This window comes from Fusobacterium sp. (assembly GCF_032477075.1).
Taxonomy (GTDB): Bacteria; Fusobacteriota; Fusobacteriia; order Fusobacteriales; family Fusobacteriaceae; genus Fusobacterium_A.
The window spans coordinates 1-57,671 of the sequence record NZ_JAWDXO010000011.1; the positions used below are offsets into that span (position 1 = coordinate 1).

Annotated in this window: 54 protein-coding genes (1 of these 54 running past the window's edge); 47 read left to right on the top strand and 7 right to left on the bottom strand. The window is 29.5% G+C overall.

Annotation, left to right across the window (positions count from 1 at the left end; translation table 11 throughout):
- The first annotated feature begins 359 nt into the window (after window positions 1–359).
- The 3 genes from E6771_RS06205 to E6771_RS06215 all read left to right on the top strand — a co-directional run bounded on the left by E6771_RS06205 (window position 360) and on the right by E6771_RS06215 (window position 3,016).
- Window positions 360–1,442, top strand: a complete 1,083-nt coding sequence (locus E6771_RS06205; RefSeq protein WP_316090340.1) for a hypothetical protein — start codon at window positions 360–362, stop codon at window positions 1,440–1,442.
- 143 nt (window positions 1,443–1,585) lie between these two features.
- Complete coding sequence (locus E6771_RS06210) at window positions 1,586–1,732, top strand: hypothetical protein (RefSeq protein ID WP_316090341.1); 147 nt, start codon at window positions 1,586–1,588, stop codon at window positions 1,730–1,732.
- Window positions 1,733–2,449: 717 nt separating this feature from the next.
- On the top strand, window positions 2,450–3,016 hold the full coding sequence (locus E6771_RS06215) for a hypothetical protein (protein WP_316090342.1): 567 nt from the start codon (window positions 2,450–2,452) through the stop codon (window positions 3,014–3,016).
- A gap of 49 nt (window positions 3,017–3,065) precedes the next feature.
- Here E6771_RS06215 and E6771_RS06220 read toward each other — a convergent pair whose 3' ends face one another.
- Window positions 3,066–3,842: a type III pantothenate kinase gene (locus tag E6771_RS06220; protein WP_316090343.1), complete on the bottom strand. Its 777-nt coding sequence runs from the start codon at window positions 3,840–3,842 to the stop codon at window positions 3,066–3,068.
- A gap of 138 nt (window positions 3,843–3,980) precedes the next feature.
- Between E6771_RS06220 and E6771_RS06225 the strand changes: the two genes are divergently transcribed.
- From E6771_RS06225 to E6771_RS06250, 6 genes are read left to right on the top strand one after another with little or no spacing between them, the layout of a single operon-like run.
- A complete protein-coding gene (locus E6771_RS06225; protein WP_316090344.1) occupies window positions 3,981–5,159 on the top strand; it encodes a nucleotidyltransferase in 1,179 nt (392 codons plus the stop codon).
- A gap of 13 nt (window positions 5,160–5,172) precedes the next feature.
- Entirely contained in the window at window positions 5,173–6,495 is a 1,323-nt protein-coding gene (locus E6771_RS06230) for an MFS transporter (RefSeq protein WP_316090345.1), read from the top strand.
- 44 nt (window positions 6,496–6,539) lie between these two features.
- Complete coding sequence (locus E6771_RS06235; RefSeq protein WP_316090346.1) at window positions 6,540–7,235, top strand: ComEC/Rec2 family competence protein; 696 nt, start codon at window positions 6,540–6,542, stop codon at window positions 7,233–7,235.
- Window positions 7,145–7,876, top strand: a complete 732-nt coding sequence (locus tag E6771_RS06240) for a ComEC/Rec2 family competence protein (RefSeq protein ID WP_316090347.1) — start codon at window positions 7,145–7,147, stop codon at window positions 7,874–7,876. The genes E6771_RS06235 and E6771_RS06240 overlap by 91 nt, the downstream gene beginning before the upstream one ends.
- On the top strand, window positions 7,839–8,573 hold the full coding sequence (locus tag E6771_RS06245; RefSeq protein WP_316090348.1) for a site-2 protease family protein: 735 nt from the start codon (window positions 7,839–7,841) through the stop codon (window positions 8,571–8,573). The genes E6771_RS06240 and E6771_RS06245 overlap by 38 nt, the downstream gene beginning before the upstream one ends.
- Before the next feature lie 11 nt (window positions 8,574–8,584).
- Complete coding sequence (locus tag E6771_RS06250; protein ID WP_316090349.1) at window positions 8,585–9,163, top strand: YigZ family protein; 579 nt, start codon at window positions 8,585–8,587, stop codon at window positions 9,161–9,163.
- A gap of 27 nt (window positions 9,164–9,190) precedes the next feature.
- Here E6771_RS06250 and E6771_RS06255 read toward each other — a convergent pair whose 3' ends face one another.
- A complete protein-coding gene (locus E6771_RS06255; protein ID WP_316090350.1) occupies window positions 9,191–9,877 on the bottom strand; it encodes a TIGR02206 family membrane protein in 687 nt (228 codons plus the stop codon).
- Between the two features lie 9 nt (window positions 9,878–9,886).
- Window positions 9,887–10,525: a ribonuclease H family protein gene (locus E6771_RS06260; RefSeq protein WP_316090351.1), complete on the bottom strand. Its 639-nt coding sequence runs from the start codon at window positions 10,523–10,525 to the stop codon at window positions 9,887–9,889.
- Window positions 10,526–10,731: 206 nt separating this feature from the next.
- On the opposite strand from E6771_RS06260, the gene rpmE reads away from it, so the two are divergent.
- From rpmE to E6771_RS06420, 32 genes are all read left to right on the top strand, one after another.
- Window positions 10,732–10,947: a 50S ribosomal protein L31 gene (gene rpmE, locus E6771_RS06265; protein ID WP_316090352.1), complete on the top strand. Its 216-nt coding sequence runs from the start codon at window positions 10,732–10,734 to the stop codon at window positions 10,945–10,947.
- Window positions 10,948–11,064: 117 nt separating this feature from the next.
- On the top strand, window positions 11,065–11,688 hold the full coding sequence (gene upp / locus E6771_RS06270; RefSeq protein WP_316090353.1) for a uracil phosphoribosyltransferase: 624 nt from the start codon (window positions 11,065–11,067) through the stop codon (window positions 11,686–11,688).
- A gap of 109 nt (window positions 11,689–11,797) precedes the next feature.
- The gene (locus E6771_RS06275; protein WP_316090354.1) at window positions 11,798–12,433 is read left to right on the top strand and encodes a CoA pyrophosphatase; all 636 of its coding nucleotides are present in this window, start codon (window positions 11,798–11,800) and stop codon (window positions 12,431–12,433) included.
- Entirely contained in the window at window positions 12,430–12,927 is a 498-nt protein-coding gene (gene rfaE2 / locus E6771_RS06280) for a D-glycero-beta-D-manno-heptose 1-phosphate adenylyltransferase (protein WP_316090355.1), read from the top strand. The genes E6771_RS06275 and rfaE2 overlap by 4 nt, the downstream gene beginning before the upstream one ends.
- Complete coding sequence (tsaE, locus tag E6771_RS06285; protein ID WP_316090356.1) at window positions 12,905–13,369, top strand: tRNA (adenosine(37)-N6)-threonylcarbamoyltransferase complex ATPase subunit type 1 TsaE; 465 nt, start codon at window positions 12,905–12,907, stop codon at window positions 13,367–13,369. The genes rfaE2 and tsaE overlap by 23 nt, the downstream gene beginning before the upstream one ends.
- Window positions 13,350–14,042: a tRNA (adenosine(37)-N6)-threonylcarbamoyltransferase complex dimerization subunit type 1 TsaB gene (gene tsaB, locus E6771_RS06290; protein ID WP_316090357.1), complete on the top strand. Its 693-nt coding sequence runs from the start codon at window positions 13,350–13,352 to the stop codon at window positions 14,040–14,042. Before tsaE ends, tsaB begins: the two co-directional genes overlap by 20 nt.
- Before the next feature lie 207 nt (window positions 14,043–14,249).
- Window positions 14,250–15,575 carry an FAD-dependent oxidoreductase gene (locus E6771_RS06295; RefSeq protein WP_316090359.1) on the top strand — a complete coding sequence of 442 codons (1,326 nt, stop codon included), beginning with the start codon at window positions 14,250–14,252 and terminating at the stop codon, window positions 15,573–15,575.
- Between the two features lie 106 nt (window positions 15,576–15,681).
- Window positions 15,682–15,996, top strand: coding sequence for a thioredoxin (trxA, locus tag E6771_RS06300; RefSeq protein ID WP_316090360.1), 315 nt, complete (start codon window positions 15,682–15,684; stop codon window positions 15,994–15,996).
- A 145-nt stretch (window positions 15,997–16,141) separates the two neighbouring features.
- Window positions 16,142–19,825, top strand: coding sequence for a hypothetical protein (locus E6771_RS06305; RefSeq protein WP_316090362.1), 3,684 nt, complete (start codon window positions 16,142–16,144; stop codon window positions 19,823–19,825).
- Between the two features lie 29 nt (window positions 19,826–19,854).
- Window positions 19,855–21,768 (top strand): threonine--tRNA ligase, encoded by a 1,914-nt coding sequence (thrS, locus tag E6771_RS06310; protein ID WP_316090364.1) that lies wholly within the window; start codon window positions 19,855–19,857, stop codon window positions 21,766–21,768.
- Window positions 21,769–21,928: 160 nt separating this feature from the next.
- Complete coding sequence (dusB, locus tag E6771_RS06315; RefSeq protein ID WP_316090366.1) at window positions 21,929–22,891, top strand: tRNA dihydrouridine synthase DusB; 963 nt, start codon at window positions 21,929–21,931, stop codon at window positions 22,889–22,891.
- A gap of 12 nt (window positions 22,892–22,903) precedes the next feature.
- Window positions 22,904–25,528 (top strand): DNA mismatch repair protein MutS, encoded by a 2,625-nt coding sequence (gene mutS / locus E6771_RS06320; RefSeq protein WP_316090367.1) that lies wholly within the window; start codon window positions 22,904–22,906, stop codon window positions 25,526–25,528.
- A gap of 2 nt (window positions 25,529–25,530) precedes the next feature.
- Window positions 25,531–28,218, top strand: a complete 2,688-nt coding sequence (lptC, locus tag E6771_RS06325; RefSeq protein ID WP_316090368.1) for an LPS export ABC transporter periplasmic protein LptC — start codon at window positions 25,531–25,533, stop codon at window positions 28,216–28,218.
- 10 nt (window positions 28,219–28,228) lie between these two features.
- A complete protein-coding gene (lptB, locus tag E6771_RS06330; RefSeq protein WP_316090369.1) occupies window positions 28,229–28,954 on the top strand; it encodes an LPS export ABC transporter ATP-binding protein in 726 nt (241 codons plus the stop codon).
- A 23-nt stretch (window positions 28,955–28,977) separates the two neighbouring features.
- Window positions 28,978–31,578 (top strand): alanine--tRNA ligase, encoded by a 2,601-nt coding sequence (gene alaS / locus E6771_RS06335; protein ID WP_316090370.1) that lies wholly within the window; start codon window positions 28,978–28,980, stop codon window positions 31,576–31,578.
- 10 nt (window positions 31,579–31,588) lie between these two features.
- Window positions 31,589–32,014, top strand: coding sequence for a Holliday junction resolvase RuvX (ruvX, locus tag E6771_RS06340; RefSeq protein ID WP_316090371.1), 426 nt, complete (start codon window positions 31,589–31,591; stop codon window positions 32,012–32,014).
- Between the two features lie 15 nt (window positions 32,015–32,029).
- A complete protein-coding gene (gene secD, locus E6771_RS06345) occupies window positions 32,030–33,262 on the top strand; it encodes a protein translocase subunit SecD (RefSeq protein WP_316090372.1) in 1,233 nt (410 codons plus the stop codon).
- Window positions 33,253–34,197, top strand: a complete 945-nt coding sequence (gene secF / locus E6771_RS06350) for a protein translocase subunit SecF (RefSeq protein ID WP_316090373.1) — start codon at window positions 33,253–33,255, stop codon at window positions 34,195–34,197. Before secD ends, secF begins: the two co-directional genes overlap by 10 nt.
- A 102-nt stretch (window positions 34,198–34,299) precedes the next feature.
- Window positions 34,300–35,394 carry an alanine racemase gene (gene alr / locus E6771_RS06355; protein ID WP_316090374.1) on the top strand — a complete coding sequence of 365 codons (1,095 nt, stop codon included), beginning with the start codon at window positions 34,300–34,302 and terminating at the stop codon, window positions 35,392–35,394.
- 12 nt (window positions 35,395–35,406) lie between these two features.
- A complete protein-coding gene (locus E6771_RS06360; RefSeq protein WP_316090375.1) occupies window positions 35,407–36,588 on the top strand; it encodes a class I SAM-dependent rRNA methyltransferase in 1,182 nt (393 codons plus the stop codon).
- Window positions 36,589–36,605: 17 nt separating this feature from the next.
- Entirely contained in the window at window positions 36,606–37,139 is a 534-nt protein-coding gene (locus E6771_RS06365) for a CvpA family protein (protein WP_316090376.1), read from the top strand.
- Between the two features lie 9 nt (window positions 37,140–37,148).
- Complete coding sequence (locus E6771_RS06370; RefSeq protein ID WP_316090377.1) at window positions 37,149–38,225, top strand: LptF/LptG family permease; 1,077 nt, start codon at window positions 37,149–37,151, stop codon at window positions 38,223–38,225.
- Window positions 38,226–39,314 (top strand): LptF/LptG family permease, encoded by a 1,089-nt coding sequence (locus E6771_RS06375; RefSeq protein ID WP_316090379.1) that lies wholly within the window; start codon window positions 38,226–38,228, stop codon window positions 39,312–39,314. It begins immediately after the preceding gene.
- Between the two features lie 15 nt (window positions 39,315–39,329).
- Window positions 39,330–40,553: a pitrilysin family protein gene (locus tag E6771_RS06380; RefSeq protein WP_316090380.1), complete on the top strand. Its 1,224-nt coding sequence runs from the start codon at window positions 39,330–39,332 to the stop codon at window positions 40,551–40,553.
- A gap of 12 nt (window positions 40,554–40,565) precedes the next feature.
- Window positions 40,566–41,006 (top strand): dUTP diphosphatase, encoded by a 441-nt coding sequence (dut, locus tag E6771_RS06385; protein WP_316090381.1) that lies wholly within the window; start codon window positions 40,566–40,568, stop codon window positions 41,004–41,006.
- Between the two features lie 13 nt (window positions 41,007–41,019).
- Window positions 41,020–42,126, top strand: a complete 1,107-nt coding sequence (rodA, locus tag E6771_RS06390) for a rod shape-determining protein RodA (RefSeq protein ID WP_316090382.1) — start codon at window positions 41,020–41,022, stop codon at window positions 42,124–42,126.
- 7 nt (window positions 42,127–42,133) lie between these two features.
- Window positions 42,134–43,006, top strand: coding sequence for an RluA family pseudouridine synthase (locus E6771_RS06395; protein ID WP_316090383.1), 873 nt, complete (start codon window positions 42,134–42,136; stop codon window positions 43,004–43,006).
- A 23-nt stretch (window positions 43,007–43,029) separates the two neighbouring features.
- Complete coding sequence (locus E6771_RS06400) at window positions 43,030–44,334, top strand: NCS2 family permease (protein ID WP_316090384.1); 1,305 nt, start codon at window positions 43,030–43,032, stop codon at window positions 44,332–44,334.
- Between the two features lie 245 nt (window positions 44,335–44,579).
- The gene (locus tag E6771_RS06405) at window positions 44,580–45,785 is read left to right on the top strand and encodes a DUF401 family protein (protein ID WP_316090385.1); all 1,206 of its coding nucleotides are present in this window, start codon (window positions 44,580–44,582) and stop codon (window positions 45,783–45,785) included.
- A 62-nt stretch (window positions 45,786–45,847) separates the two neighbouring features.
- Window positions 45,848–47,035 carry a MalY/PatB family protein gene (locus E6771_RS06410; RefSeq protein ID WP_316090386.1) on the top strand — a complete coding sequence of 396 codons (1,188 nt, stop codon included), beginning with the start codon at window positions 45,848–45,850 and terminating at the stop codon, window positions 47,033–47,035.
- A gap of 165 nt (window positions 47,036–47,200) precedes the next feature.
- Entirely contained in the window at window positions 47,201–48,571 is a 1,371-nt protein-coding gene (locus E6771_RS06415) for an APC family permease (protein ID WP_316090387.1), read from the top strand.
- Between the two features lie 32 nt (window positions 48,572–48,603).
- The gene (locus E6771_RS06420; protein ID WP_316090388.1) at window positions 48,604–49,158 is read left to right on the top strand and encodes a redoxin domain-containing protein; all 555 of its coding nucleotides are present in this window, start codon (window positions 48,604–48,606) and stop codon (window positions 49,156–49,158) included.
- Between the two features lie 68 nt (window positions 49,159–49,226).
- Here the strand turns inward: E6771_RS06420 and E6771_RS06425 are convergent, their stop codons facing one another.
- The 4 genes from E6771_RS06425 to E6771_RS06440 all read right to left on the bottom strand — a co-directional run bounded on the left by E6771_RS06425 (window position 49,227) and on the right by E6771_RS06440 (window position 52,919).
- Entirely contained in the window at window positions 49,227–49,784 is a 558-nt protein-coding gene (locus E6771_RS06425; protein ID WP_316090389.1) for a MarR family winged helix-turn-helix transcriptional regulator, read from the bottom strand.
- Window positions 49,785–49,949: 165 nt separating this feature from the next.
- Entirely contained in the window at window positions 49,950–51,302 is a 1,353-nt protein-coding gene (gene citX / locus E6771_RS06430; RefSeq protein WP_316090390.1) for a citrate lyase holo-[acyl-carrier protein] synthase, read from the bottom strand.
- 4 nt (window positions 51,303–51,306) lie between these two features.
- A complete protein-coding gene (citC, locus tag E6771_RS06435; RefSeq protein WP_316090391.1) occupies window positions 51,307–52,341 on the bottom strand; it encodes a [citrate (pro-3S)-lyase] ligase in 1,035 nt (344 codons plus the stop codon).
- Window positions 52,342–52,370: 29 nt separating this feature from the next.
- On the bottom strand, window positions 52,371–52,919 hold the full coding sequence (locus E6771_RS06440) for a hypothetical protein (RefSeq protein ID WP_316090392.1): 549 nt from the start codon (window positions 52,917–52,919) through the stop codon (window positions 52,371–52,373).
- Window positions 52,920–53,141: 222 nt separating this feature from the next.
- On the opposite strand from E6771_RS06440, the gene accD reads away from it, so the two are divergent.
- From accD to hydF, 6 genes are all read left to right on the top strand, one after another.
- Window positions 53,142–54,032: an acetyl-CoA carboxylase, carboxyltransferase subunit beta gene (accD, locus tag E6771_RS06445; RefSeq protein WP_316090393.1), complete on the top strand. Its 891-nt coding sequence runs from the start codon at window positions 53,142–53,144 to the stop codon at window positions 54,030–54,032.
- Window positions 54,033–54,051: 19 nt separating this feature from the next.
- Complete coding sequence (locus tag E6771_RS06450; protein WP_316090395.1) at window positions 54,052–55,002, top strand: acetyl-CoA carboxylase carboxyltransferase subunit alpha; 951 nt, start codon at window positions 54,052–54,054, stop codon at window positions 55,000–55,002.
- A gap of 13 nt (window positions 55,003–55,015) precedes the next feature.
- Window positions 55,016–55,984 (top strand): 6-phosphofructokinase, encoded by a 969-nt coding sequence (pfkA, locus tag E6771_RS06455; protein WP_316090427.1) that lies wholly within the window; start codon window positions 55,016–55,018, stop codon window positions 55,982–55,984.
- A gap of 80 nt (window positions 55,985–56,064) precedes the next feature.
- Window positions 56,065–56,379, top strand: a complete 315-nt coding sequence (locus E6771_RS06460; protein WP_096401919.1) for a DUF496 family protein — start codon at window positions 56,065–56,067, stop codon at window positions 56,377–56,379.
- 50 nt (window positions 56,380–56,429) lie between these two features.
- On the top strand, window positions 56,430–57,023 hold the full coding sequence (gene recR / locus E6771_RS06465) for a recombination mediator RecR (RefSeq protein ID WP_316090396.1): 594 nt from the start codon (window positions 56,430–56,432) through the stop codon (window positions 57,021–57,023).
- A gap of 10 nt (window positions 57,024–57,033) precedes the next feature.
- On the top strand, window positions 57,034–57,671 hold the 5' portion of the coding sequence (gene hydF / locus E6771_RS06470; protein ID WP_316090397.1) for a [FeFe] hydrogenase H-cluster maturation GTPase HydF. It continues 577 nt past the right edge of the window; the window shows 638 of its 1,215 coding nt (coding positions 1–638); it begins with the start codon at window positions 57,034–57,036; the stop codon falls past the right edge of the window.

Genomic DNA, 57,671 nt, shown 5'->3' on the forward strand with positions numbered 1-57,671 from the left:
ATGTCTCCTTTGTATAATTAGGGTGGTAACTATATTATACAAAAAAGAGAGCTGAGTAAAACATTTTTTTTAAATGTTACTCAGCTTTTTTTATTTTATTTTTCTACTTCATAAAAAAAACACAAATAAAAAATTATTTACTTTTATGATGTGTATCTATACTTTATTTTTTGTTTTTTAAGGATGTTTTTATATATTTAAATTAATATAATTGTGATTGAAATATGAAAATTTTGTGATTTATTTTCAAAAAAAGTATTTACAAATCTAGAAAAATAATGTATAACATTGGTAATGGGAAATACTTTTTCTTAAAGATAGGGAGAAGTATAAAAAAAATTTTTAAAGGGGAGATAAATATGAGAAAATTAGCACTTTTATTAGGTTCTTTACTTGTAGTAGCATCAGCATCTGCAAAAGAAGTTGTACCAGCTCCAGTTGTAGTTGAGGAAGCACCAGTACAAGTAATAGAAAAAGAAGTTATAGTTTACAGAGACAAAGAAGTAGGATTCAGACCTAACGGAAATGTGGATCTTCAATACAGATGGTATGGAGAAACTGAAGGACAAAAAGAAGTTAAGGGAGAAAATTGGAATACATCAAATAATGATTCAAGAATCCAATTAAGTGGAACAATTAACATGACTGAGAAGCAACAGTTACAATTCAGAATTAGAGAATATAATAGTGTATCAGCACATGATGATACTGGAAGAGATGGAACAGATACAAGATTGAGATATTTCTATAACCATGGATTACTTGGGGATTCTAAAGTTAATTTAACTTCAAGAGTGCATTATAGAGATAGAGAAGATGCAAAAGGAGCGCAAGAAGTAGAATATCAAGCAAGATTTGATTTTGCTGATTATATGTTCCAAAATGATTTTATTAAAACTTCATACTTTGTAATAGCTCCTAAATATAAATATGTATGGCAATCTTCAAATGATGATGCTTATGATAATAGATTAGGTTTTGATATAGCATCTTATTATGAATTACCATTAGGATTTGCATTTGAATTAAATTTTTATGCTGATCAGCATTTCTATGGGGCTAAATCAGAATTATTACAAAAAGATGGAAGTAAAGAAGATAAAAACTTTACAGTAGATATGGAAGCATATATCTATAATACAACTAATTTATATACAAATGGAAATGTTTCAGTAGATTTCAAATTTGAAGGTGGATATGATGCTTATTCTTGGTCACAAGAAAAAGAATATTCTATAACAACTAATGAAGAGTCTGCTGATAAAACATATTCACTATATGCATTACCAACAGTTCAATTAAACTATCAGGCAACTCCAAATGTTGTAGTATATGCAGCAGCTGGTGCTGAATACAGAAACTGGAATTCAACAGATGAAGGTTCTGCTTCTAACTGGAGATGGCAGCCAACTGTATTTGCAGGATTCAAAACTACATTCTAGTTTGGTCTAAAAATTAAATAAAAAATTTTTAGTGCTCACTTTTGTGGGCACTTTTTTTGTTTATACATAAATACTCATTGATTTTATTTGAAGAAAAAAGTTATTATATATAATAAGACTAAGATATTTATGGAAGTCAGAATATGGAAATAAGAGATGTAAATATAGATGAATATTTTGAATTAATAAAATCAGCAAAAACAAAAGAAGAAAAAGAATTCTATTTTAATGCAAGAAATTTTTTATTACAGGAAGAGCAAAAAAAGATCATAGAAGAAGTAATATATTAATTATGAAGATATATACTATTTTTGCAGGAGTAAATGGAGCTGATAAATCAACTTTATAAAATATCGAAATAATAAAGAACAACGATTTAGGAAAAAGAATTAAGACTATGACAATATTATATGAGATGAGAATATTCCTGAATAGTTAGAAAATATAGTTAAGTGTATTTAATAAAATTTTGCCTTTAATGGCAGACTTTTATTATTTTTATTATAAAATTATCTGCTCATATAGGAGACTTTTCTTTTTTACTTCTTTTTATGAATAAGCTTATGCATATAAAAAGTTAAATAAATAATTTATTCAGAAGGTTTTATTATATGTAGAGAGTATACAAGATATGCTAGAAGTTTGAAGTTATCAGTTGTAAAAACATTAGACAAAATTTTTGAACTTTCTTTGAAAGAAAAATATATATTACATACAGATCAAGGTTTTTAATATACAGGAAAAAATATTGTAATATGTTAAAGGAAAGATCTATTTCGAGAGGTAGAAATTACTGGGATAATGTATCAATTGAGATATTCTTTGGACATTTTAAAGCAGAACTGATATACTTATTAAATGAAGGATAACATACGAAAGTCTATCCTTAAAAATAAAAAATTTAATAATGGAGAATACAACTAAAGTTTGGTGGAATGAGTCCTACAAAATATAAAGAAAAATATAAAATATGACATGAAAATGTCTATAAATTAGAGGAGGAAAGCATGAAAAAAGCAATAATATTAGGATTGATAGCCTTAAATATTTCTGTTTTTGCTGCTGCTAAGCAGGAAATACCAGAAGATATTGAAAAAGCTATAACTAGAGAATCTCAATCTTTTGAAGGAAGTGACAGAATGTCTTTCAAAAGATGGCAGACTGAATCATATTTAAAGATGGAAAAAATGGGAGAAGAATCTGGAATACCTTCTGTGGAATTTCAAAGAATAAAACAAAGGCTAAGACAGATGTATGGATCAAACTTTGTGAAGCAGTATCAAGTTCTTCCAAGTGAAATTGCAAACTACAATGAACTTGTAGAAAGAGTAAAAGTAGAAACATTAAAAAATGCAGCAGTAACTGAAGAAAAAAATAATGCAGCAAAAGAACAACTGGCTAAAGAAATAGCTTCTTCAAAAGTTCCAGCTGAAGTTGTAGAGATATTTAAAGAATCAGCAGCAAAACTTTATCCAGACAACTATGTAGGACAGAAGGCATATATTAATGCAACAATGGAAGATTATTTTAAAATAATAGATTTTGTAAAGAAAAATAAAAAAGTACTTAACTAAAAAATTAAGCCTGACAAAGTATAAAAACTTATAAGTCAGGCTTTTTGATTTAATCATGAGTTTGATTATATTTATAGAGAGTATGAAGACCTTTTATACTCAGATCAGGATAGTAAACATCAATTTCCTCTATTTCAGCAGAAAGAATTTTACCAAGTCCACCTGTTGCAATAATAAATGGATCCTTCACTACTTCTTTTATTTTTTTTATTATATGTTTTATCTGTCCAGCATAACCATAGAAAATTCCAGCTTGAATCTGTTCAATTGTATTTTTTCCAAGTACAGAATCAGGAGTACTGAATTTTACTTTTGGTAATTTTGCTGTATTTGTAAATAGTGCATTGATGGACATTTCTATTCCAGGAAGAATCCCTCCTCCTATATAGATGTTTTTTTCAAGCACTTCATAAGTAGTGGCACTTCCAAAATCGAATATAACAAGATTTTTATCTGGATAGTCACTTAAAGATTGAACTATATCTATTATTCTGTCAGCACCAAAACCAGTTGGATTAAGATTTGAAGCAAAACTAAAAGGTTTTTTCAATTCTGAATTGACTATCATAGGTTCTATATTAAAATATTTTTTTCCAAGAAAATGAAATATAGTAATAAGATTTGGAACTACAGATGAAACTATCATTCCATTGATTTTTTCAATATCTATTTTATTAAATTTTGAAATATTTCTTAAATATGAAAAATATTCATCTTCAGTTAATTTATCATTAGAAGCAACTCTAAAAGTAAGAAGAACATTTCCACTGTCATCTAACAGACCTGTTACTATATGAGTGTTTCCAATATCAATTGCCAAAAGCATGTTATTTCCTCCTTATATCCAGTGTATACTTAATTATAAACTAAAATTTTGAAAAAGCAATAGTAAAGTAACAAATATTAATTGATTTGTTAATAAACAACTGATATGATGATAAGTAGGAAAAAGAAAGGAGCAGTGATGAGAGCATCTGGATTAGTTGTAGAATATAACCCTTTTCATAATGGACATAGATATCACTTTGAAAAGGTATGTGAAATAGATAAAGAGAGTGTAAAGATAGCTGTCATGAGTGGAGATTTTGTTCAAAGAGGAGAGCCAGCTGTTGTAAATAGATGGAAAAGAGCAGAGATGGCTTTAAAAAATGGAATAGATATGGTAGTAGAACTTCCAGTTTTCTATTCATGTCAGAGTGCTGAAATTTTTGCTATAGGCTCAGTAGGGATTCTCAATGAATTAAAATGCAATAATATTATATTTGGTTCTGAAAAATCAGATATAGAAATGTTAAAGAGAATTGCAGAAATGGAAGAAACTGAAGAATTTAAAAATATAATAAAAGAAAATCTTTCAAATGGAGATTCATATCCAACAGCTCATTCTAAAACTTTAAAAATAATTGAAGGAGATAATATTTTTCTTGATTCAAATGATATTTTAGGTGTGGAATACATAAAAGCTATAAAATATTGGAATAGCAGTATAATTCCTATGCTTATAAAGAGAGAGAAAACTGGATATTATGAAGAAAATACAGATGAAGGTTTTGCTAGTGCAACCGCTGTAAGGAAATTTTTAAAGGAAAATACAAATATATCCGATTTAGTGCCAGAGGAAAGTTTTAAAATATTAAAAGAGGAAAGAGAAAATAATAGACTTATATATCTGAAAAATTTTTATCCCTTATTGAGATATGAAATAATAAGAAATAGAGATATATTATTTAATATTCAGGATATGGAAAAAGGATATGAAAACAGACTCTATGAAATGGCTATAAAAAATTGTGAGTTTAAAGAATTTTATAATGGAATAATAAGTAAAAGATTTACTCAGGGAAGAACCCAGAGAATATTAATTCACATTTTAACTGGAATAACTAAGAATCTTACACAGAAAGTAAAAAAAGAAATTCCTTATGTAAGAGTACTAGGATTTAACAATAAAGGAAGGGAATATCTTAACTTCCTAAAAAAAGAAGAGAATAATAAAATTATTGTATCTATGAAAAACATTAAAAAGAAATTTTCCAATGATATAAAAGAACTTATAGAATTTAATGAGAGGGCTTCTCTTATATATAAAATGATAAATCATTATGAAGATTCAAAGATACCATTAATGATAGAAACTAGATAAAAAGGAGAGAATGATGGGAAAAAGGATACCTTTAAGTATACAGATATTTTATGGGCTGGGAGTTAGTTATGCAATTGTAGATCAGATTTTTGCACAATGGATATTATATTTTTATCTTCCACCTGAAAGTTCAGGGCTGAAACCAGTAATGGCTCCATTATTTATTTCACTTGCACTTGTTATTTCAAGACTTGTAGATATGATAACAGATCCTGTAGTTGGATTTTTATCAGATAAAGTAAATACAAAATGGGGAAGAAGGATTCCATTCATAGCAATAGGAACTATTCCTCTGGCAATATGTACAGTAGCATTTTTTTATCCCCCAATGGGAAATGAAAAAGCAGCCTTTATTTATCTTGCTGGAATTGGTTCTCTATTCTTTGCATTTTATACTGTGGTAGGAGCTCCTTATAATGCTCTTATACCTGAAATTGGGCACACACAAGAGGAAAGACTCAACCTGTCTACATGGCAGTCTATATTCAGGCTTTTATATACTGCAGTAGCAATGATAATACCTGGAATACTGATAAAAATGATTGGAAAGGGAGATGCTCTTTTTGGGATTAGAGGAATGGTTATTTTTCTATGTATTATAGTGGTAATTGGAGGATTTATAACAGTGTTCTTAGTTCCAGAGAAAAAATATTCTTTAGGACAAAGTTCAGATGCAGGCTTTAAAGATACAATGAGAATATTGTTTAAAAATAAATCTTTTGTATTGTATCTTTTAGGACTTTTATTCTTTTTTATAGGATTTAATAATCTTAGAGCTGTTATGAATTATTTTGTAGAAGATATAATGGGATATGGTAAAGGAGCAATAACATTAGCATCTGCTCTTCTTTTTGGAATGTCAGCATTATGTTTTTATCCTACTAATATTCTTTCTAAAAAATATGGATATAGAAAAGTTATGTTAAGTTGTTTAGTTATGCTGATAATATTTACAGCAACTTTATTTTTTCTTGGAAAAGCGATACCAGTAAAATTTGGCTTTATATTATTTGCATTGATAGGAATACCAATTGCAGGAGCAGGATTTATTTTTCCACCTGCTATGCTTAGTGAGATAGGAAGTAAAATAAGTGATGAAACAGGCCACAGAATAGAGGGAGTTTGTTTTGGAATACAAGGGTTTTTCTTAAAAATGGCATTTTTAGTATCTATACTTATTTTGCCTATAATTTTAGTTTCAGGAAATGGAGATATTTTATCAGCAATAACAGGAACTCCTAAAGGAGTGGAAAAGAGTGGTATATACCTTACTTCTATTGTGTCTACGATTTCATTTGTTATATCATTCATATTTTATTATAAGTATGAGGAATAGAAATATTCAAAAATCGGAGGCAGAATTTGGAACTTATTTATATTTTGGCTTTAGAAGTTTTTATCATTATAACTATTTTTAATATATTTTCTTTGTGGTACTCAATATTCTTTTCTGTTTTGATGATAGGAGGAATATGGATATTTTTTAAAAATAAGGATAAACTTATTTATATAGTACCAATTTTATTCATTGTGAGAGTTCTTTTATGTATTAATTTTAATGATTTAGAAAGATTAGATATAGTTAAAATGAAAGTAGAAATTAATAATGGAATGGGACAGATAATAAAAATAGATAACAGGTATCCTAAAATAAAAAGTTATACATTTATTCCAGAAATATCTAATGGGAAATATATGATTTTAGCTGAAATAGCCAAGATTGAAAATAGAGAGGGTATGAACTTTTTCTATATAAACAAAATAACAGAAGAAAAGATAGAAAAAAGCTGGCTAAAAAATTATTTTGAAAATAATGTAAAAAAATTTATTAATGATGGGAATTCTGAATTTAAAAGAGTATATAGAGCAGTTATATTAGGAGAAGGAAAACAACTTACCAGAACTATGAGGAAAGATTTCAGTTATATAGGAGTATCACATCTTATGGCACTTTCAGGATTACATATAGGGATTATTCTTGGAATATGCAGTTTTTTTTCCAAAAAGATGCCTATTACAAGGAAGAACAGATATATTTTTATGCTGTGTTTCTTGAGTATATATTTTTTGGAGTGAGACATTCACCATCATTAATCAGAGCCTATATAATGGCATTAACATTTATCACAGGAAAAATATTCTATGAGAATATAGATGCAGCTAAATCTTTAGCAGCAGCATTTATAGGAGGAGTATTTGTAAGTCCTTTGTCAATGAATGAAATACCATTTATATTATCATACTTAGCAGTATTTGCTATAATATGTATATATCCATTAATAAGAAAAGTTATATATAGAGGGAAATCTAAATTTATAGAAAAATTGATACTTCTTACAACTATTCAATTTTTTCTTATACCTATTTTAATTAAGGAGTTTGGGACTATTCAGTTTCTTTCCTTTTTTAGTAATTTGATTATTTTACCAATAGGAACTTTATATATAGTAATATCATTTATTGGACTTTTATTTGAAAATATAGGACTTGGTTTTATTATTTTTCCAATAGTAAATATTATATTTGAAACATTTATGAAATTAGTAGAAATTTTTTCTAGAGTTCCATATATGACTTTAAGGTACAATGGCAGCAGAGATAATGCTCTATTTTTAATTTTTTATGTTATAGCATTTGGGATAGTATTTTATAATAAATTTAAAATGGAAGGTAAAAAAGATGAGAAGATTTCTGGAAGAATTAAAATATTTAAATAGTGGAATGTCCAATGTAACAAAAGTTATTTTAGTGATTATAGTATTATATTTTATTTTTGGAACAGGAGGAAATATCCTTACAAATCCAATGATATTTTTAAATATAGCTATACTTCTTTTATCACTTTTGGTACATGAAGTAGCTCATGGAGTGATGGCATACATATGTGGAGATCCCACAGCAAAAAATTATGGAAGATTAAGTTTGAATCCACTGAAACATTTGGACCCTTTAGGAACACTGTTTCCTATTTTGCTTATACTTTCTGGTTCATCATTTGTATTTGGTTGGGCAAAGCCAGTTCCGATTAATTATTGGAGATTAAAATATGGAAGATTAGGAGAATTTTTAGTAGCAATAGCTGGAGTAACTTCAAATTTTATACTTGCAGTAATAGGATTATTTCTTTTTAAATATGCAGCACCACATTTAAGCAATCCATATATTTATGCTGCTGTAATTTATATGATCAGATTAAACATACTTCTTGGAGTGTTTAATCTTATTCCTATTCCTCCTTTAGATGGTTCAAGAGTTCTAGCATCTTTAGGAAATAATGAGTTGAGAAACACAATTTTTTATATGGACAGATATGGGATAATAATTATACTTCTTTTAAATATGACAGGTCTATTAGGAAGAATAATAGTTCCAGCATATTCGGGAGTACTTTATATTTTGGAAAAACTGATATAGGCAGGAAAAGAATGAAGAGTGTAGAAAAAGAGTGTTCAATAGAATTTGAAGAAAGAAAATCAAAGTTTATTGGGTATGTAAAACCTATAGGAAGCAAACAGGAAGCAGAGGAGTTTATAACCCAAATAAAAGATAAACACAGAGATGCAACTCATAATTGTACTGCATATAAAGTTATAGATAATGGACAGGAATATTTTAAAACTGATGATGATGGAGAACCTGGTGGAACAGCAGGGAAACCAATGGGAGATATAATAACATATATGGAGGTTACAAATTTGGTTGTAGTTGCAACAAGGTACTTTGGTGGAATAAAACTAGGAGCTGGTGGACTTGTAAGAAATTATGCAAAAACTGCAAAGCTTGCTATACAAGAGGCTGGAATAGTAGAATATGTAGAGAGAAAGACATACATGATAGATTTTCCTTATGAGAAGATAAGTGATGTAGAAACTATAGTAGACAGTTTAAATGGAGAATATTTAGATAAAGGCTTTAATGAGAGAGTGACATATAAGATAAGGACAGATATGAAAACTTTTGAGAATTTAAAAGAAGTAAAAGGATTGCTTATAATAGAATTATAAAAAGAGGGATGCAACCCTCTTTTTGTTTTAAAAATATTTTGTACTGTATTTAAAAGTTTTTCTTCTAAATGGAAAATAAATTGCATATGTCAATAGCAGATATATTCCTTCTACTACTGGGATGTAGTATGGCCACTTTCCAAAGTGATCTAATGGAGAAGAAAAGTCTGGAATTCTATTAACATAAAGATAATTTGTTCCAAGATTTGAATTTATAAAGAAAATGATAACTGCAAGGATATTTAAGAATATGAATGAGTCTACCCATCCTCTGAAAGTAGGTTTAAATTCAAAGAAAATTACCCCATAAATAGCAGCAAAGATTAAATAAAAATGTGTGATATAAAAACTCAATGTCAATGGATGAGGAAAAGAATATTTTACATCAGGAGTAAGGATTGCAAAAAGAGCACCTAAACTCCAATAATATGTTACCTGAAATAATGATGAAGATTTAGTAAGCATCATAAGTATAGCAAATATTAATGTAAGATTGCACAAATGGAGTGGAAGCAAACCTTTTATAGGTTCTCCTAAATAAAAATGTCTATAACTTAGCTCACTAACTTTTATAACCAAGATTATTAAAGCAGAAATCTGAGCAAATCTATATTTTGGGAGAAAAGCAGCAATAATAATAAAAGCAAATACTGCCAGAAATCCTCCTCCTATAAACCAAAAATGTTCAGTACTAAAAAGTGTAAAAGTATCCATATTTTCCTCCTATTTGTGGAATCCTAAATCAGCAGGATTTACATCTCCTGAAACATATTCAATTTTTCCACCTGTTTTTTCAAAATTTTTTCTTTTTTCTGTAACCTTGAGTATTAAAGATATTGTATCATTATTTAGTGAATCTTTTCTAAATAAGCCTTTAGACCAAAAGAAAATGACAAGATTGCTGTCACCAAATATTTTCTTTTCACCAGTTTGAAAAGCTATATCCATAGCTAAGTATAATCCAAGAAGTTCTCCATAGTTATTTGTTTTATCAGTGCCAAGATGGATATTTCCATAAGAATTAACAGAAAATCCAAGAGAATTTTTTTCTAAAAGAGAAATTCCATTTAGATCAGTAACTCTCACTTCAACCCCAATTCCACGTCCTGTTCCAGAATCAAAATATATTCCATTAACAAGAGATTCTTTTAATTTTTCTTTTTTTAATTTAGGAGACTGTTCACCTATTTTTTTTTCATAATGAGCCCCTAATTCAAGCCAATCTTTCCCTTCTTTTTCTGTTGAAAAAGACTTGTACCTAGCTTTTTTACCATGAACAAGACTTTTGCATTTATCCCAATTATCAACCATTCCTTTAATATTTTCATCTTCTAAGAAGTAAGCATAAAATTTTTTACCCACAATCCCTCCTGAAAAAATAATCATATAGAATATATTAACTTATAAAAAGAAATTTTACAAATATATTTATTAAAATATATTTTATAAATAGATTAATGATAGAAAATTTTTAATAAATACACTTAAAAAAAAGTTGCAAAAGTTATATATTTATGATAGAATCTCTTGTGATATTAAGAAAATTTTTGTTAGGAAGGTGAAAAACAATGAAAAAAAATATTCATCCACAATACAATGTTATAACTGTTGAATGTACATGTGGAGAAAAATTTGAAACAAGATCAACTTATGCTAAAGGGAGTGAACTTAAAATAGCTGTTTGTTCAAAATGCCACCCATTCTATACTGGGAAAGCTAAGTTTATTGATGCTGCTGGTAGAGTTGATAAATTCAACAAAAGATATAATATTAATAATAAATAGTAGTATTAGAACAGGACTTCATAGTCCTGTTTTTTTATGACATAATTTAATTTTGAAAAACTTTAAGTTTTTTGGTATAATATATGAGAAAAAAATTAACCAAAACAGGAGGAAAACATGGCAGTAATAGAAATTAATCATCCTTTAATTCAACACAAGCTGACAATACTCAGAAATATAGGAACTGATACAAAAGCTTTTAGAGAGAACCTAAATGAAATAGCAAAACTTATGACTTATGAAGCGACAAAGAATCTAAAATTGGAAGAGATAGAAGTAACAACTCCTTTGATGGCTACTATAGGATATACTCTTCAGGACAGACTTGCTATTGTACCTATTTTAAGAGCTGGATTGGGAATGGTAGATGGAATACAAGATCTTATTCCAACTGCAAAGGTAGGGCATGTTGGAGTATATAGAAACGAAGAAACATTAGAACCAGTTTATTACTACTGTAAACTTCCTATGGATATAACTTCTAGAAAAGTCATTGTTGTAGATCCGATGCTGGCAACAGGGGGATCAGCAGTTTATGCAATAGATTATTTAAAAGCTGAAGGAGTTAAAGATATTATATTTATGTGTCTGGTAGCTGCTCCAGAAGGAATAGCAAAACTTCTAAATAAACATCCAGATGTGGCTATTTATACTGCTAAAATTGATCAGGGATTAACAAAAGAAGGATATATATATCCTGGACTTGGAGATTGTGGAGATAGAATATTTGGAACTAAATAAGATATAAAAAACTAAATTTTATAAGAGCAGCTGGGAGCAAAAAAAATTTGCTAATTCAGTTGCTCTTTTTTTGGAAAATGGTATAATTTTTATTGAGGTGTTAAAGGATATGAAAGAAAAAATTGTAGAATTATTGAAAAATACTAAAGAAAGAATAATAGGACAAGATAAATATGTAAATTCTGCAGTTCTTATTGCCATAACAGAATTAGATGGAAAGGAATATATAATTTTAGAGAAAAGAGCTGTTGAGATAAGGCAGGGAGGAGAAATATCTCTTCCAGGTGGAAAATGTGATGAAAGAGATAAAACTTCAGAAGAAACAGCAGTAAGGGAAACAATAGAGGAATTAGGAATACCTAGAGAGAAAATAGAAATAGCTGGAAAGTTAGGAATACTTGTAAATCCTTCTGGAATGATACTGGAGGTATATATAGGATTTGTAAAACTGGAAAATAGAGAGGATATCAAGTATAATAGAGATGAAGTAGAAAGGGTAATCTTTGCACCAGTAGAGTTTTTTTTGAAAAATGAACCTAGAATTGAAAAAATTGGAATAGAGAATGTTCCTCAATTTTCATCAGAGGAATTTGGACTGCCAAAGAGATATCATGGACCTTGGCAAGGAAACCCAAGAGAAGTGTATTTTTATAATTTTCATGGAGATATAATCTGGGGAATGACAGCAGAGATTATATTGGATTTTATAGAAAGACTGAGAAAAAGTATGGAGGTAGTAAAATGATTTTAAGCAAGGAAACAGCTGCAAAACTAATAGAAGAATTAAAATTACAAGGTAAAAAAGTAGTTTTTACAAATGGATGTTTTGATATCCTTCATGTAGGACATTTAAGATATCTGAATGAAGCTAAGAAACAAGGAGATATATTGATAGTAGCTGTTAATTCTGATGTCTCTGTGAAGCAGTTAAAGGGAACTAATAGACCTATTAATAATGAGATAGATAGAGCTGAAATGCTTTCAGGATTAAAAGCTGTTGATTTTACAGTTATATTTGATGAGTTAACACCAATAGAAACCCTTGATAAATTAAAACCATCTATTCATGTGAAAGGTGGAGATTATGATAAAAATACTCTTCCTGAAACTCCAACTGTAGAAAAACATGGTGGAGAAGTTAGAATACTTTCTTTTATAGAGGGAAAGTCAACTACAAATATTGTAAATAAGATACAATTTAAAGATGGAGGAGAAAATGAAGAAAATAATGAGCTTTAAGGAGCTTGATATTTTATCAGAAAAATTTTCTGATTATGCTGAAGAAAATACTACTATAGCCCTCATAGGAGACCTAGGGACAGGGAAAACAACATTTACTAAAACTTTTGCTAAAAAACTTGGAGTAGAGGAAAGTATAAAAAGTCCAACTTTTAACTATGTACTTGAATATTTCAGTGGAAGACTTCCTTTATATCATTTTGATGTGTATCGTTTATGTAGAGCAGAAGAAATATATGAAGTAGGATATGAAGATTACCTTAATAGTGGAGGTATAGTTTTAATAGAATGGGCAGATATAATAAAGAGTGAGCTTCCCAAAGAGTATATTGAAATAAAGTTGTTCTATCATGAAGATGAAACTCGTGAAGTTGAACTGAGATATATTGGAAATCCTGTAAAAGAGAAGGAGATGTTGAAGTATGTTGGTTTTAGCAATTGATACTGCTACAAAGATAGGAAGTGTAGCTTTATATGATGATAAAATTGGAATAATAGGAGAATTAAACTTATATGTTAAAGTAAATCATTCAAATGTAATAATGAAAGCTATAGATTCTTTATTTGAATTATCTGGATATAAGATAAAAGATGTGGATAAAATAGTTGTAACAATAGGGCCAGGATCTTTCACAGGAATAAGGATAGGGGTGGCAATAGCAAAAGGGCTTGCTTATTCTCTAAAGAAACCTATTATTGGAATAAATGAATTAGATGTCTTGGCAGAATTGGGGGAAGAAAGAGAAGAATTAATAGTTCCTCTTATTGATGCAAGAAAAGAGAGAGTATATTATTCTCAATATAAGTATGAAAATAAAAAATTAATAAGAAAAGAAGAATATAAAGATGGAGAATTGAGAGATATACTTGAAAATTTAAAAGATAAAAAAGTTGTATTTATAGGAGATGGAGCTGTAGTTAATCAAGAAGTTATAAAAGAAATTATGGGGAATGAAAATATTATATTTTCTAAAGCAGGTTCTATTCCAAGAGCTGCTGTAGCAGCTCAAATGGCTTTAGTGCATACAGATGATAATATATATACATTAGAACCTTTTTATATAAATAAATCACAGGCAGAGAGAGAAAAAGAAGAAAGAGAAAGAAACAAATAATAATTTAAAATGAATAAAGGACAGCTAAGGAAATTTATTAAAAAAGTATTTTGAATTTTAAAACTTTTACTTTTATTAAACTTTCTATAGTTTGTCCTTTTTATATTGTATAAATGCTATTTTTGTAATAGATACAATTGAAAAAAAGGATTTAATATGATAAAATTGAAAGAGAGGATACTGAGTAGGAAGGAAAGGGAGGAAATTATGGGAATAAAAAAATGGAGATGTACAATATGTGGAGAAGAGTTTGAAGGAGATACTCCTCCAGAAGTGTGTCCTGTATGTGGAGCTGGAAGAGAAGCTTTTAAAAAAATAGAAAATAAAAAGGAAAACTCTGATTCAAATAAAGTTGAAAAAATAGTTATAGTTGGTGGCGGAATAGCAGCTGTGTCAACGGCAGATGCAGTTAGAAGTAAAAATAAAGTGGCAGAAATAAGAATAATAAGTAAAGAAAATACAATGCCTTACTATAGAACTATGCTTACGGAACATCTTCATGCGGATATGCCAGAAGAAAAACTGAAGATAAAAAAAGATAGTTGGTATAAGGAAAAGAATATAGAGTTAATTACAGGAGATACAGCAGTATCTATAATATTAAAGGATAAAAAGATAGTATTATTAAGTGGTAAGGAATATTCTTATGATAAACTGATACTGGCAACTGGATCAGAATGTTTTATACCACCTATAAAAAATGCTGCTTTAGAAGGTGTTTTTACTATAAGAAGCATGAAAGATATAGAAAATGTAAAAGAATATGCAAAAAAATGTAAAAGAGCAGTTGTTATAGGAGGAGGAGTTCTTGGGTTAGAAGCAGCATGGGGATTAAAAGAATTGGGATTAGAGGTCTCTGTAATAGAAATGATGCAAAGAATTTTACCTAAACAGCTGGATGAAAAAGGGTCTAAAATATTGGAACAAGCTATAATTCGCTCTGGAGTAAAAGTATATAAAGGTATTGTTGTAGATCATTTAGAAGGAGATGAAAAAGTCTCATCTATTGTCCTTGAAAAAGGAGAACATATTATGGCTGATTTAGTAGTTATAAGTGCAGGAATACTTCCAAATAAACAACTTGCTGCAGATACTGGGATTCAAACTGGAAGGGGAATAATTGTAAATGAGAAAATGGAAACATCAGAAAAAGATATTTATGCTTGTGGAGATGCAGCTGAATATGAAGGAAAAGTAATAGGACTTTGGCAGGTAGCTATGGAACAGGGAAAAACAGCAGGATTAAATATAAGTGGAGGTAATGCTGTTTATAAAGAGCAAATTCAACCTCTCAATTTTGATGGAATGAATATTAAACTTATTTCTATCGGTTTGATTGGAAATGGAAAGGAAAGTGAAGAATTTGTTGAAGATATAGACACTAAAAAAAATATTTATAAAAAATTATATTTTGAAGAAAATAAGTTAAAAGGTGCCATATTAATAGGAGATGTTTCAAAAGGTATCACAATAATTAAAAGTGTCAGAGAAAATGTCGAAAAGGACATCGTTTTAGAAAAAATATACTCTTAAAAAAACTTGATTTTTTCCCAATAAATTTGTACAATAGATTAAATATATATGATATAATAGTATAGATTTGCAGATAAGAATTTTCTTAAAGCAGGGAGGAGAAGTAGTGAGCAGTTTAATCAATCTAAATGAGATTACTTTTGAAGAAGAAGTTATAAATAATAAAGGGATTGTAATTGTGGATTTTTGGGCTGAATGGTGTGGACCTTGCAAAGTGCTTGCTCCAATTTTAGAAGAGATTTCTGAAGAGAGAAAAGTAAAAATATACAAAGTCAATGTTGATGAAAATCCAAGTCTGGCAGGACAGTTTGGAATAAAAAGTATTCCTACTATGGTGGTTTTTGAAAATGGAATAAGAGTAGATCAAGTAGTTGGATTGAGACCTAAAGAAGAAATAAAAGAAAAATTAGCTGTATATTAATTTTAGATTTTTTAAAGGGACTGTTATTTTTTAATAGAGAAAACAGTCTCTTTTTATTTAAAGAAAATATTGCTCTGTTATTCTAATTTATTTATATTTGTGTTATAATTATTTCAAACATTAATTAAGGAGAAGGATTGAGATTATGAGGAGAAAAATTTATCTTACAGCAGCATATATTATAATTTCTTTAAATATTCTGGGAATGAGTAGTGTTCCCACGGGAAATATTGGAAACACCAGTGACAGAATATTAGGTGGAGCTGATGAGATAGAGGTAGACCTTCTTAGTGATACGATTACTTCTCAAAGTGGTGTCAATGTAAAATATGGAGACTTAAAATTAAAGGTTTTTGATATGCAGAGAGACAAGGAAAAAAATAGAGCATATCTTAAAGGAAATATAATAACTCAAGTAGATCAACCTACAGGAGCTCTTAAATTAGAATCAACTAATGGCGATGTATCTTTAGATGGAAACCAAGGAGTTTTTTATAATAACTTTGGATATCTTGAAATAGGAAAGGTGACTGGAGGAGAAGCTCCAAATGATAAAATCTATTTTGGAGGAAAAGTATTTGAATATGAAAATGGGAATCTTTATATAAATAACGGTTGGCTGACAACTGATTATAATATAGCTGAAACAGGTGATCCAAACCAAGCAGGATATCATTTCCTTTCTAAAGAAATAATAGTTGAACCTGATAAACAGCTTACTTTAAAAGGTAGTGATCTATATTTAGGAGATAGAGATATTTTTCCTTTTAGTATTCCATGGTATAGAGTTAATATAAGAGAAGAATCTGAAGTGCCTCTATTTCCAGAATGGGGAACAAAAAAATATTATGGATGGCAGACTTCATGGGGAGTTCTTTATGGAGATAAAGATAGTAAATTTAAAGGTGGGTTTGCTCCTAAGTTTGCTGATCAAATGGGATTGCTGATAGGAAGATGGGAAAATTGGTATAAAACAGATAAATTTGGTACAGCGAAATTAAATATAGATGATGCATTAATATGGTCAAAAACAGATAAAAAAGAAAAGTATAATGATCCTGTTGATTATGAAGAAAAAAATAAAAGATATAGATTAAATTATACTCATGAATACAGTGGTGAAAAAGGAATTTTGCAATTTAATGCTATCAATGGAACATATAATATGATTCCTAAATTGGAAGATATAATTACTGATTATGAAGGTAATGGAAGATTTTTAAATAACACTAGACCTAAATTAGATTCTACTATAAGCTTTTTCTCAATGAATTCAGATCTTAAAGAATTAGGACCAGATAAAGATATTACTTTAAAGACGAGATTGAAACTAACTGATGATAAAGAAGCTTATGCACTTATGGTTTATGATGATATAGGTGATATTGACTATGGAAGTAATATAGATAATGATCTTTATTCACAGGTTGAATTATACAAAGATAACAATAGATATAGAGTTGGAGGTTATTATAATTATTTATATGACATGGATCCAGGTTCAACTTTAAATGATACTCAGTCAAGAGCTGAAGATTTTGGGTTTGAATTTTTTGAAAAGAAAAATAATATTGGCTTCAGTTATGATGAAAAAAATGGAGATAAATTCAGAAGATTGGGACTATGGGAAAGAGATCCAAATCTTGATTCTATGATTCAATATAATACCCTTTTAGGAGGAAATTTTTATTATAAATACAATCCAAGTACAATAAGAGAGTATTCTCAATATGACAGCAAAGATTTGAGAATATCTTTTGGCGACTATGATTTCTGGGGAGATTATAGAATAAAAGCTGGATATAATATCAATGAATATGAAAGAAAACTTGATTTAATGGATGATCCTTTAAGAGAAAAAGTTGTATTTGGAAATAATAATAGAGATAAAGAGTATAATAGATTCGAAAATATAATATATAGTGATTTCAGAGAAGAAAGAGCATATATAGATTTTTACAATACTACTACTAAATTTACCTTTGCAACTGGACAGACAAAAGAAAAATTCTGGGATAGAGAAGGAATATATTACGAACCAGCTTTTTCAATTGATTCTTACAGACAATATGTAAATGAGTCTAAATTCTATGAATTTGGTGCTGAGAGAAATGAAATACCTCTTGGAGCTTTTGGACAATTAGCTCTATTTGGAGGAGTAAGATATGATAAATATGATAAGGGATATAATCCATATACAAGACATTACACAAGTGGAGAAGATTCAACTCTTAGAACACAGTTAAAACTTAATCATACAATACAGCTTTTTGATAATACAGATGATAGTGAAAGAAAAGTAGATTTTGCATTGAGTAATGATTTAAGACTTTTTTATCAAAGATATGATTATGATTCTGGAGATGTTAAATTTGGAACTGCTTACAATGATATCAGGAAAAAGACCATGAGTTCTGAAGACATCAGATTAAAAAATAAAGATAACATTTATGAAATCAAAGATACTATTAATGCAATGATAGGAAATACAGAAACAGCATATAACATTGAATACAAAAGAAGAGAAAATCCTGCTGACACAAGTGAGCTCAATGGACAGACATTTAAAAATGATATCAACTTTAAAATTGATGATAAACAGTCTTTATTGTTGAATTACGGGCAAGATAGACAATACACAAGTGAAAATGTAAGAGATAAAAACTATAATGATTTAACATTCAGAAACTATGGAATAATATATAACTATGAAGGCCATAGGTTATCTTATCAAAATCAGGGAATAGATTCTAAAATATGGGATATGAAAAATGTAGATAATGCTAAAGAAAAAATCAGAGCAAATACATATACATATCAATATTCTTTTGGAGATAATAGATTAGGATTTGATTTCAGTCAAGGTACAGATGTAAGAAGAAATTATACACTTGACCTTAAAGAAATAGATGTAGATAATAAAATCTATGGAATTTCATTTTTAGATGGTGGAGATGTAGAAAATTATTATAGAATTGCGTATGAAGATTATAAGCATAAAGAAGACGGAGCAAAAATAACTTTAACAGATGGAAGAGTTAAAAATATTAATAACTCAGATGTATTGTCATTTACTTATGAATATAGAGATAAAAGATTTACAGATGAAGAATTAAAAAAATATGCTGAGCTTGAATTTAATAAAGATTCTAATCAGCTGACACAAGCAGAGCTTTACAGAGTGAGAGATATCCTAAGAGACAGAGAGAGAAATAGTGTGAATTTCAATCTTAACAGTATAATGTATGACAGATTTAATACATTAGGAGACTATAAACGTAATTTTAAGATTCATCTTATGATGCAGAGAAATGAAGCAAGATATGATAAAACTGGAGATTTATGGGATTCATTAGAGGAAATAAGAGCCAGATTTTTCTATTCACAAAATAGAATTGGAGTAGGATATGAAGTAGAGGAAAACTCAGGATGGAACAGTGGAAGCTGGGAAAGATTGAATAGAGAACATAAAGTAAGTCTGATGACAAAAATTGGAAAACCAAGTGAAGGTTGGAATGTAAAAACTTATGCTAAGTTCTATGAAAACTTTAAAGATACATCTAATAAGAATAGAAGAAAAAGTTCACTTGATGGTCTAGGAGTAGAAATAGGTAAAGAGTTTGGATATTACGAATGGGCTGTGGCTTATGAAAGAGAGTATGACCTCAGTACAAGAGATTATGAATGGAGAGTGGCTCTTCAATTTACATTACTTGCATTCCCAGATAAACCTATATTTGGTCTTGGAGCAGATACAGATGCTAAGAAGAAAACAAGTCCTCAAACTTACTTGTTTGATGGAATAAAGCCACAAGATATAGTAGATTAAAATTTGAATGTATAATATAGGAGGAAATTATGAAAGTAGAATTACCAAGCGGAGATATAAAAGAATTTGAGGGACAAGCTAATATGTTTGAAATAGCAAAGAGTATCAGTAATTCTTTAGCAAAAAAAGCAGTAGCTGTTAAAATAGATGGAATACCAATGGATATGGCAACAATTTTAGATAGAGATGCAAAAGTGGAATTTATATCTGCTGACAGTGAAGAAGGAGAAGAAATAATAAGACATTCAACAGCTCATTTAATGGCACAAGCTGTTATTAGATTATTTCCAGGAACAAAAGTAGCAATAGGACCTGCAATTGAAAATGGTTTTTATTATGATTTTGATCCAAAAGAGCAATTTACAGAGGAAGATTTAGTAAAAATTGAAGCTGAAATGAAAAAAATAGTGAAAGAAAATGAAAAAGTTGAAAGAGTTATGATGACTAGAGAAGAGGCTATAGAACATTTTGAAAAATTAGGTGAGATATATAAAGTAGAAATCATAAAAGAAATAGCTCAAGGAGAAATTCTTTCTTTCTATAAGCAAGGAGAATTTATGGATTTATGTAGAGGACCTCATGTACCATCTACATCTTATTTAAAAGCTTTTAAATTAAAATCAGTTGCAGGAGCTTATTGGAGAGGAGACTCTAATAATAAGATGCTTCAAAGAATATATGGATTTGCCTTTTCTGATGAAGCTAAATTAAAAGCATATTTAACTCTTTTGGAAGAAGCTGAAAGAAGAGATCATAGAAAATTAGGAAAAGAGTTAGATCTATTCTTTGTAAGTGAATATGGACCAGGGTTTCCAATATTTCTTCCGAAAGGGATGGTAATTAGAAATACTCTTATAGATCTTTGGAGAAGAGAACATACTCTTGCAGGATATCAGGAAATTAGTACTCCAATAATGCTGAACAAAGAATTATGGGAAATTTCTGGACACTGGTTTAATTATAGAGAAAATATGTATACTTCCACAATAGACGAAACTGAATTTGCTATAAAACCTATGAACTGCCCAGGTGGTATTTTAGCATATAAATATCAATTGCATTCATACAAGGATTTTCCAATTAGATGTGGAGAATTGGGAACAGTTCATAGACATGAATTTTCAGGAGCTCTACATGGTCTTATGAGAGTAAGATCATTTACTCAAGATGATGCTCATATATTTATGACTCCAGATCAAATAGAAGCTGAAATCATAGGAGTAGTTGAGCTAATAGATAAATTTTACAGTAAATTATTTGGATTTGAATATCATATTGAATTATCAACTAAGCCAGAAAAAGCAATTGGATCAGATGACATATGGGAAAAAGCAGAAGCTGCACTTGCTGGAGCTCTTGACAAAATTGGAAAACCATATAAATTAAATCCTGGTGATGGAGCTTTCTATGGACCTAAATTAGATTTTAAAATAAAAGATGCTATTGGAAGAACTTGGCAATGTGGAACTGTTCAGTTAGATTTTAATCTTCCAGAAAGATTTGATATCAGTTATATTGGAGAAGATGGAGAGAAACATAGACCTGTAATGATTCATAGAGTTGTTTATGGTTCAATAGAAAGATTTATAGGGATTCTCATTGAACACTTTGCAGGAGCTTTTCCTTTATGGCTAGCACCTACTCAAGTTAAGATTTTGACTATCAATGATGAAGTGGTGCCTTATGCTAAAGAAATATTTAAAGCTCTTCAAGAAAGAGGGATCAGAGCAGAGGTTGATGATAGAACAGAATCTATTGGATATAAAATCAGAGAAGCTAATGGAAAATATAAAGTTCCTGTACAACTTATATTAGGTAAAAATGAAATTGAAAATAAAGAAGTAAATATAAGAAAATTTGGTTCTCAACAACAAGAATCTATGAAATTAGATAAATTCTTAGATATTATTGTTGATGAAGCCAAAATAAGATTTGATAAATAATTGAGTATAAAAGCCTTGACTTGTTCAAGGCTTTTATTTTTAAAATAAAATAAATTTTTTATCCTAATTATACCTAGTTATATTGAAAAAATATCATAAATATGGTAAAATTTTTAGATTGAGATACCTTTTTTATTTAATGGTGGAGGAAGAAAAGTTTATGATAAAAATATATACTGCTCCTATTGCTGGAGTGACAGATTATACATATAGAGGAATTTTAAAGGAATTTAAGCCAGATCTCTTATTTACAGAAATGGTAAGTATAAATGCTTTAGAAGTAGCATGTGAAAAGACACTTAAAGTTATTTTGAGACTTAGGGAAGGAGATTCTGTACAGCTTTTTGGTAAGGATACCAAAAAAATGGTAGAGAGTGCAAAATTTGTAGAAAGCCTTGGAGTAAAGCATATAGATATAAATTCAGGATGTCCAATGAAAAAAATAGTTAATAATGGATATGGGGCAGCTCTTATGGAACAGCCAGAATTAGTAAGAACTATGCTCTCTGAAGTTAGAAGTGCTTTAAATGATAAAACAAATCTTTCTATAAAAATCAGAGTGGGCTATAAAGAAAGTAAAAATCCAGTGGAAATAGCTAAAATAGCTCAAGAAACTGGATGTAACCATATAACTGTTCATGGAAGAACAAGGGAACAAATGTATACAGGAAAAGCTGACTGGAGCCTCATAAAAGAAGTAAAAGAAAGTATAGATATACCAGTCATAGGAAATGGAGATATATTTACAGCAGAAGATGCCAAAGAGAGAGTAGATTATTCTGGAGTAGATGGAATAATGCTGGCTAGGGGTATATTTGGAAATCCTTGGTTGATAAGGGATATTAGAGAATATTTTGAATATGGAAAAATACTCCATCCAGTAACAGATGCAGAAAAAATTGATATGGCAATTGAACACACTAAAAGAACAGAGATAGAGCATCCAGAGAGACCTTTTATTTTTGAACTTAGAAAACATTTGTGTTGGTATTTAAAAGGAATAAGAAATACTGCTGAAATAAAAGATAAAATAAATCATACAGATAACTATAACAAAATAATAGAACTTTTAAATAAAGTGAAAGATAATCTTCTTTCAGAACCAGAAATAGTAACTATGTAAGGAGTTGAGCAAGTGACTGGAGATACACCTTTAATGAGTCAATACAAAGAAATAAAAGAACAAAATAAGGATAATCTTCTTTTTTTTCGTTTAGGAGATTTTTATGAGATGTTTTTTGATGATGCAGTTATAGCTTCAAAAGAACTGGGATTGACATTGACAAGCAGAAACAGAGAAAAAGGTCAAGATGTACCTCTTGCTGGAGTTCCTTATCATTCAGTATCTTCATATATAGCTAAGTTGGTTAATAAAGGATATAAAGTAGCTATCTGTGAGCAAGTGGAAGATCCTAAAAGTGTAAAAGGAATAGTAAAAAGAGAAGTTGTAAGAGTCATAACACCAGGAACTGTTATTGACACAGATTATCTTGATGAAAAAAGTAATAATTATCTTATGGGGATAAAAATAGATGGGAATAAAGGAGCAATAGCTTATTTAGATATCACAACTGGAGAATTTAAAGCTAGTGAATTAGAAGGAGAAGATATAATATTTAAACTTCTAGGTGAAATAAACAAAACTGCTCCTAAAGAGATATTGCTAGAAGAAAAAACTTATGATAAATATTATGAAGAATTAAAAAAGCATAATACCTTATCAGATATCAATATAAGTAAAATAATTGAAAAAAGAAAGTGTGAAGATTATCTTAAAGATTATTTTAAAGTGATATCATTGGAAAGTTTTGGATTAAAAGATAAAAAAATGGCTGTTACAATATCAGCAACTGTTTTGAATTATGTAGTAGAACTGCAAAAAGGAAAAGAACTTCCTGTAAATAATATATTATATACCAGCAGTGAAAATATAATGGAGCTTAACATAACTACTCAAAAAAATCTAGATATAGTAGATAATTATAGAGAAAAAAATGGAACAGGAACACTTTTATGGGTAATAGATGAATGTATGACTTCTATGGGAAGTAGGCTTCTGAAAAAATTTATAAAAAATCCTCTTCTTGATATAGAAAAAATAAATGAGAGACAAAAAGATATATCTTTTTTTATTGAAAATGTGCTTCTTAGAGAGGAAATTAGAGAAAAATTAAAAAGTATATATGATATAGAAAGAATAATAGGAAAGCTTGTTCTTGAAACTGAAAATGGAAGAGATATGATTTCACTGAAAATTTCAATAAAAAATTCATTAGAAATATTAAAACTTTTACAAGGAAATTCAATATTCTCTATTGAAGTAAAAACCTTGATTGATATATACAACTTAATAGAAAAAACTATTGTAGATGAGCCACCTTTTTCAGTGAGAGAGGGAGGGATTATCAGACAGGGATATAATGAAATGCTCGATGAACTTCATGGATTATCAAAAGATGGAAAAGATTATATTCTTGAAATAGAAAACAGAGAGAGAGAGAGAACTGGGATAAAAGGCCTTAAGATAAAATATAATAAAGTATTTGGTTATTTTATAGAGGTAACAAGAGCTAATTCACATCTAGTTCCAACAGATTATATTAGAAAACAAACTTTAGCCAATGCAGAAAGATACATAGTGCCTGATCTGAAAGAATATGAAGAAAAAGTATTAAATGCTAAAGACAAGATAGAGAATTTGGAATATCAGTTATTTAAGGAAGTTGCTTATGAGATAAAAAGTCATAAAGAGATACTTCAAGATCTGGCATATAAGATAGCATATCTTGATGTGGCAAGCAACTTGGCCCATATAGCAATAAAAAATTCATATATTCAGCCTGAAATACATGAAGGGAAAGATATAGAAATAATTGCTGGAAGGCATCCTATAGTAGAAAAGCTTATTCCAGCAGGAGAATATGTAAAAAATAACATAGTATTTGATGATAATAAAGAAATGATAATACTTACAGGGCCAAATATGTCAGGTAAATCTACTTATATGAAACAGGTAGCTTTGATCATAATTATGGCTCATATAGGATCATATGTACCAGCAAACTATGCTAAAATAGGATTGGTAGATAAAATTTTTACAAGAATAGGAGCAAGTGATGATCTTCTTACAGGGCAGTCTACATTCATGCTTGAAATGAGTGAAGTTGCTAATATAGTAAACAGTGCAACAAACAGGTCATTTATAATACTTGATGAAATAGGGAGAGGAACCTCAACTTTTGATGGTATTTCTATAGCAACATCTATTACTGAATATATTCATGAAAGAATAGGAGCAAAGACAATATTTGCAACACATTATCATGAGCTTACTCAACTGGAAGACAAACTGGACAGAGCTGAAAATTATAGAATAGAGGTAAAAGAAAATGATAAAGAGATAGTTTTCCTAAGAGAAATAGTAAAAGGTGGAGCAGATAAATCTTATGGAATAGAGGTAGCAAGACTTGCAGGTCTACCTAAAGAAATATTGGATAGATCAAAATCTGTATTAAAAAATTTAGAAGATAGAAAACGGATAATTGAGAAAAAACTAAAAGGGGAACAGCTTATACTTTTTGGAACTCCTCAAAAAGAAGAACCAACTGAAGAGGAAAAAAATAATTTAAAAGGAAAAGAACTGACGAAAGAACAGAAAATAGTTATGAGAGTATTGGAAGAGTTAGATCTTAATGGAATGACACCTTTAGAAGCCTTGTTAAAGCTTAATGAGCTGAAAAAAATATTAAATAGGAGTTAAATATGAATAAGAAGAAAATCTATATAATTATTTTTATAGTTATAATAATATTAGGTTACTTAAATTATTTTAAAGATGAGAGTGATCCTTCTGATATAAAAAAAGCTATAGAAACAACTAATGTTATTTATGACAGTGAAGATTATCATGTTGAAGCAGACAAACAAGTAGATTATGTAGATGACAATGAAACAAATTTTGAAAGGGCAAAAGCTTTAGTAAAAGATATGGTAATAAGTGGGGATAATGTATTTATAGATAAAGTGAGAAATTTAGCATTAAAAAATAATATACTTGGAATAAGTCCAAATGGATGGAAGTTTAATACAGAAGCAGCTCATTATGATAAGCTAAAAGATGAAATAACATCTGATGTTGGAGTATCAGCAGAAAATGCTGAAAAGAAAGTAAAAGTTTCTGGAAAGAATTTTATTACTGACAGTAAAATGAGCTATATAGAATTAAAAGATGATGTAGTTTTGGAAAATGAAAAAATAAAATTAAAAGGGGATATAGGTAGATATAGCGACACTAGTAAAATAGTTACACTTTCAGGAAATATAGTTATTGATGGAACAGATAGAGAAAATGCTGAGATATCTGGAAATTTTCTTAATTTGAAATACTCAGTAGATGACAAAATTCTTGAAGCATGGGAACCTTATGATGTAACTTATGATGGAGCAAAACTTTCGGCAGGAAATTTATGGTATCAAGACAGTACAGAAGCCTTTTTGATTACAAAGAATGTAACAATAGAAACTAATGGATATAAAATTAATGTTGACAAGATACAGAGAGAGGCAAACAGCAACATAATTAAATTTTTTGGACAAATAACTGGAAGCAATGGAATATATTCTTTTTCTGGTAGGGAAGCAATTTATGATATGAATACTGGAGAATTAACTTTTTATGGAGATGTAAAAGCTACATCAACAAAGGGAGAAGAACTGACAGCAGATAAAATAGTATATAATAACAATACTAAATTTATAACTGCATATGGAGAAAAAAGAGATGCAGTATATATTTCAGATAATGGAGAATTAAGAAGTAAAGAATTTAGATATAACAATGAAACTAAAGAGCTGTTTGCAGATAAAAAATATGATTTTAAAAGTCAAAAATATGACAGTGTTGGAGATAAATTCTATTTTAATGATTTAACAAAAGATGGATATATAGTAAATGGAACTATGTATGATAAAGTTAAGAAACAAACTGCCAAAGGAAAAAGAATGGATTTTAATACAGAAACAAAGATATATATGGTGAAAGAAAATTCTGTATTTGAAAATCAAGATTATAGATTGGAAAGTAATGATATAACATATAATGGAATTACTGGAAAAGTAGAAACACCAGATAGATATAAAGTGGTATCTCTAAAAAATAATACATCTTTTACTGGAGTTGGAGCTGTATATGATGAAAATTCAGGAGAATTAGTAAGTAATGGAGTAATAAATGCTTCTGGAAGAAATTTTATTGCCAGTGGAGAAAATCTTACATATAATAATAAAGATGGAGTGGGAGAACTTCAAAGTAAAATTTCTTTTACAAATACTGAAAATGGAACAACAGTAACTGGAGATAAACTTTTATTTCAAAAAGATAATTACATGGAACTTGTAGGGAATCTTGTAATAAATAGTGAAAAAATAGTAGCAAAATCATCAAGAGGAAAGTATAATTTGAAGGAAGAAAAAGTATATATTCCTGAAAAAATAGACTTTGAAAGTCATGATAAATTAACAGCAGGAACTATGTCAAAGGGAGTATATGATGTAAAAACTTCCATATTTACTGGGGATAATTTCAAAGGGAAAAATAAAGAAAATGATATAAAGAGCGACAAAATGAAATATTATACAACTGAAAACAAGGTAGACTTTGGAAAAAATACTGTTATAGTAACTCCAGAAAGTAAATTGAGAGGAAACAGTCTTAATTATAATCTTGATACTGAAGTGGTTGTTTCTCCTGAAAAATATACAATAGATTATGGAGATTTTACTATTGTTGGAAGTGAAGGAACATTTGATAATAAGCAAGGATTATTAAAAAGTACAAATGCAGATATAACTTCTAAAACTGGAGATAGATTCAAATCAGATAAAGCAGATGGAAATCTGAAAGAGATGAGAATAGACTTTATAGGGAATGCTGATGGACATATGGTTCATCAAGGAAAACGTACAGATTTTACAGGAGATTTTGCTAGAGTATATTTCAAAAATGATGGTGGATATAAAGCAATAAGAAGTGAAATTAAAAAGAATGCAGTATTTATTCAAGAGGATAAGAGACTTCAATCTGATTATATTGAAGCAGATATAGAGAGAAATCTTATTTTTTCAAGAGATAATACAAAACTTATAGTAACTGATGCTGAAAATGGAGATACAATTGTAACTTCTGATACTGCAGAAATAGATATTGACAGAGATATGGCTACTTTAATTGGGAATGTTTATATTGAAAATAAAAATCCTGAGCAGGGAATTACAATCATTACTTCTGAAAAAGGAATTATCAGACAAAAAACTGGTATATTGGATCTTATGGGAAATGTAAAAATTGAAAATAAAGAGTCTACAATAGAAGCAGATGAAGGAACTTATAATATGAATACAAAAAAAATAAAAGCAAGAGGTCATGTATTTATAAATCATAAAAATAATTAAGGAGGAGCTAATGAGGAGTTTAGTAGCTCAGAATCTTTGTAAAAGCTATAAAAAAAGAACAGTAGTGGATAATGTCAGTCTTGAAGTAAACAAAGGGGAGATAGTAGGACTTCTTGGACCTAATGGAGCAGGAAAAACAACTACTTTCTATATGATAACTGGAATAATAAAACCTGAGAGTGGCAAAGTTTATTGTGATAATGCTGATATTACAGCTTATCCTATGTTTAAAAGGGCTAATCTTGGAATAGGATATCTAGCTCAGGAACCATCTGTTTTCAGAAATCTTACTGTAGAAGAAAATATTGCAGCAGTTCTTGAAATGAAAGGTATAGTTTCTAAAGAACAGCAAGAGATAATAGAAAAACTTATGGAAGAATTTAAACTTACTCATGTAAGAAAATCTTTAGGTTATTCATTATCTGGTGGTGAAAGAAGAAGAATAGAAATAGCCAGAACAATAGCAAATAATCCGAGTTTTATACTTTTAGATGAACCCTTTGCTGGAGTTGACCCAATAGCAGTTGAGGATATACAGCAGATAATAAGATATCTGAGAAACAGAGGATTAGGAATACTGATAACAGACCATAGTGTAAGAGAAACATTGCGTATTACAGAGAAAGCATATATAATGGCAAATGGAAAAGTTTTGATCAGTGGAACACCAGAAGAAATATCTAATGATGAGACAGCAAGAAAAATTTATTTAGGTGAAAAATTTAAATTAGATTAAATTTTAAATAGTTGGAGGAGAACATGTTAACAGGAAATCAAATTAGAAAAGAGTTTATTGAGTTTTTTGAAGCTAAACATCATAGACACTTTGAAAGTGCATCTCTTATCCCTGATGATGCAACTTTATTATTAACAGTAGCAGGAATGGTTCCTTTTAAACCATATTTTTTAGGACAGAAAGAAGCTCCATATCCAAGAGTGACAACATATCAAAAATGTATCAGAACAAATGACCTTGAAAATGTTGGAAGGACAGCAAGACATCATACATTCTTTGAAATGCTTGGAAATTTCTCTTTTGGAGATTATTTTAAAAAAGAAGCTATAGAGTGGTCTTGGGAGTTTGTTACAGAAGTATTAAAAATAGACAAGAATAAACTTTGGGTATCAGTTTTTACAACAGATGACGAAGCAGAGCAAATATGGATAGAAAAGTGTAATTTTCCAAAAGAAAGATTAGTAAGACTTGGAGAAGATGAGAACTGGTGGGCAGCAGGACCAACTGGGTCGTGTGGTCCTTGTTCAGAAATCCATGTAGATTTAGGACCAGCTTATGGTGGAGATGAAAATTCTAAACTTGGTGATGAAGGAACTGACAATCGTTTTATTGAAATATGGAATCTTGTATTTACTGAATGGAATAGAATGGAAGATGGAAGTCTTGAACCACTTCCTAAAAAAAATATAGATACTGGAGCAGGGCTTGAAAGAATAGCTGCTGTAGTTCAAGGGAAATCTAATAACTTTGAAACGGATCTTTTATTTCCATTAGTGGAAGAGGCTGTAAAACTTACTAATTCTCAATATGGAAGAGATGAGGAGGAAAATTTCTCATTAAAAGTAATAACAGATCATTCAAGAGCAGTCACTTTCTTGATTAATGATGGAGTTATTCCTTCAAATGAAGGAAGAGGTTATATTCTGAGGAGAATATTGCGAAGAGCAGTAAGACATGGAAGACTTTTAGGGCAACCAGAATTATTTTTATATAAAATGGTGGATAAAGTAGTAAGTATGATGGAAAACGCTTATCCAGACCTTAGAAATAATATTGAACACATCAAAAAAGTTGTAAGAATAGAAGAAGAAAAATTTTCTCGTACTCTTGATCAAGGTATGCAGCTGGTGAATCAAGAGATTGAAAAATTAAAAGCTGTAAATATTAATAAACTTGATGGAGAAGTTACATTTAAACTTTATGATACCTATGGTTTTCCTTATGAATTGACAGAAGAAATCTGTCAGGAAAAGGGAATAGAAGTATCTAAAGTAGAATTTGAAGCTAAAATGACTGAGCAAAAAGAAAAAGCAAGAGCTGCAAGAGAAATTGTAATGGAAAAAGGTCAGGACAGTTTTATTGAAGAATTTTATGACAGATATGGAGCAACACAATTCAGTGGTTATATAACTGTCAAAGATACAGGAAAATTATTAAGCTCAAGAGAAGGGAAAGAAAATAAAAAACTTATGATATTTGATACAACTCCATTTTATGCAGAATCTGGAGGACAAGCAGCAGATATTGGTATTATTACTGGAAATGGATTTGAAGGCAAAGTTATAGATGTTCAAAAACAAAAAGGAATATTCGTTCATAGTGTAGAAGTATTAAAGGGAGTTCCAATAGAAGGAGAAGAGTATTTTCTGGAAATTGATGAGGCTAATAGATTGGCTACAGCAAAAAATCATACAGCTACTCATTTACTTCATGAAGCATTGAGAGAAGTATTAGGATCTCATGTTCAACAGGCTGGATCTTTTGTAAATGGAGAAAGATTAAGATTTGATTTTAATCACTATGAGGCTATGACTACTGAAGAAATCGAAAAAGTAGAAGAGTTGGTAAACGAAAAGATAGCTGAAGCCATAGATGTAAAAATAGCTGATATGAGTATGGATGAAGCTAAAAAAGCTGGAGCTACAGCATTATTTGGAGATAAATATGGAGATGTGGTAAGAGTAGTGTGTGTAGAAGGTTTTTCTGTAGAACTCTGTGGAGGAACTCATATAGATAACATAGGAAAAATAGGGTTATTCAAAATAGAAAGTGAAGCAGGAATAGCAGCTGGAATCAGAAGAATTGAAGCTGTAACTGGAAAGGGGGCATATAAACTAGTCAAAGATATAGAAACCCTTCTAAAAAGTGTAGAAAAAACTGTGAAAGCTGATGAAGTAAATCTTTTAGACAGAATTGAAAAAATGGTAGAAACTATTAAAGAAAATGGGAAAGAATTGGAAGATTTAAAAAGTAAATTTACCCAGATAGAAGCACAGGCTTTAGCTGAAAACTCTGAAATAATTAATGGAACAACAGTTATTATGAAAACTTTTAAAACTAGAACAGCTGATGATTTAAGGAAAATGATTGATTATATAAAAGATAAAATGACTAATACTGTTGTAGTTTTAGCATCTGGTGCAGATAAAGCTATATTTGCTGCTGGCGTAACTAAGGAACTCACTTCAAAAGTAAAAGCTGGAAATTTAGTAAAAGAAGCAGCTGTAATTACTGGTGGAAATGGTGGAGGAAGACCTGATTTTGCTCAAGCTGGAGGAAAGGATGTAACTAAAATACAAGAAGCAATGAATGCAGTAAGAGAAATTTTGAAAAATTCTTTATAAGAGGTAATGAATGTATAAAAAGTATATTTCTCTGGATGTAGGAGATGTGAGGATAGGAGTAGCAAAATCAGATATAATGGGAATAGTTGCTACTCCCCTTGAAGTGATAGACAGAAAAAAAACAAAAGCAGTAAAAAGAATTAAAGAACTTTGTATTGAAGAAAATACAAAAGCATTGGTAGTGGGTATTCCTAAAAGTCTGGATGGGACTGAAAAGAGACAGGCAGAGAAAGTCAGAGAGTTTATAGCTAAATTGAACAAAGAGATTGAAGGCTTGGAAATAATAGAAGTTGATGAAAGGCTTACCACTGTATCAGCGGATAGAATGTTGAATGAATCAAGTAAAAAAGGCGCTTTGGAAAAAAGAAAGATAGTTGATAAAATAGCAGCTGCTATAATACTTCAAACTTTCTTAGATACAAAAAAGATAAACTAATATTTTGGAGGAGAAATGGGATCGAAATTATTGATGAGATTGTCTCTTGTTATAGTTGTGGTAATAGGAGCCATATGGCTTAGCTTTTTTAAACCAACTAAACTTGGGCTGGACTTAAAAGGTGGAGTGTATGTAGTATTGGAAGCTGTACCAGATGAAGGGGTAACTCTTGATGATGCAGCAATGAACAGACTTATTGAAGTCTTGGATAGAAGAATAAATGGATTAGGAGTTGCAGAGTCACTTGTTCAAAAAGCTGGAAGTAATAGGGTAATTATAGAGCTACCAGGAATAAGTAATACAGAAGATGCTATAAATATGATAGGAAAAACAGCATTGTTAGAATTTAAAATTGAGAATCCAGATGGAACTCTTGGAGAAACTCTTCTTACAGGAGGAGCATTAAAAAAGGCAGATGTATCTTATGATAACTTAGGAAGACCTCAAATTCAATTTGAAATGAATCAAGAGGGAGCAATAAGATTTGCTGAAATTACAAGAAATAATATAGGGAAAAAACTTGCTATCACATTGGACGGAAAGGTACAGACAGCTCCTATGATTAATTCAGAAATACCAAGTGGAAACGGAGTAATCACAGGAAATTATACTGTTGAAGAAGCAAAAGCAACTGCAACATTATTAAATGCAGGAGCCCTTCCAGTAAAAGCTGAAATAATAGAGACAAGAACTGTAGGAGCTTCTCTAGGAGATGAATCTATAGCTCAAAGTAAACAGGCAGCAATATTTGCAATGATACTTATAGGTGTTTTTATGATAATATTTTATAGACTTCCTGGAATAGTGGCAAATATAGCATTGATAATATTTGGACTTATAACTTTTGGATGTCTTAATTTTATAGATGCAACATTGACTCTTCCTGGTATAGCAGGACTTATTTTATCAGCAGGTATGGCAGTTGATGCAAATGTTATTATCTTTGAGAGAATAAAAGAAGAACTTAAACTGGGAAATACTATACGTAATTCAATAGATGCAGGATTCAGCAAGGGATTTGTAGCTATCTTTGACTCGAATCTTACAACATTGATAATAACTGTTATTCTTTTTACTTTTGGAACTGGTCCTGTAAAAGGATTTGCTGTAACACTAACAATAGGTACACTGGCATCTATGTTCACAGCTATCACAATTACAAAAATACTTTTACTTACTTTCATCACAGTATTTAATTTAAGCAGACCAGAATTATTCGGAGTTAGGGGGAAAACAGCATGCAAATAGAAATTATAAAAAATAGTAAAAAATTTGTAGGATTGTCATTAATTATTGTTGTTCTTTCTCTTGGAGCTTTTTTTATAAAAGGACTTAATTATGGTATCGACTTTTCTGGAGGAAATTTATTCCAATTGAGATTTGAAAAGCCAATAACATTGAATGATATTAATAATAATCTAGATGAAGTTTCTAAAGATGTAAATCAGGTAAATCCTAATAGCAGAAAAGTACAAATTTCTGAAGACAACACTGTTATTATAAGAACTCCTGAACTTACTGAAACAGAAAAGACTGAAGTTTTGAACAGTTTAAGAAAAATTGGAATTTTTGATATAAATAAAGAAGAAAAAGTAGGAGCAAGTGTAGGAGAAGAATTGAAAAGTTCAGCATTATATGCATTATTGATAGGAGCTTTTCTTATAATTCTTTACATAACTTTTAGATTTGAATTTACATTTGCAGTAGCAGCAGTAGCAGCATTATTTCATGATCTTATTATAGCTATTGGAGTAATTTCGCTTTTAGGTTATGAGGTAGATACGCCATTTATAGCAGCAATATTAACTATACTTGGATATTCTATTAATGATACAATAGTTGTATTTGATAGAATAAGAGAAAATTTAAAACGTAAAAATAAAGGTTCATTAGAAGATTGTTTAAATAAAAGTGTAAACCAAGTAATGATAAGATCTATTAATACATCTGTAACTACTTTATTTGCAATTATTGCTATACTTGTTTTTGGTGGAGACAGCTTAAAAACATTTATAGTTACTCTTTTAATTGGTATTCTTGCAGGAACTTACAGTTCAGTATTTATTGCAACACCATTGGTATATTTTCTGGATAAAAATAAAAAAGGATCAAATAAAGGACTGCGAAGTTTAGGAGAAGAAAAAAAGAAAGAGTCAAAGGATGAAGAAAAAATATTAGTTTAATAATAAAATATAATATATAATATAAGAGGGCAACTGAGAATGAAAAAGTTTAAAGTCGCCCTCTATGAATTTAAATCATAATAAAAAGGGAGCATAGAAAAAATGAGAGCTTGGTTAGAAATCGATATGGATAATTTAAAATATAATTTAGATAAAATTAAAGAATTAGTCCATGGCACGAATGTATTAGGGGTTATAAAAGCTAATAGTTATGGATTCGGAGCTATCGAAACTGCTAAAGAGCTTTCAAAACATGGAGTAGAGATTTTTGGAGTAGCTTCTCTGGAAGAAGCAATGGAGTTAAGAGAAGGAGGAATAGAAGAAGAGATTCTTATACTAGGGGCACTTTTTAATGATGAAATAGAAATAGCAGCTGAAAAAAATTTTCAAATAACTATAAGCAGCATGAGACAGATAGAATTTTTAGAGTCTAATAAAATAGATGCTGAAATACATATAAAAATAGATACAGGAATGGGAAGATTAGGTTTTACTATTGAAAAGGGAAAAGAAGCTGTAGATTATTGTATAGAGAGAGGATTAAAAGTAGCCGGTATTTATTCACATCTTTCTGATGCAGATGGAATGAGTGATGAAGCATGTAATTATACTAAAGAGCAGATAAATAAATTCAAAATATTTGAAAAGTATAAAACAATAAAGTATATACATATTTTAAATAGTGGTGGAATACTAAGATTCAATGATGGATTTAAAGGAAATCTGGTAAGAGCTGGTATATGTATGTATGGTATGTTAGGAAATGAAAGAATACCAGAATTTAAAAGAGTTTTTACAATGAAAACAAGAATTATCTTTATAAGAACACTTGAAGAGGACTCATATATATCATATGGAAGAACTGTAAAATTAAAAAAAGGAGAAACCTTTGCTACTCTTGCCATAGGATATGCAGATGGTATGAAAAAAGAATTTTCTAATAAAACCTATGCTTTAATCGAAGGGGAGAAATGTCCAATAGTTGGGGAGATATGTATGGATATGTGTATGGTAAAAATACCAGAATCAATTTTTAAAAAAATAAATATAGGTACTGAAGCAATTGTTATAAGAGATGATATAATAGAAGAAATAAATTCTATTCATAAGTCAACTTGGGATATATTGACTGGAATAGGAAGAAGAGTATATAGAGTCTATAAAAAAAATGGTACTCCATATTTAATAACAAGATAAAAAGGAGAACTGATGACAAAAATCGTATTAATAAGTGGGAAGGAAAAGAAAATAATAAATTTCTACCCTAATGTTTTTAAAGATGAGATAAAAACTATAATAGGAACTGTAAAAAATGGAGATATAGTAGATGTATGTTCAGCTGATATGGCTTTTGTAGGAAGAGGGTATATAACAGATTCCACATCAGCTTATGTGAGAATACTTACAACAAAAGATGAAAAAATAGATAAAAGCTTTATTCAAGAAAAAATCAGAAAAGCTTATAAAAAAAGAGAACATCTTTTTAATGAAACCAATTGTATAAGAGCTTTTTTTTCAGAAGGGGATGGAATTCCTGGATTGGTTATAGATAAATTTGATAAATATGTATCTGTGCAGTTTAGAAATTCTGGAGTGGAAACTTTCAGACAGGATATAATAAACAGCATTAAAAAAATAATTAAACCAAAGGGAATCTATGAAAGAAGTGATGTTGAAAATAGAACTCTTGAAGGGGTAGAGCAAAAAACAGGAATTATTTTTGGTGAAATACCTGAAAGAATTATTATGGAAGATAATGAAATTAAATATAATATAGATATAATTGATGGACAAAAAACTGGATTTTTCTTAGACCAAAGAGAATCAAGAAAGTTTATAAGAAAATATATCACAAAAGATACTAAGTTTTTAGATGTATTTTCAAGCAGTGGAGGATTTTCAATGGCTGCTTTGAAAGAAAATTGTAAAAAAGTAGTGGCTATAGATAAAGAATCTCATGCATTAGAGCTATGTAGAGAAAACTATGTTTTAAATGAATTTGCAGGAGATTTTGTAACTATGGAAGGAGATGCTTTTCTTTTATTAAAAACTTTAGTAGGAAGGGGAGAAAAATTTAATATAATCACTTTGGATCCCCCTTCTTTAATAAAAAGAAAGGCTGATATTCATAGAGGAAGAGATTTTTTCTTTGACCTTTGTGATAACAGTTTTAAACTTTTAAATGATGATGGAATACTTGGAGTAATAACTTGTGCGTATCATATGTCTCTTCAAGATTTGATAGAAGTAACAAGAATGGCAGCATCTAAGAATGGAAAACTTCTTCAGGTGATAGGTATAAATTATCAGCCAGAGGATCACCCATGGATACTTCATGTGCCAGAAACTTTATATTTAAAAGCTTTATGGGTAAAAATAGTAGATAATTAATAAGAAAGGTGGTAGGAATGTATTTAGATATATTAGTAGGGATTATAATAGTTTTTTCTCTTATTTATGGACTGAGAAATGGATTATTTGTTGAATTTTTAGCTATTTTTGGATTAATAGTAAATTTTATCATTGCTAAAAAATATACTCCAGCAGTAATAGAATTTTTAGGACTATCAAAAGATAAAGATCGTTATTTTGTAACATATATAATAACTTTTTGGGCAGTTTATATTTTGTTAGGTATAGTTATACACTTGGTAAGAAATGTCCTTAAAAATCAAAGTAAAGGAATAGTGACAAGAGTATTAGGTGGAGCAATTGGAATAGCGAAAGGAGTACTTCTTTCTGTTCTTATTCTTTTAATTTATAATTATTCAACAGATATGTTTACGAAGCTGAAAAAATATTCTAAAGGAAGTTATGCAAATGAGCTTTTTCTAGAAGTGGTTCCAAATATAGAAAAATATGTACCTGAAGTTTTTCAAGATAAAATAAAAGAATTAAAAAATTTGGAGTTAGTCAATAGATATGTCAATAAACTTTTTTAGGAGAAATTCATGAAAATAATAGAAAAATATATTTTAGAAGAGGTGAAAATGCCAATATTATTTGGGATCTCTTTATTTACATTTATTTTTCTCATAGATATAATAGTGGCTATGATGGAAAATATAATAGTTAAAGGGATATCAATTATTGATATAATGAGGATATTGTCATTTTATCTTCCACCTATTTTATCTCAGACTATTCCTATGGGAATATTTTTAGGAGTAATGCTGACATTTTCAAAATTTACAAGAACTAGTGAAGCAACAGCTATGAATTCTATTGGTATGGATCTTAAAGAGATAGTAAAACCTATATTTATTCTGGCAGGTATCACTACGCTTTTTATATTTTTTCTTCAAGAAAGTATAATTCCAAGATCATTTAGTAAACTCCAATATATAACTACTAAGATAGCTTATGAAAATCCTGTGTTTCAACTAAAAGAAAAAACTTTTATAGATGAGGTTGATGAATATAACCTTTATATAGATAGAATAGAAGGAAAAGATAGAATCGCTCAAGGAGTTCTTATATTTCAAAAAGATGAAGATGTGGCCTTTCCTACTGTTTTGGTGGGAAAAGAAGCTTATTGGAAAGATTCTTCAATGGTAATAACAGATTCTAAATTTTATGATTTTGATGAAGAAGGAAAAGAAAAGCTTAGAGGAGAATTTGATGATAAAAAAGTTCCTCTTACTGCTTATTTTGATGGAATAGATATTAAGGTAAAAGATATAGAAGCTATGAGTATAAGTATGCTTATTAAAGAGATGAAAGAGCTTCCTAAAAATGAAAAAATACCATTTAAAGTGGAAATAAATAGAAAACTAGCTCTACCATTATCTACAATAATGCTTTCTTTACTTGGAGTGTTTATTTCAATAGGACATCATAGAAGTGGGAAAGGAGCTAATTTTGCTTTGAGTCTTGCAGTAATATTTTCATATATAACATTTCTGAACATAGGAATGGTTATGGCTAACAGAGGCAAAATTCCTCCATTTATAGGAGTATGGACACCAAATATAATTTTATTTTTAGTGACTTTCTATTTCTATAAGAAAAAATCTAGGGGGATATAAATGAAAATAAAAATAATAGATAAGTATATAAGTAAAAATTTTATAAAATCATTTTTTCTTAGTTTAATAGCTTTTATAGGAATATTTTTAGTAAGTCAATTATTTAAAGTTATAAGATATGTAAGTGATGGACGATTTTCAGCAGATGAATCAATAATTTATATATTTACAATGATACCAAAAATATTGATAGATGTAGCACCGTTAGCAGTGCTTTTAGGCTCATTAATGACAGTGAGTTCTATGGCTTCAAATCTTGAAGTAATATCATTGAAAACAGCTGGAATAAGTTTTAAAAGAATAGTACTTTTTCCTATTCTCATTTCAGCAATAATCGCTGTAATGGTTTTTTACATAAATGATAGTCTTTATCCTTATTCAATAAGAAAAAATAGAGAGATAAAAGATGGTGAAAGAACAAAAAGAGAAATGCCAGCAGAAAAAAGAAATGCTTTTTTACGAGGAGAAAATTCTAACTATGTTTACCTTATGGGAAAAATAAATAGAGAAACTGGTTTTGGTGAAAATATAGAAATAGTTGATTTGAATGAAGAATTTAATAAAGTTGAAAGAATAATTACTGCAAAAGAAGGAAGATATAATTTTACAAAAAAAGTATGGGTACTGAAAGATGCTAGTATTTATAATGGACAAAAATTAGAAAAAGCCAAAGAAATAAAAATTTTTATGGAAGATAAATATAATGATGAACCAGATAAATTTATAACTAAAAGTGTAGAACCTAAAACCCTTACCATAAAAGAACTAAAAAAATCTGTAAGAGAAATAAAGAGTATAGGTGGGGATACAAGGGAACTTCTTGTTGAAATTGGAAACAGGTATTCTTTTCCATTTTCAAGCTTTATAATTTCATTTTTAGGTCTTTCCCTTGGAAGCAGATATGTAAGAGGAGCATCTGCAATAAGTATGGCATTATCTGTAGCCTTAGGATATGGATATTATATAGTGCAGGCTTCTTTTGAGGCTTTAAGTATAAATGGATTTTTAAACCCATTTATCAGTGGTTGGATTCCTAATGTAATCTTTTTGGGAATAGGAATGTATTTTATGTACAGAGCAGAATATTAAGAGTGGAGTGAGTAAATGAATGTAGAAATTAGAAAATTAGACAATGGTATACCTGTTTTAATGGAAAATATAGACAGTGTAAGTACTGTAAGTCTTGGAATATTTGTTAATACTGGATCAAGAAATGAATATCCAGATGAAAGTGGAGTTTCTCATTTTGTAGAACATATGATGTTTAAAGGAACAAGAACTAGGAGTGCAAAAGAAATATCAGAATTAATAGATAATGAAGGAGGATTAATAAATGCATATACAAGCAGAGATATAACTGCATACTACATACAAATGCTTTCAAGCAAAATAGATACAGGCATAGATGTGCTGTCAGATATGTTTTTAAATTCTACTTTTACACAAGAGAATCTAGATAAGGAAAGAAATGTGATTATAGAAGAAATAAGAATGTATGATGATATTCCAGAAGAGATAGTGCATGATGAAAATGTAAAGTATGCAATAACTGGAGTACAGTCAAATATAGTGTTAGGAACTATAGAGAGTCTTAATAATATAACTAGAGAAAAATTTTTGAAATATTTTGATGAACAATATGTAGCATCAAATATAGTAGTATCTGTTGCTGGAAAAATAGATTTTGATCATGTAGTAGCAGAACTGAATAAAGGTTTGGGAAAATTCAGAGACAGTAATTTTAAAAGAGATATGGATGTGTCTTTCACAATAAATCATGGTGAAAATAGAATAAAGAGAGAAACTAATCAAGTGCATCTTTGCTTCAATACAAGAGGAAACAGTCAGATAGAAGATATGAAGTATCCTGGTGCTATAATTTCAAGTGTGTTAGCTGGAAATATGAGTTCAAGATTATTTCAAAAGATAAGAGAAGAAAGAGGGCTGGCTTATTCAGTTTATAGCTATGGAACAGCATTTATAGAAGGAGGACTTTTCACTATATATGCAGGAACCACTAAAGAAAGTTATCAAGAAGTTATAGATATAATTAAAGAAGAGTTTGAAGATATAAAGAAAAATGGAATAACTTCTTATGAACTTCAAAAATCTAAAAATCAGTTTTTAAGTATGCTTACTTTCAGTCTTGAAAATAGTAAGGGAAAAATGACAAGAATGGCTAGTGCTTATATGCTTTATGGAAGAATAACTGAAATTGATGAGATAATATCAAAAATAGAGAATATAACATTAGAAGATATAAAAAAGACAGCAGAATATTTATTCCAAGAAGAATTTTATTCTTGCACAATACTTGGGGATATATAAAGGAGATTAGTAATGGAAAAAGTTATAGTAAAAGTAGTAAAAGAGGAAAATGTGTCACTTCCAAAATATGAAACATCTGGTTCAGCAGGAATGGATGTAAGAGCGAATATAGGGGAGGCAATAGTGTTAGGGTCACTAGAAAGAATATTAGTTCCAACAGGACTTAAAATTGCTATACCTGAAGGATATGAAGTACAGGTAAGACCTAGAAGCGGTTTGGCAATCAAGCATGGAATAACTCTTTTAAATACACCTGGGACTATAGATAGTGACTATAGAGGAGAATTGAAGATAATAATGGTAAATCTTAGTAAAGATGAGTATATAATAAATCCTCAAGAAAGGATAGGACAACTCATTTTAAATAAAGTTGCACAAATGGAATTGATAGAGGTAGACTCTTTAGATGAAACAGAAAGAGGAGCAGGAGGATTTGGTCATACAGGAAAATAAGGAGTAACAATATATGGGAAAAAGCAGAGATACAGCTTTAATTTTAAAAAAGATAAAAAAAATGAATAACCTTCTTCTGCTTAATGCAGTGATTATCGTTGTGATAAGTGTACTGACAATTTATAGTGCAACTATACATAAAACAACCCTTTTTTATAAAAGGGAAGCTTTTTGGGGAATAATAGGTATTTTTGTATATCTATTTTTTTCTTTTGTAGATTATAGAAAATATGCTAAGTATTATAAATTAATTTATATTTTTAATATTTTAGTTTTGCTTTCAGTATATGTATTAGGGGTAAAAAGACTTGGAGCTCAGAGATGGATAGATCTTGGTCCTATAAGTATACAGCCTTCTGAAATAGGAAAGATACTTGTTATCTTAACTTTTTCAGAATTTCTTGTTTCAAAATATAGGGATAGGTTTGTAGGATTAAAAAGTGTCTTGATATCCTTTCTTCATATTCTTCCAGTATTTGTATTAATATTAAGACAGCCTGATTTAGGAACTGCTCTTATACTTATGATGACTTATTTTGTTTTGATATTTATACATGGGATAGATTGGAAATCAATAATAATAATGATTATTACAGGAATTATATCTTTGCCAACAGCATTTTTCTTTTTTTTAAAAGATTATCAAAAACAGAGAGTGCTTACATTTTTGAATCCTGAAGCTGATCTTTTGGGAAGTGGATGGAATGTTACACAATCTATGATAGCTATTGGTTCTGGGGGCCTTTATGGGAAAGGATTTTTAAATAGTACTCAAAGTAAACTAAGATTTCTTCCAGAATCACATACAGACTTTATAGGATCAGTATTTTTAGAAGAGAGAGGCTTTGTAGGAGGTATTGTTCTATTGGGGTTGTACCTTATTTTAATTTTACAAATAGTCTATATAGCAGATACTACAGAAGATAAATATGGAAAATTAATTTGTTATGGAATAGCTTCTATATTTTTATTTCACTTGATAATAAATGTGGGTATGATAATGGGAATAATGCCAGTAACTGGAAAACCTCTTCTTTTAATGAGTTATGGAGGAACTTCACTTTTAATAAGTTTTATGATGCTTGGAATTGTTCAAAGTGTAAAGATGTACAGAGATTAGGAGTAATATGGAATACAAAGTGGATAAAGAGTTTGAAGATGTAAGGCTGGATAAGTTTCTTAGAAAAAAATATGAAGAAACACCATTAACTGAAATTTTTAAGGGAATAAGAACTGGTAAAATAAAAGTTAATGGGAAAAAAAGTAAAGAGAATTACAGGCTTCAACTCAATGATGAGATAAAAGTTTTTTTTAAAAGTGGAGAAACTAAAGAAGAAAAATTATTAGAGATTGAAGATAAAGAGATTGAAAAAATAAAAAAATCTATTGTTTATGAAGATGAGAATATTCTTATTTTTAATAAGAAAAGTAATATGGTTATGCATAAAGGAAGTGGTTATGATTTTGGAATATCAGAAATTTTAAAAGGATATTTAAAAAATTCTAACTTTAACTTTGTAAATAGGATAGACAAGGCAACTTCTGGGTTAATCATAGGTGCTAAATCTTTAGTAACAGCTAGAGAATTGGCTGAAGAGATAAGAAATAAAAATATAAAAAAGAAATATTATATTCTTGTAGAAGGAATAATAAAGAATAAGGAATTTACTATAAAAAGTTATTTAAAAAAAATAGAGGATAAAGTTATAGAAGTAAAAGAGTTTGAAGAAGGAGCAAAGGAAAGTATAAGTTACTTTAAAGTAAAAAAATATGGAAAAGAGTGTACATTACTTGAAGGAACTCTTGGAAGTGGAAGAACGCATCAATTGAGAGTTCAATTATCTAATATGGGAAATGCAATAATAGGTGACACTAAATATGGAAAAGGAAAAGAGAAAATTATGTATCTATTTTCTCACTACTTAAAAATAAAAAAATATGGAATAGAAATAGATCTTCCTATTCCAGATGAATATATTAAAAGACTTGGTAGTAATTAAATTTTAACATAGGAGGAAGGAAAATGTCACAAAATAATGGTATTTTAGAAGGAATGTTTAAAATATCTGAAAGAGGAAGTACAGTAAAGCAAGAAGTTATTGGAGGAGTGACTACATTCCTTGCAATGTCTTACATCATTTTTGTTAATCCATCTATATTAGGAGATGCTGGAATGAATGTGGGAGCTTTGATAACAGTAACTTGTCTGGCTTCAGCACTAGCAACTTTATTATCTGGAATTTGGGCAAATACGCCATTTGCACTGGCTCCTGGAATGGGATTAAATGCATTCTTTACTTATACTTTGGTATTAGGTAAAGGGGTACCTTGGGAAACAGCTCTTGGTATTGTGTTTATCTCTGGATTCTTTTTTCTTTTACTTTCAATTGGGGGAATAAGAGAGAGAATTGCAAATGCCATACCCCTACCATTGAAAATAGCAGTAGGTGGAGGAATTGGAATGTTTATTACTTTAATAGGACTTAAAAATCTGGGATTAGTAGTGGCAAGTCCTGCAACACTAGTAGCTTTAGGACCTATAACAGTTCCTGTAATAATAGGAATAGTTGGACTTATTGTAGCTATGGTATTGGAAATAGAACAGGTAAAAGGTGGGATTCTTATAGGTATAATGGTTTCTACTATTCTAGCTTTTATAACTGGAAATGTGGATATACCTAGCAGAATAGTATCTTTACCTCCAAGTATTGCACCAATAGCTATGAAATTAGATATACTATCGGCTATGAAGCTTTCTCTAATAGGACCAATATTTTCTTTTATGTTTGTTGACTTATTTGATACACTGGGAACTCTTATTTCTTGTTCTAAACAAATGGGAATGGTAGATGAGAAAGGACATATTAAAGGGCTTGGAAGAATGCTTTATACGGATGTAAGTGCAACAATATTTGGATCTATGCTGGGGACAAGTACAGTAACTACTTTTGTTGAATCAGCAGCAGGTGTAGCTGTTGGGGCTAGAACTGGATTAGCTTCAGTTGTTACAGCGATAATGTTTATAGGAGCACTGTTCTTTTCACCAATAGTAGGAGTAGTTCCTGCATATGCAACTGCACCAGCTCTTATTATAGTTGGTGGGTATATGTTTAAAAATGTGAAAGACTTAGATTTTTCAGATATGAAATCACTATTTTCAGCATTTATTATAATAATAATGATGCCGTTAACATACAGTATAAGTATTGGGTTAAGTTTAGGTTTTCTAACTTATATAATTCTTCATTTAGTGACTGGTGATTTTAAAAAATTAAATGCTACATTATTATTTATAGGAGCACTTTGTCTGCTTAATCTTATGGTATAAAATAAAGGATAAAGAAAAAATCTCTCTTAGAAAAATCCTAAGAGAGATTTTTTTAATTAAAATGATATAAAGAGCTGTATTTTTTTAAGAAAATATTTAAATATATACGTAATAAATACTTTATATATAAAAACAGAACAAAGAAATAAAAAAAATAACTTGAAATAATTTTTATTAAGTGGTATAAGATAGTTAATAGTTAAATAACTTAATTATTAATATAAAAAAGTATTGGGGGGATAAATTTGGATATTGTAAAATTGATAATCATATTTACAGGGATAGTATTCTTCATAAAATTAAAGAAGCCATTATATATTTCTATATTAGTAGGAGCAATTATAAGCATTATTCTTTATAGGATTCCTGTAATAACTTCATTGCAACTTGCTTTTAAGTCCTGTACCAGCCGAGATACGATATCTTTGGTACTTGCATTTTATACAATAACATATGTCCAAAGAATGATGGAAAAAAGGGGACATTTATTATTAGCTGAAAAATCTTTAGATAATATATTTAACAGTCGACGAATAAATGCAATGATAGCACCATTTGTTATAGGATTGCTTCCATCAGCTGGTGCTGTACTTATAGCAGCGCCAATAGTCCAAAATGCCAGTGGCAACTATTTAACAAGAGAAGAACAGACATTTGTAACAAGTTACTACAGACATATATCAGAAGCTTTTCTTCCAACATACTCATCAATACTTCTGGCTCTTGATTTATCAGGAGTGGATATGACAAAATTTGTTGTTGGAATGCTTCCCATGATAGCAATATTGTTTATTCTGGGATATATCTTTTATGTAAGAAAGATACCTAAATCCACTGGAATCAGTCAATCAAAAGATAAAAAAGATGACATAATAAATCTTATAATAAGTTTATGGCCAATAGCAGTAACTATAACAATAATACTGACCTTGAAAATTCCAGTATATATGGCAGTGATACCAGTAATAATAGTTTCAGCTATATTGAACAGATTTTCGATAGATGAACTTATTCCCATGATAAAAACAGCATTTGAAACAAAATTAATAGTAAGCACAGTAATGATAATGATATTTAAAGAACTCCTTACTTTTACAGGAGTAATAGGAAGGTTACCTGAATATTTTGAAAAACTTCCAATACACCCAGCAATAATATTTTCTTTAATTTTTGTAATAGGAACTTTAGTAGCTGGTTCACAGGCAATAATAGCTTTGGCACTGCCACTTGCTTTTGCAACCATACCTAATGGAGGACTTGCATTGATGATACTTCTCATGTGTATGACTTATATAGCAATGCAGGTATCTCCAACTCATATATGTTTAGCAATAGTTACAGAAGCATTTGATGTCTCTTTTATAGAATTAGTCAAAAAGACCTTTCCTATATTAATTATATTTACAGCAATAACAGCAGTATACAGTTATCTGCTCTTCATGCTGACATAAATATTTTATAAAAGTTTTTATAGAGAACAAACATTTCATATTTAGAAAAAGGAGGAATAAAAATGAGTTATGACTTTACAACACTTGTATCTAGAAAAAATACTGGGGCATCAAAGTGGGAACAAATGTACAGCTGGAACCCAAATGTGGCAGATGATGTAGTACCTTTATCAGTAGCAGATATGGAATTTAAACCAGCTCCTGAAATTGTAGAAGGATTAAAAAAACATTTAGACCAAGCTATATTAGGATATACAAAAGCTTATCCAGCTTTTCTTGATTCAGTTATATCATGGATGAAGAGAAAGCATCAATACAAAGTAGAAAAAGAATGGATATTAAATACACCAGGAATAGTTAATGCTTTTTATGCAGCAGTTAATGCTTTTACAGACCCAGGTGAAGGAGTAATAATATTCAGACCTGTATACTATCCATTTTCTATGGCAATTGAAAAAAATGAGAGAAATATTGTAAATTGTCCTTTAATAGAAAAAAATGGATATTATACAATAGATTTTGAAAAATTTGATGAAATTTCAAAAGATCCTAAAAATAAACTTCTTATTTTCTGCAGTCCCCATAATCCAGTGGGAAGAGTATGGACAAAAGAAGAGCTGGAAAAAGTAGCTGAAATATCAGTAAAAAATGATTTGATTGTAGTATCAGATGAAATATGGGCAGATCTTATTATGCCAGGTTATGAACATTACATGATAGGAAGACTGGGAGGAGAAATAGAAGAGAGACTTATTACATGTACTGCCCCATCTAAAACGTTTAACCTTGCAGGGTTAGCAACATCTAGTATTATTATAAAAAATAAGGAAATAAGGGAAAAATATTCAGAAATGCTTCAGGTTATGAGAAGTGCATCTGTAAATATATTAGGATTTAAAGCGTGTGAAATTGCATACAACCAAGGAGAAAAATGGCTTGAAGAATTGATTGCTGTATTAGATATTAATCAAAAAATAGTAAAAGAATTCTTTGAGAAAAAGTTTCCTAAAATCAAGGCCAGATTAATAGAGGGAACATATCTTCAATGGTTGGATTTCAGAGCATTAGAAATAAATGATGAGGAATTGGAAGAATTTATGCATATGGATGCTCAGTTTTTTACTGATGAAGGATATATCTTTGGAAAAGAAGGAAGTGGATATGAGAGAATAAATCTAGCAGCTCCTACTTGGGTAATAGAAGCTGAACTAGAAAGACTTGGAAAAGCATTAGAAAAGATCTATAAATAAATTTAGGGATAATTATTTATAGAAAAATCAGAGTGTATTAAGAATAAAAATATTTAGGGATAATATCATAGTTTTTATGGGTTAGAAAATTATGATGTTAAAGTGAGGGAAGGGAAAAAAGCAGCTTATTAATATTTTTTCAATAAATTATTTGGAGGTATAAAAATGAGCAATCTGACTTCAACAAAAGAACTAAAAAGAACGCTTGGATTTTGGGATTTGATGGGAGCATCTGTGGGGCAGATAATAGGAGCAGGAATAATGTCTTTGACTGGGGTAGCAATAGGAATGACTGGAAGATCAGCACCTTTGGCATTTGTACTATCAGCAGTTATGGTACTTATTTCATGGTATCCTTTAACTCTTATCAACACTACTGCAAGATTTAGAGGTGGACAGTACTCAATAATCGGTTCACTTCTTGGAGAAAAATATACTGGGGCCTACATAATAATATTTATTTTAACAAATATATCATTATCAATGTATTGTTTATCATTTGCAGATTATGCATTACCATTCCTGCCATTTCTACCAAGAAAACTTTTAGCTGTTGGTATTTTAGTAATATTGTATGGATTAAATTTTTTAGGAATAGATAAATTTGCTAAATTTCAAAATATTATAGTTGTTTCCTTGGTAGTTGCACTTACTACATTTACAGTTTATGGATTTGGAAAAATAGATCCTAATTATATGGACCCTGCAAGTTTTATGACAGGTGGATGGCTAGGACTTCTTAGAGCTACAGCACAATTAACTTTTGCAACAGGTGGTGCACAAGTAATAGCAAATCTATCTGGAGAGGCTAAGAATCCAACTAGAGATATTCCTAGAGTTATGGTAACATCTACTCTTGCAGTTGCTGTTCTTTATGGATTTATGGCAACAGTAGCAGCTGGGGTATTTCCAGTATCTCATGTGGCTAATGAGCCTCTTACTCACGTAGCTAAAGAAATACTTCCAAAACAACTTTATGTATTCTTTATTGTAGGTGGAGCATGGGCAGCTCTTATTTCAACTTTAAATTCACAGCTTGCTTCTGCAACAAAACCGTTGATGCAAGCAGCAAATGATGGGTGGATTCCAGCAAAGCTTGCAACATTGCATAGAAATTATAAAACACCAATGTATCTATTAACAATATTCTTTTTTGTAGGATTATTGCCAATAGTTTTCAATTTAAATATAAGTATAATATCGAAGATAGTAACAACTGTACAAAGTGTTACAAATTCTATGATAGCTCTTTGTTTATTGAGTGTAGCTAAAAAACTACCTAAACAATGGGAAAATTCTCCATTACATATAAAAGAAGGTGCTGTAAAAGCTTTGGTTACAGCAGCAGTAATGATATTTATATTACAAGCTATATTGCTTGGAACAAGCTTATCAATACCACTGCTTATAGGAAATGGATGTGTTATAGTTTTTGCTTTTACATATGCTAATCTAAGATATAAAAGTGGAAAAATAAAATGTGATATAAGTTATGAAACTGAAGAAGAAAAAGAGAAGGAAAAAAATGAAGAATAAAAATATAAAATGATTCAATGTGGAGTGATACTATGATAGTAAGAAAAAATGAATTTCTTGAAAATTTTACATATGATACAGCATATGAGATAAGAAAGGATTATTTTAAAAGTAAAGGAAATAAAATAGGAGTATTAGCTTTTTTGAGATATTATGGCTGTACAATATGCCAATTAGATATCATGGAATTTAATAAATTATATGAAAAATTTGAAGAAATGGGAGCTGATGTCAAGATAGTATTACAGTCTACACCTAAGATTGTAAAAGAAGCTGATGAAAAAATAAAGTTAAAATTTGAAATAATATGTGATCCTAAACAGGAATTATATGAAAAGTTTGAAATAAAAGGAGCAGAGTCTTTAGAGGCTCTGAAATCAGGAAAGATAATAGAAAAAGTTTCAGAAGCAAAAAAATTAGGATTATCACATGGTGAGTATGAAGGAAATGAGCTTCAGCTTCCAGCAGTATTCATTATAGATGAAAATAATAAAGTGTTATATTCACATTATGCAGAAGATGGAGCCGATATTCCTAGAGCAAAGGAAGTATTAGATATAATATATGAGTATATTAGTAAAAAATAATAGAGCCTCCAAGTCATAATATCCTAAAAAACAGGCCTGAAATATTTCAGGTCTGTTTTTCATATAAATTATTCCTTTTTTTCTCTTTTTTCTTCTCCCTCTAATAAAATAGAGGTATATTCTTCAAGAATATTATCAAAAGTAATCAAATCATCAACAGAAAATTTTTCTAAAAGTGATTTGTTAGTTTTTACTATATCAATGTTATCATATCTTTTATGAGCAAGAGCAAAATCTTTGGCTTTATCATAAGGATAGAGATAAAAGAATTTAGCATCATCTTTAGAATTTACTCTATAAATATATTCTTTTTTTAGTAAACTCTTTATAGTTTGAGATATGGCACTTCTAGTTTTTTTCCATTTTTTTGATAACTCAGTAACTGTAATTCCTTCATAATCAACTATATCTGTAAGTATATGAGCTTCTGTCATGGAAAGTTCTTCTCCAGTACCATAATCTCTTTTTTCATTCATATAATTTGTATAGGCAATAACAAAATTATATAATATTTCTGACTTTTTATTTAGAGATTTAAATCTTCTGTTTACTATCTCTTCACTTTCATCCATGCTGACCCATTTATCAATGATTTCATCATAATATAAGTTCTTATGATTTTCCAAATCTGAACCTCCAATACATATAATTTCTTATGTATATATTATATCACAGCATTATTTATATTCAAATTCTATTTAAAAGATAAACTATACCTAAAATATTCATATTTTTTAGGAATATATTATTTTTATTATATTTATATTTAAATATTTTTAGCAAAAAAGTCTTTAAAAGAAAATACTTTTTAATTTGTATAGGAAAATTGTAACTGCAAGAAGGTCAGCACTTCCTCCTGGACTTATTCTTTCTTTTATGTAAGTTTTTTCCATATTTTCAGCAGTTTGTCTCCCTAATTCACTATAGATTCCTCCAGCAGCAAAAAATTCCTCAGCCTCTCTTTTTACTCGACGAAGCATATGGATATCATGCCTGTGAACAATAGTACTGTCCATTACTTTTCCTATAAGGAAAATAAGTGTTTGAAGAAAGGCAAGATTGATATCACTATTTTTTTTCAATGAATCTTCCAGAATATTAAGGGAACCATTAAAAATTATATCAAGTCCTTCTCTGACTTCACCTCTTACTCCAGTAAAACCATAATTTTTGTATAATTTTTCTCCATGAGTAAGGTCAGTTTTATTTTTTATATTTTCAAAATCTTTTAATATATCTTTACACATATTTTTTATCATAGGTTGAATATCATTAAAAGAAGCTCCTTCATATAATACTCTTGCTGTGGTTACTACTACTATTCCAAGGAGAAAAATCATTCCTTTGTGAGTATTTATATTTTCAGTAGCTTCAAACATTATTTTTTCAGTTTCTATTCCTATTTTTCTTGTTCTAAGGAAAGCTTTTTCAAGTGTAAGATAAGAGTATGAAATTCTTGCCATCTTTTCAAATCCTTCTTTAATAGCAAAGGAACTTTTTAAAAAAGTAAAAAAATCCATATCATCATGTGATCCCTGTGTAAGAGGAGAAACTAAACCAAAAGATGGAGCAGTAGCAGCTTCAAATATCATAGCTTCAACAGCAATATCTCCAAGTTTCTTTATTGTTTTTTCTTTTTTTATAACATAATTATTATATTCTATATACTTTTTCATAAGAACATTTTTTATTTCTTGATGGGAATGTTTCATTGATCTTCCACATATAAAAGCAATGTCGTCACATATGAGGCACTTTCTCTTCTTATACCCAAACTGACTCCTTGAAAGCCCATTTCCATCTATATCATAAACATCTATATCCAAACATCTTCCTAAAATATGATTTTCCTCAAAATAAATGGTAGATTCTTTTATATTTTCAGCTTTTTCATCTATTATAAAAAGATATATTTTCCCTTCAAGGTTTTTTAAAATTTCTTTATATACTATTTTTTCTGAAAAGTATTCTTCCATTTCTTCAGCAGCTATATCAACTATACTCAAAGATAGAGGTTCAAGTTTATTTTCACCTGGGTAATTAGTTCTTACAGCAACAAGAGGAAGAGAATATTTTTTAATAAGTGAGTTTTGAAGTTCAACTCTTTTTTCTCTAAGTTCTAAAAAGTTATTTAAGTCAAACATTAAATTAATGAGGAGAGTTGCTGTTTTTAAGCTTCTCTTCTATCTCCTTTCCTTCTGGGCTTATTAAAAAATTGAAAGTTGTAGAAGGAACGAATTCTTTTAGTTCTTCAATTTTTCCTTCTTTAAGCTTTTCTCTAACAATAGAGGCACTAATAGCTGTATGATGAAGTTCTTTTCTAGGCACAAGAATAACTTCCATTCCATATTTTGGAAGTATTTTCATTAAAGCATCATTATATTTTTTAGTTACAGGACAATAAGGCTCTTCACCTATATATCTTTTACTTATACCAAGTTTTTCTCCAAATTGCTTTCCAGCTATAGTAGCATCTAATTTTGTATATTCCATAAGAGAATCATCTTCTTTACGTAAAAAATAGTTGGGAAAAGTAGCTGAAGAAATTATGTATTCAGTTCCAGGAATTACTTTTACATTAGGAAGATGAGCAGTTCCTTTTTTTACAAGCTCATATCTTATTATAAAAGGAAAAATAGATTTATCTTCTTGAACTACAAATATAAGAACCTCTTCATTTTCAGAAGCAGCTTTTTCTATAAGAAACTGATGCCCATAAGTAAAAGGATTGCAGTTCATAACAAGCATTGCTTTTTGGGTTTCTTTTTTTATCTTAAAATCTTTTTTTATCTTATTTATAGTTTTATCAATACTATTGATGCCCATTTCCATAAGAATAACCTTATCGGTATGAGCAACCTCTTTATAGCCTATTCCTAGAAATATATCCTGATTAACTGTTTTAGTAAATACCATGCTGTGCAGATATCCCTGATCGAACATTTTATTTGTAATATTTGTAAGAATAGAACCTGATATCCCTTCACCTTGATGATTTTTATCAATAGCAAAACATTTTATAATGTTTTTTCCTTTAGAAGCAGTAGCTATGATTTTCTCATTTTCTCTTATGACAACAGTATAATCAATATTTTCGTCATATTTAAGGTCAAAACCAGCTAGAAAATCTACAACTTCTTTTTTTTCAAAAGGGTTGTTTAAATTAACTTTTTCAATATTCATAGTATTTCTCTCCTGATATAATTTTAAAATTATTCTTCATCAGATAATTTCTCTTTTGTATTCAGAAGTCTTCCTGAGATATCTTCTAAGAATGTTGAGAATACATTTTTTGATTGAGTAGTTACATCATCTCTTTCTATAACAAAAAGAGAATAAACTTTTTTGTTGTTTTCCCAAGCTCCCTTTTGAGAAGCATTTTTAAGAATAAGTTCAGAAGCATATTCAGTAAGATCAGGTAAAACTGGAGCAGCTAACCCTTTTGAATATGAATCCATATTGAGCATAAAAGAGTTAAAATTAATAGCCACTTCTTTTTTTATTTTTCCTTTCAGCAGATCTTTAGCATTTTTGTTAGCTTTTGATTGAGCAATAATAGCACCACTTGTTTCTATTTCTGCTGATCCAAGAGCAAATAATTCCTGTTCAGGATTTACTCTATTAGCCATTTGTTCCTGTAATTCTAAAGGAACTGCATTAGATTTATTAGGAATGACATTGGATAATGCACTATCTAAGCTGCTGCACCCAGTTGTTAAAATAATAAGAAACAAAAGTAGCATAAAATTTATTTTTTTCATAAAAAACCTCCTAGAGAAAAAATAATTTTTAATTTTTAAAAAAATTATTTTTGTAATTTTTAATTCGAAAATTTCCCTCTATCATTCATTTTTAAGTCGTTAGAAGATTATATATTACTATATATTTTATAATATAAAGAAAGTAAAATCAAATATTTATTGAAATAATTCAAAAAATTTTATAAAATTAATTATTAGAGAAAAGTAAACGAGGAGGAAGAAATGGGTTTTTTTTCTTTGAATAAAAAGAATTTTTCATTAAATAAAAGCAGGAAGAAATATGTGACTTTAACAGTTGAAAGCACAGAAGATCAAAAGGATATAAAACATATAGATAATAAGTCAACAGGACTGTGGGTAAAATGCCCTCAATGCCAAGAAATATTATATAAAGTTGACATAGAAGGAAACTTAAAAAAATGCAGTCATTGTGATTATTACTTTGAGATGACAGCCAGAGAAAGAATAGCTTTATTAATAGATGAAGGAACTTTTAAAGAGGAAGATTCAGGACTTGAATCTGTAAATCCACTTAATTTTCCAGGTTATGAAGAAAAAAATAGAAAAGCTAGAAATGAATGTGATATGAGAGAAGGGGTTATTTCAGGAATAGGAGATATCAATGGAATAAAAGTGAGCATTGCAGCTATGGATTTTAAATTCATGGGTGGAAGTATGGGTTCTGTAGTTGGAGAAAAAATTACAAGAGCTATGGAAAGAGGACTTCAGGAAAGAGTTCCAGTCATTGTTGTTGCTACTTCTGGTGGGGCAAGAATGCATGAGGGTATATTGTCTTTGATGCAGATGGCAAAAACTTCAGCAGCAGCAGAAAAGTTAAGAATGGAGGGAATACCTTTTATAGCTGTTCCTGTAAACCCTACTACTGGAGGAGTAACAGCTTCTTTTGCTATGCTTGGAGATATAATAGTAAGTGAACCTAAGGCTACGATTGGATTTGCAGGAAAAAGAGTTATAGAGCAAACTATTAAACAAAAACTTCCTGATGAATTCCAGACAAGTGAATTTTTACAAGAAAGCGGAATGGTTGATGTAATAACTAAAAGGGAAGACATGAAAAATACATTACATACTATTCTAAGTAATTTAATATAAACTTAGGTAGGAGGAAAAAATGGAATTTGAAAAAGAAATAATGGAAATTGAGAAAAAAATAGAGGAATTACAAAAGTTTTCCGAAGAAAAAGGTATAGATTTATCTGATGAAATAGAGAAATTCAAGAAAGCAAGAGATGAAAAACTAAGAACAATATATAAGAACCTAAGTTCATGGGATAAAGTCTTTGTTGCAAGACATCCAGAAAGACCATATACACTGGATTATATAGAAAATATTACTACTGATTTTCTAGAACTTCATGGAGATAGATTATTCAAAGATGATCATGCAATAGTTGGAGGTTTTTGTAAAATTGATGGTAAAAAAGTATTAGTTGTTGGACATCAAAAGGGAAGAACTACTGATGAGAAGATATATAGAAATTTTGGAATGGCTAATCCTGAAGGTTATAGAAAAGCGTTAAGACTTTTTAAAATGGCTGAAAGATTTTCAATTCCTATTTTAACTTTTATAGATACTCCAGGAGCATATCCAGGATTGGAAGCTGAAGAACATGGGCAAGGAGAAGCTATTGCCAGAAATCTTATGGAAATGAGTGGACTTAAAGTTCCAGTTATCTCTGTAGTCATTGGAGAAGGTGGAAGTGGAGGAGCACTTGGACTGGGAGTTTCTGATAGAATATTTATGTTGGAAAATTCAATATATTCAGTTATTTCACCAGAAGGATGTGCAGCAATATTATATAAAGACGCTTCAAGGGCCGAAGAAGCAGCAGAAAGTTTAAAAATATCTGCTCAAAGTTTATTCAGACTTGGAGTTATTGATGGTATTATAGAAGAACCTTTAGGAGGAGCTCACAGAGATCATAAATGTATAGCTCTTAACCTAAAAAATATCATTTTATCATCATTTTCTGAATTAGAAAAAATATCAGTGGAAGAACTAGTAGAAAATAGATATAATAAGTTTAGAAAGATGGGTTCTTTTATTGGGACTGAGATTTAAAGGAGATTGGTATATAATGAAAAAAATAGCAATATTGACAAGTGGTGGAGATTCTCCTGGAATGAATGCTGCTATCAGATCTGCAGCTAAAATAGCAATGAGTAAAGGAATAAAAGTATATGGGATTCAAAGAGGATATCTAGGAATGCTTAATGATGAAATTTTTCCAATGGATGACCGTTTTGTATCTGGAATAATAGACAGAGGAGGAACTCGTTTATTAACAGCAAGATGTCTTGAATTCAAGGATCCTAAATTCAGAGCTATTGCAGCACATAATCTTAAAAAAAGAGAGATAGAAGGAATAGTGGTAATTGGAGGAGATGGATCTTATCGTGGAGCTGATGCACTTTCAAAAGAGCATGCAATAAAGGTAGTAGGGATACCTGGTACAATAGATAATGACATCAAAGGAACTGATTTTACTCTTGGATTTGATACTTGTCTTAATACTATTCTTGATGCTATATCAAAAATTAGAGATACAGCTACTTCTCATGAAAGAACTATTCTTGTAGAAGTAATGGGAAGACATGCTGGGGACTTGGCTCTTCAAGCGTGTATTGCTGGTGGAGGAGATGGAGTTCTTATTCCTGAAATGGATAATCCTATTGAGCTTCTTGCTCTGCAAATAAAAGAAAGAAGAAAGCATGGAAAGCTTCATGATATAGTTTTGGTTGCTGAAGGTGTTGGAAAAGTACAAGATATAGAGGCAGCTTTAAAAGAGAGAATAACTACAGAAGTAAGAAGTGTAGTACTTGGACATGTCCAAAGAGGTGGAACACCATCTGGATTTGATAGAATGCTGGCTACAAGAATGGGAGCAAAAGCTATTGAAATTCTTGAAAATAATGAAGGTGGAGTAATGGTAGGACTTGAAAATAATAGACTTGTCACTCACCCAATATCTTATGCGTGGGATGGAGAAAGAAATTATTCTATAAATGATGACTATGAATTAGCTCTAACTTTAGCAAAATAATTTAATAGTATTGAAAATTTTTTAATATTATTATAAAATATATAAGGTAGGATAAAATTCCAATCTTTAGGGAGGAAATTATGGATAGTGTATTAGAACTTGTGAGAAAAACTAGAAGAAAAAATAAAATAAAGAGAGAAATTGAAGATAATGACAGAAAGATAAGAGATAACAGAAAAAGAGTAGAACTTCTTTTAAATCTTAAAGAGTATCTCAAACCTGAGATGAGTTATGAAGAGATAATGGACATTGTGGAAAATATGCAGTCTGATTATGAAGATAGAGTAGATGACTATATCATAAAAAATGCAGAACTAGGAAAAGAAAGAAGAGATATTAATAAAACTATAAAAGATTTGAAAAAATCTTTTAAAGAAACTGCAACAAATAATTAATTTGAGGGAAAGCTGGATAACTCCAGCTTTTTTTGTAAGGAGAGGGATTTATGGCAACTAAAAGTTTGGAAAGACTGATTGATGAATTTAATAAACTCCCTGGAATAGGGAGAAAAAGTGCAACAAGATTAGCATTCCATATTCTTGAAATGAGTGAAGAACAAGTAGAAAAATTTTCAGAAGCTATGAAAGAGGTTAAAAAAACTATAAAAAAATGTCCTGTGTGTGGAGATTTTTGTGAAAATGACTTATGTAACATATGTGCAGATGAAACAAGAGATAAAGATATAGTTTGTGTTGTGGAAGATAGCAGAGATATAATATCTTTTGAGAAAACAGGAAAATATAATGGAACTTACCATGTGTTGAATGGAAAAATAGCTCCATTAAATGGAATGACACCAGATAAGCTCAATATAAAGTCTCTTTTGGAAAGAGTGGCAGTAACAGATATAACTGAAGTTATACTTGCACTTAATCCTGATTTAGAAGGAGAAACTACTTCTCTTTATTTGACAAAATTGTTAAAACCTTTTGGAGTCAAAATAACTAAAATAGCAAGTGGAATTCCGATAGGTGGAAATATTGAGTTTGCAGATACTGCAACCATTTCCAAAGCTTTAGATGGAAGGCATGAAGTTTAAAGGAGGAAAAATGATAGAAACACCCAGAGGAAACAGAGTTCATATAGCTATATTTGGAAGGACTAATGCAGGAAAATCAAATCTGATAAATTGTTTGACTAATCAAAAAATTTCCCTTGTGTCTGAAGTAAAAGGAACTACTACAGACCCTGTATATAAGGCTATGGAGCTTTTACCAATAGGACCAGTAGTATTTATAGATACAGCTGGAATAGATGATACAAGTGTCATTGGGGCACTTAGAATTGAAAAAACCATAGAAATTTTAAATAAGATGGATATGGCTATTTTTGTAATATCTGCAGAAACTATTTTAGAAGATAAAGCTCTTTCTTATGAGCAGGGGTGGATAAAAAAAATAAAAAATAAAAGAAAACCCTTTATAACTGTTTTAAATAAAATAGATATAGTTAACGAGAAAGAAAAGTTTGAAAATGAAATAATAGAAGCAGAAAAAAAATTAGGGCTGAAATTTATTCAAATCAGCAGTGAAAATGGTTTGAATATAGATGTACTAAGAAATGAGATAATAGAAAAATCTCCTAAGTTTATTGAAGGAGAAATACTGATTGGAGATAAAATAAAAAGAGGAGATAAAATTCTTCTTGTGGTTCCACAGGATATCCAAGCTCCTAAAGGGAGATTAAT

Coding starts and splice junctions, on each gene's coding strand:
- E6771_RS06205 (WP_316090340.1), top strand. CDS start 360: ATGAGAAAATTAGCACTTTTATTAGGTTCTTTACTTGTAGTAGCATCA.
- E6771_RS06210 (WP_316090341.1), top strand. CDS start 1,586: ATGGAAATAAGAGATGTAAATATAGATGAATATTTTGAATTAATAAAA.
- E6771_RS06215 (WP_316090342.1), top strand. CDS start 2,450: ATGAAAAAAGCAATAATATTAGGATTGATAGCCTTAAATATTTCTGTT.
- E6771_RS06220 (WP_316090343.1), bottom strand. CDS start 3,842: ATGCTTTTGGCAATTGATATTGGAAACACTCATATAGTAACAGGTCTG.
- E6771_RS06225 (WP_316090344.1), top strand. CDS start 3,981: ATGAGAGCATCTGGATTAGTTGTAGAATATAACCCTTTTCATAATGGA.
- E6771_RS06230 (WP_316090345.1), top strand. CDS start 5,173: ATGGGAAAAAGGATACCTTTAAGTATACAGATATTTTATGGGCTGGGA.
- E6771_RS06240 (WP_316090347.1), top strand. CDS start 7,145: ATGCAGTTTTTTTTCCAAAAAGATGCCTATTACAAGGAAGAACAGATA.
- E6771_RS06245 (WP_316090348.1), top strand. CDS start 7,839: ATGAGAAGATTTCTGGAAGAATTAAAATATTTAAATAGTGGAATGTCC.
- E6771_RS06250 (WP_316090349.1), top strand. CDS start 8,585: ATGAAGAGTGTAGAAAAAGAGTGTTCAATAGAATTTGAAGAAAGAAAA.
- E6771_RS06255 (WP_316090350.1), bottom strand. CDS start 9,877: ATGGATACTTTTACACTTTTTAGTACTGAACATTTTTGGTTTATAGGA.
- rpmE (WP_316090352.1), top strand. CDS start 10,732: ATGAAAAAAAATATTCATCCACAATACAATGTTATAACTGTTGAATGT.
- upp (WP_316090353.1), top strand. CDS start 11,065: ATGGCAGTAATAGAAATTAATCATCCTTTAATTCAACACAAGCTGACA.
- E6771_RS06275 (WP_316090354.1), top strand. CDS start 11,798: ATGAAAGAAAAAATTGTAGAATTATTGAAAAATACTAAAGAAAGAATA.
- rfaE2 (WP_316090355.1), top strand. CDS start 12,430: ATGATTTTAAGCAAGGAAACAGCTGCAAAACTAATAGAAGAATTAAAA.
- tsaE (WP_316090356.1), top strand. CDS start 12,905: ATGAAGAAAATAATGAGCTTTAAGGAGCTTGATATTTTATCAGAAAAA.
- tsaB (WP_316090357.1), top strand. CDS start 13,350: ATGTTGGTTTTAGCAATTGATACTGCTACAAAGATAGGAAGTGTAGCT.
- E6771_RS06295 (WP_316090359.1), top strand. CDS start 14,250: ATGGGAATAAAAAAATGGAGATGTACAATATGTGGAGAAGAGTTTGAA.
- E6771_RS06305 (WP_316090362.1), top strand. CDS start 16,142: ATGAGGAGAAAAATTTATCTTACAGCAGCATATATTATAATTTCTTTA.
- thrS (WP_316090364.1), top strand. CDS start 19,855: ATGAAAGTAGAATTACCAAGCGGAGATATAAAAGAATTTGAGGGACAA.
- dusB (WP_316090366.1), top strand. CDS start 21,929: ATGATAAAAATATATACTGCTCCTATTGCTGGAGTGACAGATTATACA.
- lptC (WP_316090368.1), top strand. CDS start 25,531: ATGAATAAGAAGAAAATCTATATAATTATTTTTATAGTTATAATAATA.
- lptB (WP_316090369.1), top strand. CDS start 28,229: ATGAGGAGTTTAGTAGCTCAGAATCTTTGTAAAAGCTATAAAAAAAGA.
- alaS (WP_316090370.1), top strand. CDS start 28,978: ATGTTAACAGGAAATCAAATTAGAAAAGAGTTTATTGAGTTTTTTGAA.
- ruvX (WP_316090371.1), top strand. CDS start 31,589: ATGTATAAAAAGTATATTTCTCTGGATGTAGGAGATGTGAGGATAGGA.
- secD (WP_316090372.1), top strand. CDS start 32,030: ATGGGATCGAAATTATTGATGAGATTGTCTCTTGTTATAGTTGTGGTA.
- secF (WP_316090373.1), top strand. CDS start 33,253: ATGCAAATAGAAATTATAAAAAATAGTAAAAAATTTGTAGGATTGTCA.
- alr (WP_316090374.1), top strand. CDS start 34,300: ATGAGAGCTTGGTTAGAAATCGATATGGATAATTTAAAATATAATTTA.
- E6771_RS06360 (WP_316090375.1), top strand. CDS start 35,407: ATGACAAAAATCGTATTAATAAGTGGGAAGGAAAAGAAAATAATAAAT.
- E6771_RS06365 (WP_316090376.1), top strand. CDS start 36,606: ATGTATTTAGATATATTAGTAGGGATTATAATAGTTTTTTCTCTTATT.
- E6771_RS06370 (WP_316090377.1), top strand. CDS start 37,149: ATGAAAATAATAGAAAAATATATTTTAGAAGAGGTGAAAATGCCAATA.
- E6771_RS06375 (WP_316090379.1), top strand. CDS start 38,226: ATGAAAATAAAAATAATAGATAAGTATATAAGTAAAAATTTTATAAAA.
- E6771_RS06380 (WP_316090380.1), top strand. CDS start 39,330: ATGAATGTAGAAATTAGAAAATTAGACAATGGTATACCTGTTTTAATG.
- dut (WP_316090381.1), top strand. CDS start 40,566: ATGGAAAAAGTTATAGTAAAAGTAGTAAAAGAGGAAAATGTGTCACTT.
- rodA (WP_316090382.1), top strand. CDS start 41,020: ATGGGAAAAAGCAGAGATACAGCTTTAATTTTAAAAAAGATAAAAAAA.
- E6771_RS06395 (WP_316090383.1), top strand. CDS start 42,134: ATGGAATACAAAGTGGATAAAGAGTTTGAAGATGTAAGGCTGGATAAG.
- E6771_RS06400 (WP_316090384.1), top strand. CDS start 43,030: ATGTCACAAAATAATGGTATTTTAGAAGGAATGTTTAAAATATCTGAA.
- E6771_RS06410 (WP_316090386.1), top strand. CDS start 45,848: ATGAGTTATGACTTTACAACACTTGTATCTAGAAAAAATACTGGGGCA.
- E6771_RS06415 (WP_316090387.1), top strand. CDS start 47,201: ATGAGCAATCTGACTTCAACAAAAGAACTAAAAAGAACGCTTGGATTT.
- E6771_RS06420 (WP_316090388.1), top strand. CDS start 48,604: ATGATAGTAAGAAAAAATGAATTTCTTGAAAATTTTACATATGATACA.
- citX (WP_316090390.1), bottom strand. CDS start 51,302: ATGTTTGACTTAAATAACTTTTTAGAACTTAGAGAAAAAAGAGTTGAA.
- citC (WP_316090391.1), bottom strand. CDS start 52,341: ATGAATATTGAAAAAGTTAATTTAAACAACCCTTTTGAAAAAAAAGAA.
- E6771_RS06440 (WP_316090392.1), bottom strand. CDS start 52,919: ATGAAAAAAATAAATTTTATGCTACTTTTGTTTCTTATTATTTTAACA.
- accD (WP_316090393.1), top strand. CDS start 53,142: ATGGGTTTTTTTTCTTTGAATAAAAAGAATTTTTCATTAAATAAAAGC.
- E6771_RS06450 (WP_316090395.1), top strand. CDS start 54,052: ATGGAATTTGAAAAAGAAATAATGGAAATTGAGAAAAAAATAGAGGAA.
- E6771_RS06460 (WP_096401919.1), top strand. CDS start 56,065: ATGGATAGTGTATTAGAACTTGTGAGAAAAACTAGAAGAAAAAATAAA.
- recR (WP_316090396.1), top strand. CDS start 56,430: ATGGCAACTAAAAGTTTGGAAAGACTGATTGATGAATTTAATAAACTC.